General features: G+C 75.1%; 56 protein-coding genes and 1 pseudogene (1 of these 57 only partly in view). 35 read left to right on the forward strand and 22 right to left on the reverse strand.

Annotation, left to right across the window (positions count from 1 at the left end; all coding sequences use genetic code 11):
* Positions 1 to 511 precede the first annotated feature (511 nt).
* The 9 genes from AB6N24_RS03100 (at position 512) to AB6N24_RS03140 (ending at position 10,493) form a co-directional block, all read left to right on the forward strand.
* Positions 512 to 1,501 carry a Bug family tripartite tricarboxylate transporter substrate binding protein gene (locus AB6N24_RS03100; RefSeq protein ID WP_412867966.1) on the forward strand — a complete coding sequence of 330 codons (990 nt, stop codon included), beginning with the start codon at positions 512 to 514 and terminating at the stop codon, positions 1,499 to 1,501.
* Positions 1,498 to 2,070 (forward strand): tripartite tricarboxylate transporter TctB family protein, encoded by a 573-nt coding sequence (locus tag AB6N24_RS03105; RefSeq protein ID WP_412867967.1) that lies wholly within the window; start codon positions 1,498 to 1,500, stop codon positions 2,068 to 2,070. The genes AB6N24_RS03100 and AB6N24_RS03105 overlap by 4 nt, the downstream gene beginning before the upstream one ends.
* A gap of 46 nt (positions 2,071 to 2,116) precedes the next feature.
* On the forward strand, positions 2,117 to 3,643 hold the full coding sequence (locus AB6N24_RS03110; protein WP_412867968.1) for a tripartite tricarboxylate transporter permease: 1,527 nt from the start codon (positions 2,117 to 2,119) through the stop codon (positions 3,641 to 3,643).
* Positions 3,640 to 4,044: a universal stress protein gene (locus AB6N24_RS03115; protein ID WP_412867969.1), complete on the forward strand. Its 405-nt coding sequence runs from the start codon at positions 3,640 to 3,642 to the stop codon at positions 4,042 to 4,044. The genes AB6N24_RS03110 and AB6N24_RS03115 overlap by 4 nt, the downstream gene beginning before the upstream one ends.
* 139 nt (positions 4,045 to 4,183) lie before the next feature.
* Positions 4,184 to 4,450 carry a helix-turn-helix domain-containing protein gene (locus AB6N24_RS03120; protein WP_412867970.1) on the forward strand — a complete coding sequence of 89 codons (267 nt, stop codon included), beginning with the start codon at positions 4,184 to 4,186 and terminating at the stop codon, positions 4,448 to 4,450.
* On the forward strand, positions 4,447 to 5,724 hold the full coding sequence (locus tag AB6N24_RS03125) for a type II toxin-antitoxin system HipA family toxin (protein WP_412867971.1): 1,278 nt from the start codon (positions 4,447 to 4,449) through the stop codon (positions 5,722 to 5,724). The genes AB6N24_RS03120 and AB6N24_RS03125 overlap by 4 nt, the downstream gene beginning before the upstream one ends.
* Positions 5,725 to 6,090: 366 nt before the next feature.
* Complete coding sequence (locus AB6N24_RS03130) at positions 6,091 to 7,662, forward strand: pectate lyase family protein (RefSeq protein ID WP_412867972.1); 1,572 nt, start codon at positions 6,091 to 6,093, stop codon at positions 7,660 to 7,662.
* Between the two features lie 191 nt (positions 7,663 to 7,853).
* Positions 7,854 to 9,899 (forward strand): TPM domain-containing protein, encoded by a 2,046-nt coding sequence (locus tag AB6N24_RS03135; RefSeq protein WP_412867973.1) that lies wholly within the window; start codon positions 7,854 to 7,856, stop codon positions 9,897 to 9,899.
* 186 nt (positions 9,900 to 10,085) lie between these two features.
* Positions 10,086 to 10,493, forward strand: coding sequence for a biopolymer transporter Tol (locus AB6N24_RS03140; RefSeq protein WP_412867974.1), 408 nt, complete (start codon positions 10,086 to 10,088; stop codon positions 10,491 to 10,493).
* Positions 10,494 to 10,537: 44 nt separating this feature from the next.
* On the opposite strand, the gene AB6N24_RS03145 is transcribed toward AB6N24_RS03140, so the two are convergent.
* Positions 10,538 to 11,053, reverse strand: coding sequence for a TrmH family RNA methyltransferase (locus AB6N24_RS03145; protein WP_412867975.1), 516 nt, complete (start codon positions 11,051 to 11,053; stop codon positions 10,538 to 10,540).
* Between the two features lie 390 nt (positions 11,054 to 11,443).
* On the opposite strand from AB6N24_RS03145, the gene AB6N24_RS03150 reads away from it, so the two are divergent.
* The 3 genes from AB6N24_RS03150 to AB6N24_RS03160 all read left to right on the forward strand — a co-directional run bounded on the left by AB6N24_RS03150 (position 11,444) and on the right by AB6N24_RS03160 (position 12,556).
* Positions 11,444 to 11,746, forward strand: coding sequence for a hypothetical protein (locus AB6N24_RS03150; protein WP_412867976.1), 303 nt, complete (start codon positions 11,444 to 11,446; stop codon positions 11,744 to 11,746).
* 76 nt (positions 11,747 to 11,822) lie between these two features.
* The gene (locus AB6N24_RS03155) at positions 11,823 to 12,155 is read left to right on the forward strand and encodes a MazG nucleotide pyrophosphohydrolase domain-containing protein (protein ID WP_412867977.1); all 333 of its coding nucleotides are present in this window, start codon (positions 11,823 to 11,825) and stop codon (positions 12,153 to 12,155) included.
* A complete protein-coding gene (locus AB6N24_RS03160) occupies positions 12,152 to 12,556 on the forward strand; it encodes a type II toxin-antitoxin system VapC family toxin (protein ID WP_412867978.1) in 405 nt (134 codons plus the stop codon). Before AB6N24_RS03155 ends, AB6N24_RS03160 begins: the two co-directional genes overlap by 4 nt.
* A gap of 93 nt (positions 12,557 to 12,649) precedes the next feature.
* Here AB6N24_RS03160 and uvsE read toward each other — a convergent pair whose 3' ends face one another.
* The 5 genes and pseudogenes from uvsE to AB6N24_RS03185 all read right to left on the reverse strand — a co-directional run bounded on the left by uvsE (position 12,650) and on the right by AB6N24_RS03185 (position 15,442).
* Positions 12,650 to 13,642 carry a UV DNA damage repair endonuclease UvsE gene (uvsE, locus tag AB6N24_RS03165; protein WP_412867979.1) on the reverse strand — a complete coding sequence of 331 codons (993 nt, stop codon included), beginning with the start codon at positions 13,640 to 13,642 and terminating at the stop codon, positions 12,650 to 12,652.
* 164 nt (positions 13,643 to 13,806) lie between these two features.
* Complete coding sequence (locus tag AB6N24_RS03170; protein ID WP_412867980.1) at positions 13,807 to 14,295, reverse strand: SRPBCC family protein; 489 nt, start codon at positions 14,293 to 14,295, stop codon at positions 13,807 to 13,809.
* Positions 14,292 to 14,642, reverse strand: coding sequence for an ArsR/SmtB family transcription factor (locus AB6N24_RS03175; protein WP_412867981.1), 351 nt, complete (start codon positions 14,640 to 14,642; stop codon positions 14,292 to 14,294). The genes AB6N24_RS03170 and AB6N24_RS03175 overlap by 4 nt, the downstream gene beginning before the upstream one ends.
* Positions 14,643 to 14,730: 88 nt before the next feature.
* Positions 14,731 to 15,252: pseudogene (locus AB6N24_RS23140) on the reverse strand (DUF8817 family protein); the annotation flags it as partial.
* A 46-nt stretch (positions 15,253 to 15,298) separates the two neighbouring features.
* Positions 15,299 to 15,442: a hypothetical protein gene (locus AB6N24_RS03185; protein ID WP_258725178.1), complete on the reverse strand. Its 144-nt coding sequence runs from the start codon at positions 15,440 to 15,442 to the stop codon at positions 15,299 to 15,301.
* Positions 15,443 to 15,634: 192 nt separating this feature from the next.
* Here AB6N24_RS03185 and AB6N24_RS03190 point away from each other — a divergent pair, with 192 nt between their 5' ends.
* Both AB6N24_RS03190 and AB6N24_RS03195 read left to right on the forward strand, forming a co-directional pair.
* On the forward strand, positions 15,635 to 16,540 hold the full coding sequence (locus AB6N24_RS03190) for a hypothetical protein (RefSeq protein WP_412867983.1): 906 nt from the start codon (positions 15,635 to 15,637) through the stop codon (positions 16,538 to 16,540).
* Positions 16,541 to 16,580: 40 nt separating this feature from the next.
* Positions 16,581 to 17,828 carry a cytochrome P450 gene (locus AB6N24_RS03195; protein ID WP_412867984.1) on the forward strand — a complete coding sequence of 416 codons (1,248 nt, stop codon included), beginning with the start codon at positions 16,581 to 16,583 and terminating at the stop codon, positions 17,826 to 17,828.
* Positions 17,829 to 17,870: 42 nt separating this feature from the next.
* On the opposite strand, the gene AB6N24_RS03200 is transcribed toward AB6N24_RS03195, so the two are convergent.
* Positions 17,871 to 18,725 (reverse strand): alpha/beta fold hydrolase, encoded by an 855-nt coding sequence (locus tag AB6N24_RS03200; protein WP_412867985.1) that lies wholly within the window; start codon positions 18,723 to 18,725, stop codon positions 17,871 to 17,873.
* A 231-nt stretch (positions 18,726 to 18,956) separates the two neighbouring features.
* On the opposite strand from AB6N24_RS03200, the gene AB6N24_RS03205 reads away from it, so the two are divergent.
* From AB6N24_RS03205 to AB6N24_RS03220, 4 genes are all read left to right on the forward strand, one after another.
* On the forward strand, positions 18,957 to 19,154 hold the full coding sequence (locus AB6N24_RS03205; RefSeq protein WP_412867986.1) for a hypothetical protein: 198 nt from the start codon (positions 18,957 to 18,959) through the stop codon (positions 19,152 to 19,154).
* 149 nt (positions 19,155 to 19,303) lie between these two features.
* Positions 19,304 to 20,215, forward strand: a complete 912-nt coding sequence (locus AB6N24_RS03210) for a CPBP family glutamic-type intramembrane protease (RefSeq protein ID WP_412867987.1) — start codon at positions 19,304 to 19,306, stop codon at positions 20,213 to 20,215.
* Between the two features lie 5 nt (positions 20,216 to 20,220).
* Positions 20,221 to 21,489: a sensor histidine kinase gene (locus AB6N24_RS03215; RefSeq protein WP_412867988.1), complete on the forward strand. Its 1,269-nt coding sequence runs from the start codon at positions 20,221 to 20,223 to the stop codon at positions 21,487 to 21,489.
* A complete protein-coding gene (locus AB6N24_RS03220) occupies positions 21,486 to 22,250 on the forward strand; it encodes a response regulator (protein ID WP_412867989.1) in 765 nt (254 codons plus the stop codon). Before AB6N24_RS03215 ends, AB6N24_RS03220 begins: the two co-directional genes overlap by 4 nt.
* A gap of 73 nt (positions 22,251 to 22,323) precedes the next feature.
* Here AB6N24_RS03220 and AB6N24_RS03225 read toward each other — a convergent pair whose 3' ends face one another.
* Positions 22,324 to 23,499 (reverse strand): hypothetical protein, encoded by a 1,176-nt coding sequence (locus tag AB6N24_RS03225; protein WP_412867990.1) that lies wholly within the window; start codon positions 23,497 to 23,499, stop codon positions 22,324 to 22,326.
* Between the two features lie 53 nt (positions 23,500 to 23,552).
* The gene (locus AB6N24_RS03230) at positions 23,553 to 24,467 is read right to left on the reverse strand and encodes a LysR substrate-binding domain-containing protein (protein ID WP_412867991.1); all 915 of its coding nucleotides are present in this window, start codon (positions 24,465 to 24,467) and stop codon (positions 23,553 to 23,555) included.
* A gap of 69 nt (positions 24,468 to 24,536) precedes the next feature.
* Between AB6N24_RS03230 and AB6N24_RS03235 the strand changes: the two genes are divergently transcribed.
* Positions 24,537 to 25,031 carry a GNAT family N-acetyltransferase gene (locus AB6N24_RS03235; protein WP_412867992.1) on the forward strand — a complete coding sequence of 165 codons (495 nt, stop codon included), beginning with the start codon at positions 24,537 to 24,539 and terminating at the stop codon, positions 25,029 to 25,031.
* A 46-nt stretch (positions 25,032 to 25,077) separates the two neighbouring features.
* Here AB6N24_RS03235 and AB6N24_RS03240 read toward each other — a convergent pair whose 3' ends face one another.
* Positions 25,078 to 25,926, reverse strand: coding sequence for a LysR family transcriptional regulator (locus tag AB6N24_RS03240; RefSeq protein WP_412867993.1), 849 nt, complete (start codon positions 25,924 to 25,926; stop codon positions 25,078 to 25,080).
* Between the two features lie 103 nt (positions 25,927 to 26,029).
* On the opposite strand from AB6N24_RS03240, the gene AB6N24_RS03245 reads away from it, so the two are divergent.
* On the forward strand, positions 26,030 to 26,755 hold the full coding sequence (locus tag AB6N24_RS03245) for an SDR family NAD(P)-dependent oxidoreductase (protein WP_412867994.1): 726 nt from the start codon (positions 26,030 to 26,032) through the stop codon (positions 26,753 to 26,755).
* Positions 26,756 to 26,848: 93 nt separating this feature from the next.
* Here the strand turns inward: AB6N24_RS03245 and AB6N24_RS03250 are convergent, their stop codons facing one another.
* Both AB6N24_RS03250 and AB6N24_RS03255 read right to left on the reverse strand, forming a co-directional pair.
* Positions 26,849 to 28,132, reverse strand: a complete 1,284-nt coding sequence (locus tag AB6N24_RS03250; protein ID WP_412867995.1) for an MFS transporter — start codon at positions 28,130 to 28,132, stop codon at positions 26,849 to 26,851.
* A 41-nt stretch (positions 28,133 to 28,173) separates the two neighbouring features.
* Positions 28,174 to 28,878 (reverse strand): HAD hydrolase-like protein, encoded by a 705-nt coding sequence (locus tag AB6N24_RS03255; RefSeq protein ID WP_412867996.1) that lies wholly within the window; start codon positions 28,876 to 28,878, stop codon positions 28,174 to 28,176.
* Between the two features lie 169 nt (positions 28,879 to 29,047).
* Here AB6N24_RS03255 and AB6N24_RS03260 point away from each other — a divergent pair, with 169 nt between their 5' ends.
* Complete coding sequence (locus tag AB6N24_RS03260) at positions 29,048 to 29,560, forward strand: DUF4396 domain-containing protein (protein WP_412867997.1); 513 nt, start codon at positions 29,048 to 29,050, stop codon at positions 29,558 to 29,560.
* 12 nt (positions 29,561 to 29,572) lie between these two features.
* Here the strand turns inward: AB6N24_RS03260 and AB6N24_RS03265 are convergent, their stop codons facing one another.
* Genes AB6N24_RS03265 through AB6N24_RS03275 form a run of 3 tightly spaced genes read right to left on the reverse strand, consistent with a single transcriptional unit; the run spans position 29,573 to position 31,535 of the window.
* Positions 29,573 to 30,844: an RNA polymerase sigma factor gene (locus AB6N24_RS03265; protein ID WP_412867998.1), complete on the reverse strand. Its 1,272-nt coding sequence runs from the start codon at positions 30,842 to 30,844 to the stop codon at positions 29,573 to 29,575.
* Positions 30,832 to 31,161 carry a YciI family protein gene (locus AB6N24_RS03270; RefSeq protein WP_412867999.1) on the reverse strand — a complete coding sequence of 110 codons (330 nt, stop codon included), beginning with the start codon at positions 31,159 to 31,161 and terminating at the stop codon, positions 30,832 to 30,834. The genes AB6N24_RS03265 and AB6N24_RS03270 overlap by 13 nt, the downstream gene beginning before the upstream one ends.
* A gap of 44 nt (positions 31,162 to 31,205) precedes the next feature.
* A complete protein-coding gene (locus AB6N24_RS03275; protein WP_412868000.1) occupies positions 31,206 to 31,535 on the reverse strand; it encodes a YciI family protein in 330 nt (109 codons plus the stop codon).
* Between the two features lie 283 nt (positions 31,536 to 31,818).
* Between AB6N24_RS03275 and AB6N24_RS03280 the strand changes: the two genes are divergently transcribed.
* Both AB6N24_RS03280 and AB6N24_RS03285 read left to right on the forward strand, forming a co-directional pair.
* Positions 31,819 to 32,511 carry a Pr6Pr family membrane protein gene (locus AB6N24_RS03280; protein ID WP_412868001.1) on the forward strand — a complete coding sequence of 231 codons (693 nt, stop codon included), beginning with the start codon at positions 31,819 to 31,821 and terminating at the stop codon, positions 32,509 to 32,511.
* On the forward strand, positions 32,508 to 33,293 hold the full coding sequence (locus AB6N24_RS03285; protein WP_412868002.1) for a glycerophosphodiester phosphodiesterase family protein: 786 nt from the start codon (positions 32,508 to 32,510) through the stop codon (positions 33,291 to 33,293). The genes AB6N24_RS03280 and AB6N24_RS03285 overlap by 4 nt, the downstream gene beginning before the upstream one ends.
* A gap of 163 nt (positions 33,294 to 33,456) precedes the next feature.
* Here AB6N24_RS03285 and AB6N24_RS03290 read toward each other — a convergent pair whose 3' ends face one another.
* Positions 33,457 to 34,239, reverse strand: a complete 783-nt coding sequence (locus AB6N24_RS03290) for a DUF1206 domain-containing protein (protein WP_412868003.1) — start codon at positions 34,237 to 34,239, stop codon at positions 33,457 to 33,459.
* A gap of 166 nt (positions 34,240 to 34,405) precedes the next feature.
* Positions 34,406 to 35,122: an NADPH-dependent F420 reductase gene (locus AB6N24_RS03295; protein WP_412868043.1), complete on the reverse strand. Its 717-nt coding sequence runs from the start codon at positions 35,120 to 35,122 to the stop codon at positions 34,406 to 34,408.
* A 193-nt stretch (positions 35,123 to 35,315) separates the two neighbouring features.
* Here AB6N24_RS03295 and AB6N24_RS03300 point away from each other — a divergent pair, with 193 nt between their 5' ends.
* From AB6N24_RS03300 to AB6N24_RS03320, 5 genes are all read left to right on the forward strand, one after another.
* Positions 35,316 to 36,374, forward strand: a complete 1,059-nt coding sequence (locus tag AB6N24_RS03300) for a ScbA/BarX family gamma-butyrolactone biosynthesis protein (protein WP_412868004.1) — start codon at positions 35,316 to 35,318, stop codon at positions 36,372 to 36,374.
* A gap of 117 nt (positions 36,375 to 36,491) precedes the next feature.
* Complete coding sequence (locus AB6N24_RS03305; RefSeq protein ID WP_412868005.1) at positions 36,492 to 38,060, forward strand: FAD-dependent monooxygenase; 1,569 nt, start codon at positions 36,492 to 36,494, stop codon at positions 38,058 to 38,060.
* Between the two features lie 144 nt (positions 38,061 to 38,204).
* Positions 38,205 to 38,960, forward strand: a complete 756-nt coding sequence (locus AB6N24_RS03310) for an HAD family hydrolase (RefSeq protein ID WP_412868006.1) — start codon at positions 38,205 to 38,207, stop codon at positions 38,958 to 38,960.
* Between the two features lie 151 nt (positions 38,961 to 39,111).
* Positions 39,112 to 40,155, forward strand: a complete 1,044-nt coding sequence (locus AB6N24_RS03315; protein WP_412868007.1) for a quinone oxidoreductase family protein — start codon at positions 39,112 to 39,114, stop codon at positions 40,153 to 40,155.
* Between the two features lie 87 nt (positions 40,156 to 40,242).
* Positions 40,243 to 40,704, forward strand: a complete 462-nt coding sequence (locus AB6N24_RS03320) for a MarR family winged helix-turn-helix transcriptional regulator (protein ID WP_258725213.1) — start codon at positions 40,243 to 40,245, stop codon at positions 40,702 to 40,704.
* A 108-nt stretch (positions 40,705 to 40,812) separates the two neighbouring features.
* Here AB6N24_RS03320 and AB6N24_RS03325 read toward each other — a convergent pair whose 3' ends face one another.
* A complete protein-coding gene (locus AB6N24_RS03325; RefSeq protein WP_412868008.1) occupies positions 40,813 to 41,457 on the reverse strand; it encodes a malonic semialdehyde reductase in 645 nt (214 codons plus the stop codon).
* A gap of 186 nt (positions 41,458 to 41,643) precedes the next feature.
* Here AB6N24_RS03325 and AB6N24_RS03330 point away from each other — a divergent pair, with 186 nt between their 5' ends.
* Entirely contained in the window at positions 41,644 to 42,339 is a 696-nt protein-coding gene (locus tag AB6N24_RS03330) for a DedA family protein (protein WP_412868009.1), read from the forward strand.
* 37 nt (positions 42,340 to 42,376) lie between these two features.
* Here AB6N24_RS03330 and AB6N24_RS03335 read toward each other — a convergent pair whose 3' ends face one another.
* Together AB6N24_RS03335 and AB6N24_RS03340 are read right to left on the reverse strand one after the other, a co-directional pair.
* Positions 42,377 to 42,610: an SCO4848 family membrane protein gene (locus AB6N24_RS03335; RefSeq protein ID WP_412868010.1), complete on the reverse strand. Its 234-nt coding sequence runs from the start codon at positions 42,608 to 42,610 to the stop codon at positions 42,377 to 42,379.
* Between the two features lie 41 nt (positions 42,611 to 42,651).
* A complete protein-coding gene (locus AB6N24_RS03340) occupies positions 42,652 to 44,100 on the reverse strand; it encodes a helix-turn-helix domain-containing protein (protein WP_412868011.1) in 1,449 nt (482 codons plus the stop codon).
* A 422-nt stretch (positions 44,101 to 44,522) separates the two neighbouring features.
* On the opposite strand from AB6N24_RS03340, the gene aceA reads away from it, so the two are divergent.
* Together aceA and aceB are read left to right on the forward strand one after the other, a co-directional pair.
* The gene (gene aceA, locus AB6N24_RS03345; protein ID WP_412868044.1) at positions 44,523 to 45,797 is read left to right on the forward strand and encodes an isocitrate lyase; all 1,275 of its coding nucleotides are present in this window, start codon (positions 44,523 to 44,525) and stop codon (positions 45,795 to 45,797) included.
* A 148-nt stretch (positions 45,798 to 45,945) separates the two neighbouring features.
* The gene (gene aceB / locus AB6N24_RS03350; protein ID WP_412868012.1) at positions 45,946 to 47,622 is read left to right on the forward strand and encodes a malate synthase A; all 1,677 of its coding nucleotides are present in this window, start codon (positions 45,946 to 45,948) and stop codon (positions 47,620 to 47,622) included.
* 478 nt (positions 47,623 to 48,100) lie between these two features.
* Here the strand turns inward: aceB and AB6N24_RS03355 are convergent, their stop codons facing one another.
* Positions 48,101 to 48,619: a MarR family winged helix-turn-helix transcriptional regulator gene (locus tag AB6N24_RS03355; protein WP_412868013.1), complete on the reverse strand. Its 519-nt coding sequence runs from the start codon at positions 48,617 to 48,619 to the stop codon at positions 48,101 to 48,103.
* A gap of 113 nt (positions 48,620 to 48,732) precedes the next feature.
* Between AB6N24_RS03355 and AB6N24_RS03360 the strand changes: the two genes are divergently transcribed.
* Entirely contained in the window at positions 48,733 to 49,671 is a 939-nt protein-coding gene (locus AB6N24_RS03360; RefSeq protein WP_412868014.1) for an NADP-dependent oxidoreductase, read from the forward strand.
* 725 nt (positions 49,672 to 50,396) lie between these two features.
* Here the strand turns inward: AB6N24_RS03360 and AB6N24_RS03365 are convergent.
* Complete coding sequence (locus AB6N24_RS03365) at positions 50,397 to 51,257, reverse strand: PIN domain-containing protein (RefSeq protein WP_412868015.1); 861 nt, start codon at positions 51,255 to 51,257, stop codon at positions 50,397 to 50,399.
* A 174-nt stretch (positions 51,258 to 51,431) separates the two neighbouring features.
* On the opposite strand from AB6N24_RS03365, the gene AB6N24_RS03370 reads away from it, so the two are divergent.
* The 3 genes from AB6N24_RS03370 to AB6N24_RS03380 all read left to right on the forward strand — a co-directional run.
* Entirely contained in the window at positions 51,432 to 52,136 is a 705-nt protein-coding gene (locus AB6N24_RS03370; RefSeq protein WP_412868016.1) for a VWA domain-containing protein, read from the forward strand.
* A 49-nt stretch (positions 52,137 to 52,185) separates the two neighbouring features.
* The gene (map, locus tag AB6N24_RS03375) at positions 52,186 to 52,956 is read left to right on the forward strand and encodes a type I methionyl aminopeptidase (protein WP_412868017.1); all 771 of its coding nucleotides are present in this window, start codon (positions 52,186 to 52,188) and stop codon (positions 52,954 to 52,956) included.
* A 324-nt stretch (positions 52,957 to 53,280) separates the two neighbouring features.
* A protein-coding gene (locus tag AB6N24_RS03380) for a putative bifunctional diguanylate cyclase/phosphodiesterase (protein WP_412868018.1) crosses the window boundary here: on the forward strand, positions 53,281 to 54,426 show its 5' portion. It continues 810 nt past the right edge of the window; only the first 1,146 of its 1,956 coding nucleotides appear in the window; its start codon is at positions 53,281 to 53,283; its stop codon lies beyond the right edge, outside the window.

Raw genomic sequence — 54,426 nt, forward strand, 5'->3', positions numbered from 1 at the left:
GCCGGCACCCCGGTCGTGCGGACGGCGGCCGGCTCCGGCGGGCTGCCCGGCCGGCTGTCGGACACCGGCGCCGACGTCGGGCTCGCGCTGCTGGTCGGTCTCGGCCTGCTGGGCACGGGCGCCGGCGTGCTGACGGTGCGGCGCCGGCTGCGGCCCGGCGCCCCGACGGTGGACTGACACCGACCACCGGGCACCCCGGGACGGCTCGGATCACGGCCCGGCACCTCGCAGAGGTGCCGGGCCGCGACGCGCCGGCGGTCCTGCCGCAGCCGGCCGGTCCGGGCCGGCGACGTTCGACCCGTCGTCCCCGGGGGTGCTCGTGGTCGGGACCAGGCTCGTGCCCGGAGCGGTCGCCGTCCTGCTGCACCGTGCCGACGCGCTGCGCCGCGGGGTGCCTCCCGGTGCTCCCGGGCCGCCACCGGACGCCGCGAGCGTGCCGTCCTCGCGCTGCTGAGGTGCCGATCCGCCCCGACAGGGCCAGGATCGGAGCAGGCACGAGGAGGTGTTCTGCATGGGGGTCCCCCGTGGACGTCGGTACGTGGTGCTCGCTGCGGCCCTCGTGGCGCTCCTCGCCCTCGCCGGGTGCGGCGTCACGCGCGGTGACGAGGGGGGCGAGAACCGCCGGCTGCGGATGATGATCCCCAACTCCCCGGGCGGCGGGTACGACCAGACCGGGCGCGCGGCGACCCGGGTCATGGAGTCCGAGGACCTGACCGGCCGGTTCGAGGTCAGCAACGTCATCGGGGCCAGCGGGACGGTCGCGATGCAGCGGCTCGTGAACGAGCGCGGCGCCGAGGACCTGCTCATGACGATGGGGCTCGGCGTCGTCGGGGCGACGTACACCAACGGGTCGGACGCGCGCGTGAGCGGGGCGACGCCGATCGCGCAGCTCATCGAGGAGCAGGAGGGCCTGCTCGTGCCGGCCGACTCGCCGTTCGAGACCGTCGACGACCTCGTCGAGGCGTGGCGCGCGGACCCGGCGAGCATCCGGGTCGGCGGCGGGTCGAGCCCCGGCGGGCCGGACCACCTGTTCCCGATGCAGCTCGCGCAGGCGGTCGGCGTCGACCCGACGGAGGTCAACTACATCGTGTACGACGGCGGCGGACCCCTCACCACGGCCCTCCTCGGGGCCAAGATCGACGTCGGCACGTCGGGTCTCGGGGAGTTCGAGGGGCAGCTCGCCGACGGGTCGCTGCGGGTGCTCGCCGTCTCGGGCGAGGAGCGGCTCGACGCGGTCGACGCGCCGACGCTCGTCGAGTCCGGCATCGACCTCGTGTTCACCAACTGGCGCGGGGTGCTCGCGCCCCCGGGCATCTCCGACGCGGTCCGCGACCAGCACGTCGCGCTGCTCGAGGAGATGCACGGCAGCGACGCGTGGCAGGAGGCGCTCGAGACCAACGGCTGGGTCGACGCGTTCCGGACGGGCGACGACTTCGAGGAGTTCCTGGTCGAGCAGGACGACCGCGTCTCGAGCACGCTCGACGAGCTGGGGCTGCTGTGAGCGGCGACGGCGGCGCGATGCCGGGGGGTGAGGTCCGGGCGACGCAGCACGCGGACGCCCACGCCGGACCGGACGCCCACGCCGACCTCGGGCCCGACCGCGCGCAGTACGGGCTCGCGGCGGCGCTCGCGGTGGTCGGCGTGTGGACCGTGATCGACTCCGCGGGCATGCGCCCCGGGTTCGCCGACCAGGCCGTGCCGCCCGGTGCGTTCGGGTGGGTCATCGGCATGTCGCTCGTCGTGCTCGCGGTGATCCTGGCCGTGGCGACCGCGCGCGGCGACCGGCCCGAGGCCGAGTCCGGCGAGGACGTCGACCTCGACCAGAGCACCGACTGGCGGACCCTCTCCGGGCTCGCCGGGGTGTTCGTGGCCACCGTCGCGCTGATCGACTGGCTCGGCTGGGCGATCGTCGGCGCGCTGCTGTTCGCGGGCGCCGCGACCGTGCTCGGCAACCGGCACTGGGTGCGCAACCTCCTGATCGGCGCGGTGCTGTCGGTCGCGTCCTGGTACGGGTTCTACGTCGGGCTCGGCATCCCGATCCCGGCGGGCGTGCTGGACGGCGTCCTGTGACGCGCGCCCGCGGCCGGCGGAGCCCGGTGACGGACGGAGCCCGCTGATGGACGCGCTGCTCACCGGCCTGGAGATGGCCCTCCAGCCCGAGAACCTCCTCTACGCCGTCGTCGGCGTGCTGCTCGGCACCGCGGTCGGGGTGCTGCCCGGCATCGGCCCGGCGATGACCGTCGCGCTGCTGCTGCCCGTGACGTACAACGTGTCGCCGAGCGCGGCTCTCATCATGTTCGCCGGCATCTACTACGGCGGCATGTACGGCGGCTCGACGACGTCGATCCTGCTCAACACGCCCGGGGAGTCGTCGTCGGTCATCACCGCGCTCGAGGGCAACAAGATGGCCAAGACGGGACGCGCGGCGCAGGCGCTCGCGACCGCGGCGATCGGGTCGTTCGTCGCGGGCACGATCAGCACGATGCTGCTCGTCGCGATCGCCCCGACCGTCGCGGAGTGGGTCGTCGTCCTCGGGGCGCCGTCGTACTTCGCGATGATGCTGCTCGCGCTCGTGGCGGTCACGTCGGTGCTGGGCAGCTCGAAGCTGCGGGGCTTCATCGCGCTCGCGCTCGGCCTGTGCATCGGGCTCGTCGGCACGACGACGGGCCAGGCGCGGCTGACGTTCGACAACCCGCTGCTCGCGGACGGCATCGACATCGTGGTCGTCGCCGTCGCGATCTTCGCCGTCGGGGAGGCCCTGTGGGTCGCCGCGCACCTGCGCCGCCGGCCGCTCGAGGTGATCCCCGTCGGGCGCCCGTGGATGGACCGCGAGGACTGGCGCCGGTCGTGGAAGCCGTGGCTGCGCGGGACGGCGTACGGGTTCCCGTTCGGCGCGCTGCCCGCGGGCGGCGCGGAGATGCCGACGTTCCTCTCGTACATCACCGAGCGGCGGCTCGCGGGCAAGCACCGCGCCGAGTTCGGCAAGGGCGCGATCGAGGGCGTCGCCGGGCCCGAGGCGGCGAACAACGCGTCGGCCGCGGGCACGCTCGTCCCGCTCCTCGCGATCGGCCTGCCGACGACGGCGACCGCGGCGGTGATCCTCGCCGCGATGCAGAGCTACGGCCTGCAGCCCGGCCCGCAGCTCTTCGAGGCGGAGCCCGAGCTCGTCTGGACGCTGCTCGCCAGCCTGTTCGTCGCGAACACGCTGCTGCTCGTCATCAACCTGCCGATGGCGCCGCTGTGGGCCCGGCTCCTGCGCCTGCCGCGGCCGTACCTGTACGCGGGCATCCTGTTCTTCGCGGTGCTCGGCGCGTACAGCGTGAACTTCCAGTGGTTCGACGTCGCGCTGCTCGGCCTGTTCGGGGCGCTCGGGTTCGCGATGCGGCGCTTCGGGCTGCCCGTGCTCCCGCTCATCGTCGGCGTGATCCTCGGGCCGCGGCTCGAGGAGCAGCTCGCGCAGGCGCTGCAGCTCTCGGGCGGGGACGTCTCGGCGCTGTGGAGCGAACCCGTCGCGATCCTCGTCTACGTGGTGATCGCGGCGCTGCTGCTCGGACCGCTCGTCCTGCGGCTGATCCCCGGCCGGCAGGCTCCCGAGCGGCTGGAGGACGAGGTCGAGGCACTCGAGGAAGAGGTGAGGTCATGACCGTCGTCGTGGGCTGGACGGCCGACGCCCGGGGGCGTGCGGCGCTCGAACGCGGCGCGCACGAGGCGCGGGTGCACGGCGAGCCGCTGCTCGTCGTCAACGCGACGACCGGGACGTCGACCGTCGACGACCGGTTCGCGGGGGAGTCGGACGTCGCGGGGGTGCACGCGCTGATCGAGTCGCTCGGCATCGAGGCGGAGGTGCGCCAGCCCGTCGTGCGGGACGTGACCGATGCGCTGCTGGACATCGCCGAGGAGGTCGACGCGTCGGTGCTCGTCATCGGCATCCGGCACCGCTCGCCCGTGGGGAAGCTGCTCATGGGGTCGACCGCGCAGAAGATCCTGCTCGACGCGCGCTGCGCGGTGCTCGCGGTGAAGGCGGACGGCGCGCCGGGGCGGTGACCAGCACGGGTGTCGCCAGGTCGGTCCGTTGTCACCGAACGCGCACCTCGCAAAATGTCACCGTACAGTTACTTGTGAGCGCTTGTGGGCGAGAGTAATCGTACTTGCACATGTACTGATGTCACCGTACGATGACAAGATGCGCATCCACACCGCCGCTCAGTTGGGTGCCGCTGTCCGGGCGCGGCGGAACGCGGACGGGCTCACGCAGGCGGCGCTCGCTTCGCGAGCGGGTATCTCTCGCCGGACGCTCATCGCCATCGAGCAGGGGCACCCGGCTGGCGAGATCGGCCGGGTGCTCGATGTCCTTCACGCCCTCGGCCTCGACATCGAGCTTGCGCCGGCCCCCTCCGGGCGCGACGGCGACGAGACCGATCTGCTCGACGTCGCAGGACAAGGTCTGTGACGACCCGGGTCCTGCACGTCCTCCTCCACGGCAGCCATGCCGGCGACGTGACGCAGGATGGCGGAGGCAACCACACCTTCCGCTACCGGGACGAGTACACGGCAGACCCGGCTGCGACACCGCTGTCGTTGTCCATGCCTCTGGGGGGCGTCACTTACCGGAAGCGGACGGTCGACGCCTTCATGAACGGGCTCCTCCCGGACAACGACGCCGTCCGTGAGCGCTGGGCGCGCGACCTGGATGCGAAGTCGACGAACGCATTCTCCCTGCTCGCGCGGATGGGCCTCGACTGCGCGGGCGCCGTCCAGTTCACCGAGCTGGAGCCGGCGGAAGCCCTGGCGCGCGACGGCGAGCTCGTTCCCCTGACCGAGGCCGACATCGCCGCTCGGCTCCGACGGCTGCGAGGTGACCAGAGCAGCTGGGTCGTCTCGGGCGAGCGGTGGTCGTTGTCGGGCGCGAACTCGAAGTTCACGTTGGCGCGCGGCGTCGACGGCCGGTGGAACGAGGCGCTCGGTGCTGCGCCATCGACGCACATCGTCAAACCCGGCCTCACCGAGTACAGGGCGCAGGCTCTGAACGAGTACCTGTGCCTGGCGGCGTGCGCTGCTCTTGGGGTCCGCGCGGCCCGCACCGAGTTCCAGGTGTTCGCGGAGGAGCCGGCCGTCGTCGTCACCCGGTACGACCGCGCTCGCGGTCCTGAGGGGGCGGTGCGGCGGCTGCACCAGGAGGACATGTGTCAGGCGCTGTCCGTCCCGCCGACGCGGAAGTACGAGACCTCCCGGGGACCCACCGCGCAGATGATCCTGCGGCTCCTGCGCGACAACCGGGCGCCGGACGAGGACCTGTACCGCTTCGTCGACGCGCTGGTCCTCAACTACCTGCTCGGGGCGCCAGACGCGCACGCGAAGAACTACTCCGTCCTGCTGCAGGGCCGGCAGGTCCGGCTGGCGCCGATGTACGACGTCGCCTCGGCGCTGCCGTACGAGGCGGAGCGCCGGGACCACGAGCTGGACAAGGCGGCGATGGCAGTCAACGGCGAGAAGCGGTTCGGGTACGTCACCGGGCACGACTGGGCGGCGTTCGCCCGAGGTAACGCGCTGGACGCGGGTCGGGTGGTCGACCGTGTCCGCGACCTGGCGGAACGACTCCCGGACGCGCTGGCGACGGTGGCTGCGCCGCACCCGGGCGACCTGGCGAACCGGCTGGTGCCCCGCGTCGCCGCGTACTGCACGAACGCCGTCCGGTCCCTGCGTCGGGGCGGCGCCTACGACTGAGGTGGCCGGCTGACCCGCACATCCATGCCACTCGGTCGGGTTCTCCCGACGGCTGTGAAACGTTTAGATCTTGCGCGACTGGAAAGCGTTCTCCTAGTCTGCGGAAACCGCTTCCCGAGGCCGCGGGCGGAAGGTCCGTCCGGCCTGCGCCAGCCCGGGAGGCCGGCAGTCCCACATGCAGCGGGACGACAGCGCACGCCGACCTGACAGTCCCACAAGCAGCGGGACCACAGCACACGCCGACCCGCCACGGAGCGGCGTCCATGCCGGAGAGGGCCACCCGCGGACCGACAGCGTTCACGCCGGGAGCACCACGGCACAGCACCACAGCAACGCCCCGAGTTCAAAGACGAAGGAGAGGCAACGATGAGAGCAGCACGAGCACGACGTCCCCTGGCAGCAGGAGCCACGCTCGCCCTGGCGGCGACGATGGGCCTGACCGCCCTGGCGACGTCGGGAGCGCAGGCCGCGGTCTCGGGCACCGCCAACGGCTTCGCGGCCGGCACCACGGGCGGTGCCGGCGGCCAGACCGTGCGGGCCACGACGGGTACCGCGATCCACGCCGCGCTCTGCGCCCGCGCCAGCAAGTCGACCCCGATCGTCATCGAGGTCGAGGGCACGATCAACCACGGCAACACGTCGCAGGTCTCCGGCGCCGGCTGCAGCACCGCGGCGGGCGTGATCGAGCTCAAGGGCATCAGCAACGTCTCGATCGTCGGCGTCGGCAGCGGCGCGACGTTCGACCAGCTCGGCATCCACATCCGTGACTCGAGCAACATCATCATCCAGAACGTCACGGTCAAGAACGTCAAGAAGTCGGGCTCGCCCACGTCGAACGGCGGCGACGCGATCGGCATGGAGAGCACGGTCCGCAACGTCTGGGTCGACCACGTGACGCTCGAGGCGTCGGGCGGCGAGTCCGCCGGCTACGACGGCCTCTTCGACCTCAAGAACGACGTCGAGAACGTGACGCTCTCCTACGCGATCCTGCGGAACTCGGGCCGCGGCGGGCTCATCGGCTCGAGCGAGTCCGACACGGGCAGCGGCAACATCACGTTCCACCACAACCTGTACTCGAACATCGACTCGCGCACCCCGCTGCTGCGTGGCGGCGTCGCGCACATCTACAACAACCACTACGTGCAGCTGCACGAGTCGGGGATCAACTCGCGCGCCGGCGCCAAGGCCAAGGTCGAGAACAACTACTTCGAGGACTCGAAGGACGTGCTCGGCACGTTCTACACGGACCAGGCCGGCACCTGGCAGACCGCCGGCAACATCCTCGACAACGTCACGTGGTCGAGCAAGGGCGGGGACACGAACCCGGCCGGCCCGGGCATGGCGTCGACGACGACGGTCAGCGTCCCGTACTCCTACCGCCTCGACGGTGCGAGCTGCGTCCCGGCGATCGTGAGCCAGACCGCCGGCGCCAACAAGGGCCTGCGCGTGTCGGACGGCTCGTGCACCCCGACCAACCCGACGCCGAACCCGACCTCGACGGCCACGCCGACGTCCAACCCGACGCCGACGGCCACGAGCAACCCGACCCCGACCCCGACGTCGGGCACGCCGACCGGCACCAACCTCAGCATCGGGGCGGGCGCGGACGGGTCGAGCAAGGCGAGCGGCACCAGCTACGGCAACGTGATCGACGGCAGCACGAGCACCTACTGGTCCCCGAGCGGCTCGACCGGGAAGATCTCGGTCAAGTGGGGCTCTGCGAAGTCGGTGTCGAAGGTCAACATCGTCAGCGCCTCCGGCGGCGGCACGATCGGCTCGTGGCGCATCCTGAACGGCGACTCGGGCGCGGTCCTGGCGACCGGCAGCGGCACCGGGGTCGTCTCGTTCTCCTCGACGTCGCTCAAGAAGGTGACGCTCGAGATCACGTCCGCCTCGGGAACCCCGCGCATCGCGGAGCTCGAGACGTACGCGGGCTAGTCCCGTAGCGATCGGCTGTGGGTGGTGCCCTTCCCCCGGGGCGCCACCCACAGCCGTGTCCTGCGCCGTCCTCGCCGGCCGTGCCTCCTCGTCACGTCGGCCGCCTCACCTCCAGGGTCGCGCTGGTCACGGCGGTCACCTCACCCCCGGGGTCACGCCGATCGCGTCGGCCCCTCTGGCACCCTGGGCGCATGACCCGTCCCGCCTCGGCCGCCGCGACCGTGCGCCGCGCCGGCGCCGCCGTCCTGCCCGCGCTGCTCGCGCTGCTGACCCTGGTCGCCGGCGCCGGGCGGGCCGCGGCCGAGCCGCCGCAGGACCTGCGCGACGAGGTCACGGACCAGGCGGGCGTCCTCGGGGCCGGTGCCGACGACGTCGCGGCCGCGCTCGACGGGCTCGCCGACGCGACGCCGTACCAGCTGTTCGTCGTCTACGTCGCGACGTTCGACGGCCTCGACGCCGCCGACTGGGCGGACCGGACCGCAGCTCTCTCGGACCTCGGGCGCGACGACATCCTGCTCGCGGTCGCCGTCGACGACCGGCGGTACCAGGTGTCCGTGGACGAGGCGATCGCCCTGACCGACGACGACCTGCGCGTCGTCGAGACCGAGTACGTCGAGCCCGCGCTGCGCGACGACGACTGGGCCGGTGCGGCGGTCGCGGCAGCCGAGGGGTACGCGGCGGTGGCCGGCGACGGTGGCCCGGGCGGTGCGTCGGGCTCCGGCGGCTCCGGTGCGGCCCCGTGGCTCGTCGGCCTCGGCGTCCTCGGCGCCGTCGGGGTGGGTGGCGCGCTCGTGCGGCGGCGGCGCGCCGCGACGGCCGGGCCCGCGACCGTGCCGCTCCGCGAACTCGAGCAGCGTGCGGGCGCGGCGCTCGTCGCGGTCGACGAGGCGGTGCAGTCCTCGACGCAGGAGCTCGGCTTCGCGCAGGCCCAGTTCGGCACGGCGGCGACGCGCGTCTTCGAGGACGTCCTCGCCGAGGCCCGGTCGACCCTCGCGGCGGCCTTCGCCGTCCGGCAGCGGCTCGACGACGACGAGCGGGAGTCGCGCGACGAGCGCCGCGCGCTGCTCACCCAGGTCCTCGACCTGTGCGCCCAGGCCGACGCCGCGCTCGACGGCCAGAAGCAGGCGTTCGGCGCGCTCCGGGACCTGCACGCGCGGGCGCCCCAGGTGCTGACCGACCTCGGCCTGCGCACCGAGGAGGTGGCCGGGCGGCTGCCCGCGGCCCGCGCCGCGCTCGACGCGCTCGGCGCCACGTACGCGCCCGCCGCGCTCGCGTCCGTGGCCGGTCACGTGGACCGTGCGGCCGCGCTGCTCGACCGCACGCGGACCGTCGTCGCCGCGGGCACCGCCGCCCTCGACACCGATCGGGGCTCGGCCGTCGAGCTCGCGCGGACCGCCGAGGGCTGCCTCGGGCAGGCCGTGGCGCTGCTCGACGCCGTGGGCCGGGCCGGCGACGACCTCGCGGCGGCGCCCGCCCGCATCGACGCCGCGTCGGCCTCGCTCGCCGCGGACGTCGACGCCGCCGCCCGGCTGGCACCCGACGACGACGCCGTCACCGCCGCGGTCTACGCCGCACGCGCCGCCCGGTCCGCGGCGGCTGACCCGCGGGCGTCCGCCGACCCTCTCGCGACGCTCGCCGCCCTGACCACCGCCGAGGAGCACCTCGACGGGCTGCTCGCGCCGCTGCGCGCCGAGGAGGAGAACCGCGCGCGGGCTCGTGCCCGGCTCGCCGCCGCGCTCGCATCCGTGCGCGCGGAGATCGGCTCGGTCGCGGAGGTCATCCGCCTCGACGCCGCCGTCGTCAGCGCGGCGCCGAGGACCAGGCTCGCCGAGGCGCAGCGGCTCGCCGGTGAGGCGGAGGCGCTCGCGGACACCGACCCGGTCGCGGCGCTCGCGCACACCCAGCACGCGGCCCGGCTGCTCGCGGAGGCGCGGACCCTGGCCGGCACGGAGGCCGCGGTCGCGCGCGCCGCCGCCCGGCCGGACCCCGGCCCGAGCTGGTCGACGGGCGGGTCCTGGAGCTCGTCGTCGTCCTCCGGCGGCGGGTGGCTCGGCGGCTGGGGTGGCTCGGGTGGCTCGTCCTCCGGTGGGGGCTGGAGCGGCGGGTCCTCGCGCCGGAGCTCGTCGAGCTCGCGCCGGTCGTCGTCCTCGAGCTCGCGCAGGTCGAGCTCGTCGTCGCGTCGGAGCTCGAGCTCGGGGCGCAGCAGCGGGCGACGCGGCGGCGGCGGGCGGTTCTGACCGTCGTCGGCCGCGCCACGGACCTCGCCGCCCCGCACGTCGCGTGGTCGCGGGCAGCCGGGCCGCGCCCCTGCGCCGCCGCGCCGCCAGCTTCCCTGCCCCGCACCTGGCGTGGTCGCGGGCGGTCCCGACCCCTCCGCCCAACCCCGCGCTGCCGACCCGGGCACACCGACCTAGCCTCGACGCATGACCGGACCCCCGCTCACGACGCCCGACGGTCGCTACCTCGTGGTCCGTGGACGGCTCTGGCGGCGCTCCGACCCCACGCTCACCCCGGAGCGCCGGGACGAGCTGACCCGCGCGCTCATGCAGGCCCGGCGCGACAAGCGGACGGCGATGCGGCGTGAGGACCGCGAGCAGCGGGAGGAGGCCCGCGCGCGCGTGGACGCCGCGAAGCGGGCGCTCGGCGAGCGGGGTCCGGTGTGGTGGTCCGACGGCACCCCGGACCTGACGCGGCACCTGGCCCGGACCACCCCGTACGCGGACTGGTACGCGTCGCTCGCGGAGGCGCCGGAGCCGGAGCCGGAGGTGGAGTCCGACCCGGAGGCGGAGGCGTCCGCGCCCTCGTCGAGCGGATCGACCCAGCGCGCCTGAGCCCGGACCCGGAGCTCCGCGCCGTGGCACGGTGGCGCCTCCCGTCACAGCAGCCCCGCGAGCCGGTACAGCACGAGCGACCCCGCGACGGCGACGTTCAGGCTCGCCCCCGTGCCGACCATCGGGATCTCGACGACCTGGTCGAGGAGCCCGAGCGCCTCGGGCGGGATGCCGGTCTGCTCGTGGCCGAGCACGACGACGGTCCGGCGCCGTGCCGCGGGCAGGTCGCCGAGCCGGATCGCCTCGTCGGCGAGCTCGACGCCGACGACCGCCGAGCCGACGTCGCGCTGCTCGGTGAGCCACCGGACGCGGTTGCCGGTCCAGTGCACGCACGCCGGGCGACGCAGCGTGTTGCCGCGCTCGAGCGCCTCGGGGACCCACGGCAGGCGGGGCACCGCGAGGCACGCGCCGACGGCGTCGCACGTGCGCAGGAGCGTGCCGAGGTTGACGCCGTGCAGCGGCCACAGGGGCGCGACGACGAGGTGGTCCCAGCAGCCGTGCGCCCGGCGGCGGCGCTCGTGACGCAGGTCCTTGCGGCTGCGGACCCGGACGGGGCTCACGGGCGGGGCACCCTGGGGTGCCCGTGCGCCGCTCATCGGTGGTGAGGGGCGGACCCTCCGGGGCGGGTGGTGCTCGGGCGTGCGCTGCGTGTCATCGCGGTCGGCGCTTCGCGGCGCGCCGGGGCCATCACCGGGGGAGGAGCGGCGACAGCATGCCACGGCGAGCCGTCCGGGTCGAGGGAGCCCGGTCCGGGGACCGGCCCGGCCAGGTTCTGTCCAGCGCTCGGCCCGGCCGGTCACCCCGAGGACGGGACGTACCTCCTGCGCCACGAACCCATCGGCTGAGCCCGTTCGCCGGGCGTGGCGGGGCCCGGTCGGGCTACGGTCGTCGCCTCGGGAACCGAGACTCCACGGGGGCTGCTGCGGAAGTGTGGGTGACTGATGGGCGGCGTGATCTTCCTCCCCGACGGGCGCAACTGGTCGGTGTCCTCGTCGGTGTTCGCGTGGGTCGTCGAGACGCTCGCCGATCGTGCGCAGGACCCCGGGCTCGCGGGGCATCTGCGGACGATCGCGGACCACAACCTCGGCAGCCTCGCGCTCGACGACGTCCCCCCGTGGCAGCGCGCGGAGCTCGGGGGGCTGATCCGCCAGCTCCCGTGGATCGCCCGCGCGGCGCTCCCCGTGACCTCGTCGCGCGACACGGTCGTCGCGCAGATCAGCGAGCTCGCGGAGCTGGTCGAGCAGCAGGGCTGAGCCCGGCCTCGCCAGGCGCTCGCGGTCCGTGCCAGGGTCGGTGCGACGGTCCCGACCCGACGCTGGAGGCATCCGCATGGATCTGACGGAGCTGCAGGCGCGCGCCCGCACGGTGCGGGCCCGCTACGCGGACGTCGAGCGGGCGGCCTACGGGCGGAGCTGGACGACTGAGGAGCTGATGCTCGGCTTCCTCGGGGACGTCGGCGACCTCGCGAAGCTCGTGCAGGGCAAGGCCGGCGTGCGCCCGCGCGCGGACCTCGACGAGGCGCTGGCGCACGAGCTCGCCGACTGCCTCTGGTCGGTCCTCACGCTGGCCGACGCGTACGGCGTCGATCTCGAGGCGGCTTTCGTCTCGACCATGGACGGGCTCGACGCGCACCTCGCGGCGCGGCAGGGTGAGGTGTCATGACGCGGTTCGTGGTGGACGCCGGTGCGGTGCTGCGGATCGCGGCGGACGGGGTCACCGTCGCGGAGGGGCACGAGCTGCTCGCGCCGACGCTCGTGCGCTCCCAGACCCTGTCCCTGCTGCACGAGGCGGTGCACCGCGGCGAGCTCGCGGCCGACGTCGCGCGCGAACGGCTGCGGCTCGTCGGGCGGCTCCGGATCCGGTTGCTCGGCGACGCGGTGCTGCGGCGCACCGCGTGGGACGTCGCGACGGAGCTCGGCTGGGCGTCGACGTACGACGCCGAGTACGTGGCGCTGACCCGGCTCCAGGCGGACGCGCTCGTGACGACGGACGGCGGGCTCGCGCGCCGGGTCGAGGGCGTCGTCCGCGTCGCGCCGTTCGACGAGCTGAGCGCGCGGGCCTGACGACGGCGCCCTGCGCTCGTCGGCCTCGGAGGCGGCGCCCGTCGACCACCGCTCGGGCTTCCCGGCGCCGCTTGTCGACCGCCGTCCGGCCTCTCAGGCGGCGTGCACCGACCGCTCCTCGGCGGCGGCCAGGTCCGGGAAGAGGCGTGCGAGTGCGTCGCGCGCGTGCTGCACCGCGAGGTCCTTGGCCTTCGCCTCGAGCATCACGTCGAGCGGGCCCGGTGCGCTCCGGAGCAGGTCGACGAGGTCGAAGGGGGAGATGAAGTCGGCGTGCGGGGTGAGCCTGGGCGCCACCGGCACGTGCTCGGTGCGCCGCGTACCCGGCACCTTCCGGTCGACGTGCTCGAGGTCGACGCGTGGGCTCGACAGGTGCACCTTGGGCCGCACGCCCAACGCCCACGTCCGGTAGGTCGCGGCCAGCGCGTCGGCGGGCGGCAGGTCGACCGAGCCGGCCGTCGCGCGGTGGTGGTGGTGGTCGTAGGCGATGCGGACCCCGGTCCGGCGGTGCAGCTCGAGCACGTCGGCGACGCCGAACGGGCCGTCGTCGTTCTCGAGCGCGAGCCGCGCCTGCGCGCTCGGCGAGAGGGTCTCGTAGGCGCGCGCCCAGCGGTCGAGCGCGGACGGGCGGTCGCCGTAGAGGCCGCCCACGTGCACGACGACGGCGGCCTCGGGGCCCTGCCCGAGCGCGTCGAGCAGCGCGGTGTCCTGCTCGAGGTCCGCGACCGAGCGCGCCGTCAGCCCGGGGTCCGCCGAGTTGATGACCGTGTACTGGCCGGGGTGCGTGGACAGGCGCAGGCCCTGCTCGCGCGCGCGAGCCCCGAGCGCGTCGAGCCGGTCACGGCACTCGTCGAGCTGGCGCCGGTAGTGCAGCTGCGGCAGGTCGGGGTGGGTGCCGTAGGGGATCGTCTGGCTCGAGAGCCGGAACACCGTGACGTCGATGGCCCGCAGGTGGTCGAGCACCGCGTCGAGCAGCTCGAGCGAACGGGACAGGTGCGGGCCGCTCTGCCACCGCCGGGAGTCCGCCGACGCGAGGCCGCCCGCGCCGAGGACCTTGACCGGGAAGCCGAGCCGGTAGGGGAACGTCACCGGTCCATCGTCGGTGCGGCGTCCGGGGTGCGCGCGCCGGGGGCCGAGCGGTGCACGCACGCGCGTGCTGCGCCCGGCGGGACGACACGTGCGTGGAGTGCACGTCACGGCGGACCTGGCTCGGGAGCCGGGCCCGCCGTGACGCACGACGCGCTGGTCGGCGCTCAGCCCTCCGCGAGGATCACGTCGATCTGGCCCATGGCCTCGGTGAGGCCCTCGACCATGCCCATCTCGACCAGCTGCTGCATGTGCTCGGCCGACTGGAAGCTCGACGTCACGGTCATGCGCGTGCCCTCGGGGATCTCCTCGAGCACGACCTGGGCGCGCAGCGTCGGCATCGAGTCGTTCGGGGTCCCGTCGTCGTCCGAGAAGCCGTCCTCGAAGGCGAGCGACCACGGCTCGTCGACGGAGTCGAAGCGCCACCAGCCCTGTGCCTTCTCCCCGTCCGGGCCGGTCATGTAGTACGTCGCGCGGCCGCCGACGGTGAGGTCGTGGTCGACGAACGTGGCCGGCCACGTCGGCGGACCCCACCAGCGCTCGAGCTGGCGCGGGTCGGACCAGAGCTGCCAGACGCGGGCGGGCGGTGCGGCGAGGTCGGCGACGATGCTGAGGCTGAGCGCCTGCTCGTCCTTGGTGGTGCTGACGACCGTCATCGGACGTCTCCTTCGGGTGGGAGGGCGAGGAGGTCCTCGATGCGCCCGATGCGGCCGCGCCAGAGCTCCTCGTAGACGTCGAGCAGCCGTACGGCTGCCCGGATGGTGCCGATGTCGCCGCGCACGATCTGCTCGCGTCCGCGGCGCTCCTTGCTGACGAGGCCGGCTCGTTCGAGGACGGCGACGTGCTTCTGGACGGCCGCGAAGCTCATCGCGTAGCTGCGGGCGAGCGTCGAGACCGAGGCCTCGGAGCCCATCACGCGGCGCACGATGTCGCGGCGGGTCGCGTCGGCGAGGGCCCCGAAGAGGCGGTCCGCGTCGTCGTCGTCCGGCCGATCTACAACCATAAAGTTGTACGTTAGCCGCGGACCGGGCAGTGCACAAGAGTCGATGTACGCCCGCCGCGCCTGGAGACACGAGTCAGCCCCGCTGACGTCAGGAACGCGCCGCCTCAGCCGCAACCGTCAGGGCTCGAGCTGCCTGCTCGCCGAGCCCGTGCTCGGCGAGCAGGGCGCCCGCGGCGTCGAGGTCGGACGTCGGGTCGGCTCCGGTGCGCACCTTGAGCTCCGCGCGGTACAGCAGCGCCTCGAACGCCTCGACCGGCGGGGCGTCGGGGAACCGGACGAGCCCCGCGTCGAGCACCGCGATCGCCTGGGCGTCGTCACCGCGCGCGTCCCCCTGGCGTGCGGCGACGTCGATCACGCGGCCCAGCCCGGACCGTCGCTCCGTCACGTCGTCCTCGGACGAACCTGCCCGGTAGAAGCGGAGCCAGTTGCCGCCCACGTCCACGACCGAGAACCCGGTCGCGGTACCGGCCTTGCGCCGGGGCGGGAGCAGGCGCGGGATGCCCGTGACCGGGACCTTGCCGAACCGCGCACGCAGCCCGGCCTTGAACGCGTCGTGGCGCTCACCCGGGTCGGCGACGGTGATGATGGCGTTGCCGTACGACGTCGCGGGGTCGAACCCGTCCGGCCGTCCCGTCCCCTTCCGGCCGCGCCGCGGCTCACATGTTCATCATGCTCCCGGGGTCGTCGTCGCTGCCCACCTCGGGGAAGGAGCGCGCGTCCTCCTCGGTCGTCTCCTCCTCGGCCAGGATCTCGTCGACCGTGTCGTCCGCCTCGGGCGTGCGGTCGGTGCTCTCGCTCATCGTGACCTCCTCCTCGAGGGCCGCAGGGCACGGCCCACCGCCAGGCTAGGCACGCGTCCGGTCCGGCGCCGGTCGAGGTGACAGCCGTCCCGCCGCGTCCGGCGGGGACCGTCGTCCGCCCGCGCGACCCCGCCCCCGCGGGCGTCGCCGGTTCGCAGCGCGCGCCCGCGAGGGCCGACGCATACTGGCGCCATGGCGACGGAGCGGGACACCTACCGCGCCCTGCGGATCGCCACGATCGTGCTCCTCGCGATGCTCGCGACGGCGGTGGTCGGCCAGGCGGTCGTGGCGGGCTGCTGGCAGACGTCGCTCAGCGCGTACTACTGGACGGCCGCGCACGGGGTCGTCGTCGGAGGCCTCTGCGCGATCGGCGCGTGCCTCGTCGTGTACCGCGGGAGCTCCGACACCGAGGACGTCGTCCTCGGCATCTCCGGCTACCTCGCGTTCGTCGTCGCCATGGTCCCCGTGCGGCCGGAGCCGCTGTGCGGGGGACCCGGGCTGCCGCCGTGGGACGTGAGCGCGAGCGTGCGCAACAACGTCGGCGCCGTGCTCGTCGCCGCGGCGCTCACCGAGCTGCTCGCGTACCTGATCGGGCGCCGCGCCCGCCCGCCGCGCGACCTCGACGGGCCCGGGCGGTTCTGGCGGTGGGTCAAGTGGGCCGTCCTCGTGGCCGTCGCCGCGGCGTACGTGCTCGCACCCGAGCAGCTCGAGCAGCACGGGCACTACGTGGCGGCCCTGGTGATGTTCGCGGGCATCGTCGTCGTGGTGGTCGTGAACGCGTTCTCGTCGCGGCGGGAGGAGCCGTCGTCGCGCTTCTCGACCGCGTACTGGGTCGTGGCGGCGTCGATGGTGCTCACGCTCGTCGTCGAGATCGTGCTGCGGCAGGGCGAGTCCGGCGCCGAGCGGGGCGTGCTCGTGGTCGAGTCGCTGCTCGTGCTGGAGTTCGCGGCCTTCTGGGTCGTGCAGACCGTCGAGCTGTGGGGCTACCCGACGCGGACCGCGCGCGTGCAGGACCTCCGCGTCCAGGCGCTCGCGGCCAGCGCCCCCGCCGAGGACCGCGCGGGCGACCACCTCACGCGGGCGCCGCACAGCGGCTGACCGGGTCGCGCGCGCGCCCCTCGTCGGGCATCGTGCACGTGTGACGACTCACTCGAACGGGTCAACGGAGACCACGTCCGCGCCCGGCTGCCCGGTCCGCAAGCTGACCCGCCCGGACGACGCCGCGCTGCCGGCGCTCGAGCTCAGCGCGTCGGGCGACGAGCCGCGCTGGGTCGTCCGGACCTTCGACGTCGCCCGCGAGGTCCTGCGTGCCTCCGAGGGGGTGCGGCAGGCCGGCTTCGGCGGGGACCGGATCCACCGGGCCGGACCGCGCATGCGGCCGCCGATCCTCTACCTCGAGGGTCAGGAGCACCACACGCAGCGCCGCGCTGCCGCCCGCCTCTTCGCGCCCAAGGTCACCGAGGACTACCGCGACCTCATGGAGGAGGTCAGCGAGCGGCTGGTCGGGAGCATCGGGACGCGCCGCCCCGTCGACCTGAGCCGGCTCTCGCTGCTGATGGCGGTGCACGTCGCCGGCCGGGTCATCGGCCTGACGAGCTCGCCGGTGCGGGGCATGAGCCGGCGCCTCGACGCGTTCTTCGCGGGCGACTCGACCGAGAAGGTCACCGACCTCGGCTCGCTCGTGCGGTCGCTGCGCCGGAACTCGGCGCTCGCGCGGTTCCACTGGTTCGACGTCCGGCCCGCGATCCGCGCGCACCGCCGCCGCGCCGCCGCCGGCGCACCCGGGCAGGACGACGTGATCGCCCAGCTCGTCGAGCAGGGCTTCAGCGACCTCGACATCCTCACCGAGTGCGTGACGTACGGCGCCGCGGGCATGGCGACGACGCGGGAGTTCATCACCGTCGCCGCCTGGCACCTGCTCGACGACCCGGCGCTGCTCGCCCGGTACCGCGCGGCCGGCCGGGACGAGCGCCTCGCGATCCTCGACGAGACGCTCCGGCTCGAGCCCGTCGTCGGGCACCTGTACCGCCGGACCACCGCGCCGCTGGCGCTCGCCGGGCCGGACGGGCCCGTCGACCTCCCGGAGGGCACGCTGATCGACCTCGACATCCGCGCGATCAACGCGGAGCACGCCGTCGTCGGGGACGACCCGCTCGGGCTGTGCCCCGGGCGCGACCTGCCGCGGGGCGTGCCCGCGACCCTGATGAGCTTCGGCGACGGCCACCACCGCTGCCCGGGCGCGCCGCTCGCGATCATGGAGACCGAGGTGTTCGTGACCGCGCTGCTGCGCCGCGACGTGGTCGCCGACGGGCCGCCGCACGTGCGGTGGAACGAGGTCACGCAGGGCTACGACCTCGACCGGTTCCTGGTGCGCCTGCGGGGCTGACCGCAGCACCCCGCTGCTCTCGGGTGAGGCCCCCCGCCTCGCTCAGCCGGCGTCGAGCACCTCGCGCAGCCGCCGCGCGAAGGCCTCCGGGTGCTCGACGAAGCCCACGTGGTCGCCCGGGAACAGCGTGGGCTCGACGCCGAGCTGCCGCGCGAGCGCGGTCGACGTGAGGTCGCACAGCTGACCCGCCGACTCCTCGCCGAGGCCCACGACGACGCGCGGCGTCCCGGTGCGCAGCGCCTCGACGTCGGGGACCCACCGGGTCGTCGCCCGCAGCTCGTGCAGGAAGAACCGGCGCTCGTCCGCGACCTCCTGCGGGTCGCGCTCGGGGAACCCGCCCGCCGGCTCGGGCTGCGCGCCCGACGGCCCGTGCTCGCCCGCCTCGTCGATGTCCGCCTCCGCGAGGAACAGCGCCCACGCCGCGCCCGGTCCGTCCGAGAGGTACGTGGCGATCATGCGGTCCGTGGCGGCGCGACGGCGCTCGCGGTCGTCGAGCAGCTCCTCGAGCGGCGGCTCGTGCGCGACGACCGTGCGGACCTGCTCGGGGTGCGCCTGCGCGAGCGCAAGCGCGGTCACGGCGCCGCCGCTCGACCCGACGACGACCGCGGGCCCCGCGCCGAGGTGCGCGAGGAGGCGCGAGAGGTCGTCGGCGCGCAGCTCGGGGGTCGAGTCCTGCTCGGGGTCGTCCAGCGGGCTGCGGCCGATGCCGCGCGGGTCGGTGGTCAGCACCGTGCAGTCCGCGGCGAGGAGCTCCGCGAGCGGCGTGAACGCGCGCGCGTCCATCGGTGACCCGACGAGGACCACGACGGGCCCGGCGCCGCGCACCTCGTGGTGCAGGCGGACGCCCGGCGCGGCCAGGGTGCCGGTGGTCGTGAGTGCGGTGGGGGTGCTGGCCATGAGGTCCTCCGGTGGGTGTCGCCGCGACGACGGCACCGTCCGAGGGTGCGTCGAGGGGTGGACCGGCGCGGGGACCCGGACTCATCGCGGCACGGCCGCGCGCCTCTCGGCCGATCCGGGCGGGTTCAGTACGGTATGTCCGCTCGGGACACCACGGGGGATCGACGGAAGACGGCGGATCATGCGGATCGCGGGGAGCTCGAGGTTCGACGCACGACCGGGGGCGACGCGATGAGCGTCGTCACCGTCGCGGTGCTGCTGGGGATCATCGTCGTCCTGCTGATGCGGTCGCGGCAGGTCCGCGCGGAGATCGCGGTGGTCTGCATCCTGTTCGGGCTCGTGCTCGGGGCCACCCCCGCGGGGCCCGCGGTGCGCCAGTTCCTCGAGTTCATCGGGGACTGGATCTGGACGCTGCTGCAGACGTGGTGACGACCCGGCGCTGACGCACGCGGTGCGGTCCGAGGCTGGTTGCACCTTTCGATGCAGGTCCACGATCGCCATCCTGCGCCCGGCGCGGGCGGGGGGCCCCGATTCCTAGCGTCGTCACGTCCGCACGACGTCGACGAGAGGGATCCGTCATGACCGCCACCGCTGTGCTCGAACCGCCACCGCCGACCGCTGAGAGGGGCGGTGCCGTCGGCCTCGTGCGGCGCCGTCCCCTGCTGTCCTTCTTCGTGCTCGCGAACCTCGCGAGCTGGATCGCCTGGCTGCCCTACATCCTGTCCCGGCACGGTCTCGGCGTGTGGGACTTCGAGTTCCCCGGGGGATCGGGCGGCGGGCAGCTGCTCGGGATGCTCCCCGGCGCCTACCTCGGCCCGATCGGCGCGGCCCTGCTCGTCACCGTGCTGTGCGACGGGCGGGCGGGACTGCGCACCTGGGCCCGGCGCCTGTGGCGGTGGCGGGTCGGGTGGTGGTGGTACGCGGGCATCCTGCTCGGCGTCCCGGCCGCGATGATCCTGTCGCTGATGGTCTTCACCGGCGGGGTCGTGCACGCGCCGTCCGCGACCGTGCTCGTGGCGTTCGTGCCCGGGCTGCTCATGCAGATGGTCACGACCGGGCTGGCCGAGGAGCCGGGCTGGCGCGACTTCGCGCTGCCGCGCGCGCAGCGCCGGTTCGGCCCGCTGCCCGCGGTGGTCCTGGTCGGTGTGCTGTGGGGCGTGTGGCACCTGCCGCTCTACCTCACGGAGTGGGGCGGCGGGCCGGGCGTGCCCTGGTACCGGCCGGCCGGGCTGGTCGTGTTCTGCGTGGTCTTCAACGTCGTGATGACGTGGGTGTTCAACTCGACGCACGAGAGCCTGCCCATGGCGATGCTGCTGCACGTCAGCGTCAACAACTTCGCCTCGGTCGCCGGGGCCGACATGTTCCCGACGGTCGACCGCGACACGTTCCAGCACGCGCTGATCCTCGGCTCGGTCGTCGTCGGCGGCGCCCTCGTCGCGGCCACCCGCGGACGACTCGCCTACCGCGGCGGGCAGGCGCCCCTATCGTGACCCGCGTGACCGAGGACCCGCGCCGCTCCCTGCGTCCCGCACGGATCGCCGTCCCGGCGGCCTGCGGGGGGCTGGCGGCCGCGTTCCTCGTCGCCGCCACGATCCTGCACGCGGCCGACCCGCAGGCCGCCGTCGGGATGCCGGCGCTCGGCGCGCCGGCCTGGTGGTGGGCGGTCGCGGTCCTGACCGTCCAGGCGGTGGCGCTCGCTGCGCGGCCCCGCGCCACTCCCGGCGTGCTCGTCGCGGTGGCCGCCGGGGTGCCCGCGCTCGCCGTCCTGGGCGAGGGCGTCGGCGCGGCCCTCGTCGCGGTGCCGGTCGCGGCGTACGAAACCGCGGTCGGCGACCGCCGGGAGCGCGCCCGGCCGGCCCTCGTCGTCGCGGCCGTCCTCGTCGCGGTGGGCGTCGCGGCGAGCGAGCTGCTCATCGGCAGCGCAGCAGCGGTGGCGGTCGTCGCCGGGGCGCTCCAGGCGGTCGGCGCCATCGGGCTCCCCGTCCTGGCCGCGCTCGTCGTCGGGTCCCGCCGCGACGCGCGCGAGGCCCGGGCGGACACCCTCGCGGCACGCACCCGGGAGCGCGATGCGCTCGTGCAGGTCGCCGTGGAGCGGGAGCGCACGGCGATGGCGCGCGAGCTGCACGACATCGCCGCCCACCACCTGTCCGGGATCGCGGTGATGACCGGCGCGATCGGCCGGCAGATCGACGTCGACCCCGCGGGGGCGAAGGTCGCGGTCGCTCAGGTCCGTGAGCAGAGCACGGCGATGCTGCGTGACCTGCGCAACCTCGTCGTCCTCCTGCGGGACACCGACGCGCCCGACGACGCGGACGGCTCCGTCCGGATGGAGACGGTCGCGGGCGTCGCCGAGCTCGTCGCGGGCGCGCGCGAGTCGGGCGTCGACGTGACGCTGGACCACGCCGGACCGGTCGACGACCTCGCGGCCACGGGCGCCGTCGGGCCGCTCGCCCAGCTCGTCGTGTACCGGACGGTCCAGGAGGCGCTCGCGAACGCCGTCCGGCACGCACCGGGGGCGCCGTGCCAGGTCCGCCTCGACGCGCGGGACGGGGGCGCCCTGGTCGTCACGGTGCGCAACGACGCCCCGCCAGCCCGCGACGCCGTGCCTCCGCACCAGCCCGGGTACGGGCTCGTCGGGATGCGCGAGCGGGCCGAGGTCACCGGGGCCACCCTCCGCTACGGTCCTCGTGCCGCCGGGGGGTGGGAGGTCCGCCTCGTCGTCCCCGCGGCGGACCGGACGACCACGGGGGGAGACGCACCATGACCGGGAGCGGCACCGGCAGCGGCAGCGGCAGCGGCGCCGGTGGCACCGACGGCAGCGCCACGGCCGGCGGCAACGTCACCGGCGGCACCGCGCGGACCGTCCGGGTCGTCGTGGCCGACGACCAGCCGCTCGTGCGCGCCGGGCTGACCACGATGCTCGGCAGCGAGCCGGACATCAGCGTCGTCGGGCAGGCCGGCGACGGGGCGACGGCCGTCGAGCTGGCCCGCGCGCTGCGGCCCGACGTCGTGTGCATGGACATCCGCATGCCCGGCACCGACGGCATCACCGCGACGCGCGCGCTGTGCGGCCCCGACGTCGACGACCCCGTGCCCGTCCTGATCCTCACGACGTTCGACGTGGACGAGTACCTGTTCGGCGCCCTCGAGGCCGGGGCGTCCGGCTTCCTGCTCAAGGACGCCGAGCCCGAGACGCTGATCGACGCCGTGCGGTCCGTCGCTGCCGGCCACGGCATGCTCGCGAACGCCCTGACCAAGCGGGTGCTGCGTGAGGTCGTCACGCGTCGCCGGACGCAGCCCGTGACGGCGGCGCGCGCGACCGAGCTCCTGACGCCCCGCGAGCTCGACATCCTGCTGCTGCTCGCACAGGGGATGTCCAACGAGGAGATCGCCGGCGCGCTCGTGCTCGAGGTGTCGACGATCAAGTCGCACCTGGCGCGCGCGATGCCCAAGCTCGGCGTGCGGTCCCGGCTGCAGGCGGTCGTCTGGGCGTACCAGAACGGCATCGTCGAGCTCGGCGGCTGACGGGCGCGGCCGCACCGGCTCCCTCAGGGCGCCGCCGCCCCGGCTCAGTCAACGCGCAGCCGCACCGGTCCCGTCAGAGCGCCTCGGCACCACCGTCGTCCGCGGGCACGTCGCGCGGCTCGTCGTGCGCGGCGCGCGGGTCGCGTCGCCGCTCGCGCGAGCCCGCCCGCCAGCTCGCGCGCGGGAGCCGCTGCACGATGCCGGGGCCGGTCGCCTCCGAGCCGACGTGCAGGAGGTGCAGGTCGGTGGTGTGCGCCGGGTTGGCCGGCTGCGCGCGCACGAGCAGGACCGCGCCGCGCCGGGGGCGCGCGTGCCAGAACCACGCGTCGCGGGACCGTCCCTCGACCGTCTCGACGAGGCAGCGCGACCCGTGGTTCGCGGTGTGGTGGACGCGCCGGACCCGCACGAGCTCGATGCCGGGCGCACGGCTCGCCTCGACCGCGTCGGCGTGGATCGCGGCGAGCTGGTCCTGGCGCGCCTCCCCGCCGAGCACCCACCACCGCCGCGGCCCGAGGCGCCACCACGTCCACCCGAGCGCGCCGAGCAGCGCGAGCGCCGCGACGCCCGTCAGGACGCCGAGGACGGCGCGCAGCCAGCCCGTCGCGAGGAGCGTCAGCACGAGCCCGACGGCCACCACCCGCGGTCCCCACCGGCGCGCGAGCCACAGGTGGTCGTCGGTGAGGCGGTCGTCGGTCGCCGCGACCACCACGCGCACCCGGGCGCCGTGCTGACGCAGCGCGGCGGCACCGGGCCCGACCGCGGCCCGCACGCGGGACGTCGACGACGCGCGGCCCGACCCGGCGGGGGCCTGCGGCTCGGCGTCGGGAGCGGGTGGTGCGGGCTGCACGTTGTCGGGGCCGACCCCCGACGGCCGCGGGCGCAGCGCGTCGCGCGCGTTCGCGGGTCGCATGCGTGCGCGCCACGGCCCCGTGCTGCGTGGGGAGATGCTGCGTGGGGAGATCAGCCGGTCGGGGCGGCGCGGTCCCCACCCGGGCACGTGCGGCGTGGGGAACTGCTCGGGCGCCGGCTCCGCCTCGGGTCGCGCGGGCTGGCCGATGCGCGCGTCGCCGTTCAGGTGCGGCTCGCCGACGGAGGACGTGCCGCCCGGGATCGGTGCCCACGCCGGGGCGTCGTCGGTGCGGGGGGTCGTGGCCGGCACCTCGCGCGTCGCGCACACGGGGCAGTCCACGCCCGGGCCGGGCGGGGCGCTCAGGACGTGGTGGCCGCAGCGCGGGCACGGGTAGGCCATGCGCGGAGGGTAGTGCGCCCCGGGCGGTTCGTCCCGGTTCGACACCGGAGTCGTCAGGGCGTGACGGCCCGGCCGTGCGCCCCGTGGACCGACGCGGCGGCGACCCGCTCGAACGCGGCGACCATCGGGCGCGTCTCGCTCTCGCGGTGCACGAGGGCGACGTCGCTGCGGACGCGGGCCTCGGGCAGCGCGAGGCAGCGGACGTCGGGGCCCGCGATCGTGCGCACGCACTCGGGTGCGATCGTGACGCCGAGCCCGGCGCCGACCAGCCGCAGGATCGTCAGCCAGTGGCTCGCCTCGTGCGCGACGACGGGCCGGAAGCCGCGCTCCTCGCACAGGCTCAGCGGTTTCTCGAAGGCGCGGGCACCGGCGCTGCGGGGCGCTCCGACGAACGGGTCGTCGCGCAGCGCGAGCACCGACGCCTCGGTCGCGTCCGCCGCGGCGTGCGTCGCGGGCACGACGGCGACGTAGGCCTCGGTGAGCAGCGGCGTGGTCACGAGGCCCGCCACGGGGTCGGCGTCGCGGACGACGCCCGCGTCGATGCTGCCGTCGAGCAGCCCGTCGACGACCCGGGCGGTGAACGACTCGTGCAGCCGCAGCTCGACGCCCGGCAGCTCGTCGAGGTGGCGCCGGAGCACCTCGGGGAGCAGCGTCATCATCACGGAGCCCACGTAGCCGAGGTGCAGCACGCCGGCCTCGCCGCGACCGATCCGCCGCGCCTCGCCCACGTCGCGGTCGAGGTTCCGCAGCGTGCGCCGGGCCCGGTCGAGGAACGCGTCGCCGGCCGGGGTGGTCCGCACCGAGCGGGACGTGCGGGTCAGCAGCGGGCAGCCGACGGCGGCCTCGAGCTGACGGATCGCCTGCGAGAGCGGCGGCTGCGCCATGTGCAGGCGCTGCGCGGCCCGGCCGAAGTGCAGCTCCTCGGCGACGGCGACGAAGTAGCGCAGGTGCCGCAGCTCGATGTCCATACGCCCAGCATCTCAGTCGAGACGAACAAGATCCTGGACGTGTCGACGAGTGCCCGGTGTGATGGAGCCATGGACCTCACGATCCGCCCGCTCACCACCCCGGCCGACGCCGCGGCGTTCCGCACGCTCAACGAGGAGTGGATCGTCCGCCACTTCTCGCTCGAGGACGAGGACCGGCGCCAGCTCGACGACCCGGTCGGCGTGATCGTCGACCCCGGCGGCGAGGTGCTCGTCGCGGAGCTCGACGGCCGCGTCGTCGGCTGCGTGGCCCTGCGCCCGGCAGCCGACGGCGTCTACGAGCTCTCGAAGATGGCGGTCGACCCCGCGCTGCGCGGCCGCGGCGTCGGGCGCCGGGTCATCACGGCGGCCGTCGAGCGCGCCCGGGAGCTCGGGGCGACGTCCCTGTTCCTCGGCAGCTCGACGCGGCTCGCGCCCGCGGTGCACCTCTACGAGTCCGTGGGGTTCCGGCACGTCCCTCGCGAGGAGATCGACATGCCGTACGAGCGGGCCGACGTGTTCATGGTGCTGCCGCTCGTCCCGGCGTCGGCGCAGGTCGGCGCCTGAGCAGCCGTAGCCGCGCGCTCGCTGCCGCGTCGTCGACCGGTCCGCCTCACAGGCTCGTCGCCGTCCGCACCAGCCCTGCGACCCCGCGCGAGCGGCTGTGCGGGGGCCAGGCGATCACCGTCGTGACCGCCGGCGCGTCGAGCACCGGGACGACCGCGACGTCGCCGCGCACGAGCACGCGGCCGGACTCCGGCACGATCGCGCACGCGCGGCCGAGCGCGATGAGCTGCACGAGCTGCGCGTGGTCGTGCGCCTGCGGACCCGGCCCGTCGGCGTAGGTGCCGTCCGCCTCGGGCCAGCGGGGCAGCGGCAGCCCCGGCACGTCGGTCAGGTCGGCGAGGTGCAGGTGCGGGCGCGCGGTCAGGGGATGCCCCGCGGGCAGCAGCGCGACCTGGCCCTCGGTGCGGAGCTCCTCGACGTCGAACCCGGCGACGTCGTCGAACGGCAGGTGCAGCAGCGCGACGTCGGCCCGCCCGTCCCGCAGCACGCGGGACTGCTCGCCGATCCCGCTCAGCAGCACCTCGACCGGGACGGCGTCGGGCTCCGCGGCGTACGCGTCGAGCAGCTTCGCGAGCAGCTCCGTCGACGCACCGGCCTTCGTCGCGAGCACGACGCCGGGCGCCCCGGTCGTGGCGTGCGCGGCGCGGCGGGTGCGGCGCTCGGCGGCCTCGACCGCATCGAGCACCGCGCGGCCCTCGTGCAGCAAGGCCTGCCCGGCCTCCGTCATCGTGACCGACCGGCTCGTGCGTTCGAGGAGCGTGACCCCGAGGCGGCGTTCGAGCTGGCGGATCGCACGCGAGAGCGGCGGCTGCGCGATGCCGAGGCGTTCGGCGGCCCTCCCGAAGTGCAGCTCCTCGGCGACGGCGACGTAGTACCGCAGCTCGCGCGTCTCCATGCGGTCCAGCGTAGCCACGCGGTCGGCGGTCGATACCGCTGGGGTATCGGTCGCACCGAAGCGGTATTGGACCCTCCGAGGGGGCGGGGCACAGGCTGGCGGCATGAGCGAGAAGACGACAGCGCTGGTCACCGGCGCGAACAAGGGGATCGGGTACGAGATCGCGGCGGGCCTCGGGGCGCTCGGCTGGCGTGTCGGGGTCGGCGCGCGCGACGACCGCCGCCGCGAGGACGCCGTCGAGAAGCTGCGGGCCGCGGGGGTCGACGCGTTCGGCGTCGCGCTCGACGTGACCGACGACGCGAGCGTCGCGGCCGCCGCCGCGCAGCTCGAGGAGCACGAGGGGCGGCTCGACGTCCTCGTCAACAACGCCGGGATCACCGGCGGCGGGCCGCAGGAGCCGACGAAGGTCGACCCCGCGACGATCCGCGAGGTCGTCGAGACGAACGTCATCGGCGTCGTCCGGCTGACCAACGCGCTCCTGCCGCTGCTGCGGCGGTCGGCGTCGCCGCGCGTCGTGGTCATGTCGAGCAGCGTCGGCTCCCTCACCCTGCAGACGACGCCCGGCGCGGACACCGGCCCGATCTCCGCGGCGTACTCACCGTCGAAGACGTTCCTCAACGCCGTCGTCGTCCAGTACGCCAAGGAGCTCGCGGGCACGAACATCCTGGTCAACGCGGCGTGCCCGGGGTTCGTGGCGACCGATCTCAACGGTTTCCGCGGGACGCGCACACCCGAGCAGGGGGCGCAGGTGGCGCTGCAGCTCGCGACGCTGCCCGACGACGGCCCGTCCGGCGGGTACTTCAGCGACGGAGGGCCGATCCCCTGGTGAGGCGGGCGGCGCCGGCTCAGCCGGCGTGACGCGGCGGACCGTCCGGCCCGCCGCGACGAGGTCCGCCGCCCCGGCAGTCGCCGGGGTGGCGGGCTAGCTCTCGGCGACGGGAGCCGCGTCGGCCGCCCGCGCGTCGTCGGCGGCCGGCGCCTCGTCGGCGTGCGCGACGTGTGCCAGCTGCCGCCACAGCAGCACGAGGAACACCGCCGACCCGACGAACGCGAACCAGAACGGTGCGGTCACGCCCCACCGCTCGGCGAGCACCCCGCCGATCGCCGAGCCGACGACGAGGCCGCCGAAGACCCCGACGAGGTGGACGCTCCCGACCCTGCCCTGGAGCGCCGTCGGCACGGCCCGCTGGCGCACGGTGACGGACGTCGTGCCCCAGACGAACGCGTGCGCCCCGAAGACGAAGAAGATCGCGAGCGCGACCCAGGCGTTCCGGGTCAGCGCCAGCGCGAGGTGCGTGAGCGTCTCGATCACGAGCCCGATCCGCATGAGCGCCCCGAGGCTGACGCGCCGCGTGATCCACCCGTAGGAGAAGGTCCCCGCGAGCCCGCCGACCGCGCTGACCGTGGTGAGGAGCCCGAAGCCGACCTCGCCGAGCCCGAGCCGCTCGGTCGCGTACAGCACGAGGACCGACCACGCGGCGCCGAACGTGACGTTGAAGATCAGGATGGTCAGGACGAGGGTCCGGACCGCCGCGTGGTGCGCGACCCACCGGAAGCCCTCGGCGATGTCCCGGCGCAGGTGCCGGCGGGCCGGCCGGTCGGCGGGGTCGCGTGCGGGCAGGACGACGCGCGAGACGAGCACCGCGCCGAGCAGCACCGCGATCGCCTGCGTGCCGAACGGGAGCGCCGTGCCGGCCGCGAACAGCGCTGCGCCGAGCGGCGGCCCGGCGAGCTGGTTCATCGTGAGGAACGCCGTCTGGATGCGGGAGTTGGCGACCGCGAGGTCGTCGCGGTGCACGAGCGTGGGCACGAGCGTCCCCGAGGCGTTGTCCGCGAAGACCTCCGCGGTGCCGAGCAGGAACAGCGCGCCGAGGACCAGCGCGATCGACACGTCCCCGGTCGCGACGACCGCCGTGAGGACCCCGAGCACGACCGCGCGCGCGAGGTCGACGGACACGACGATGAGCCGGCGGTCGAGCCGGTCGGTCAGCGCTCCCGCGAACAGCCCGAACAGCAGCGGCGGCAGCCACTGCAGCGTCGCGGCGAGGGCGACGAGCCGGGCGTCGTCGGTGAGGGACGCGACGAGCAGCGGCCCGGCGGCGAGCGCGAGCCCGTCGCCGAGGTTGGAGACGAACGCCGAGCCGACGAGCCACCGGAAGGGCACGCCGAGGCGTCCGGGCAGGACGGTCTCGACGAGGTGGCTCACAACTGGCAGATGCTAGGCGCCCGCACGGGCCCGGGTCGTGCTCATTGCGGTGTGCGGAGGACGATCCGGCGGACGTCGTCCAGGTCGCGGGCGAGGTGGGTCGCGCCCGCGGACGTGAGCTCGGCCGCCGTGCCGAAGCCGTGCAGGACGCCGATCGAGTCGACGCCGTTGTCCCGGGCGGCGTGGACGTCGTGCTCGCGGTCGCCGACCATCACCACCGTGGCCGGCGGCGCCGCCAGGTCGCGGAGCGCTGCGTGCAGGGTCACCTGCTTCGTCACGACCTCGTCGGGTGCGCGTCCGTGGACCGTGCCCACGAGGTCGAGCAGGCCGGTGCTGCGCAGCGCCTCCTCGGCGAACGCCTGGATCTTCGCGGTGACGACGCCGACGCGCACGCCGGACGCCGTGAGGTCGGACAGCAGCCCGGCGGCGCCGGGGTAGGGCCGGTACAAGGAGATGCCCGCGTCGCGGTAGTGCTCCCGGTAGTGCGCGACGGCGCGCTCGACCTGGTCCGGGGGCAGCGCGTAGTAGTCGCGGAACGAGTGCTCGAGCGGCGGGCCGACGAACCGGCGCAGGGCGGCCTCGTCCTCCTCGGCGATGCCGAGCCTCGCCAGGGCGTGCCGGACGGCGTCGGTGATGCCGCTGCCCGGGTCGCACAGCGTCCCGTCGATGTCGAACAGCGCGGTCCGGTACATGCCGACCACGGTAGGTCGCGGCGCGACGAGCGGCACGAGGGTGGTGCGAGCCACCGGGCTCCGGGAATACCCCCGGGGGGTACCCGGTTGTGACCTGTCAGATACCGCTAGGGGGTATCTCTGGACGCGGAGGGACGCTACGAACGGGGCGCGAGACCGCCCTGTCCGCCTCGGCCACCCGAGATCCGGAGCACGCACCACCCGAGAACCCCGAGGAGCAGCGATGAACCCCACCGACCACTCGACCCGCCCGACCGGTCGTGCCCTGACGCGCCTGGCGGTCACGGCCACGCTGCACTGCCTCACCGGCTGCGCGATCGGCGAGGTCCTCGGCATGGTCGTCGGGACCGCGCTCGGCTGGTCCGACGTGCAGACGATCGTGCTCGCCGTCGCCCTGGCGTTCGTCTTCGGCTACGCCTTCACCATCACCCCGGTCATGCGCTCCGGCCTGTCGCTGCGCGCCGCGATCCCCGTCGCCCTGGCCGCGGACACGCTCTCGATCACCGTCATGGAGGTCGTCGACAACGCGATCATGCTCGCCGTCCCGGGCGCGATGGACGCCCACCTCGACAGCTGGCTGTTCTGGGGCGCGCTCGCCGTCGCGCTCGCGGTCGCCTTCGTGGTGACCGTGCCGGTGAACCGGTGGCTCATCGGCCGCGGCAAGGGCCACGCCGTCGTCCACCAGCTCCACGGCGCCGCGCCCGCGACCGACCACACGCACCACCAGGCTCACTGACGGGCGCCCGCCTCACGACACCTCGGCGAGCCGCCGGCGCAGGTACCGCCGCTCCGCGTCGTTCGTCACGTGCGTGAGCGCCGCGCGGTACGCCTCGGCGGACTCGGGATCCCGCCCGGCCCGCCGGAGCAGGTCGGCGCGCGCCGCGGGGAGGTAGTGGTTGCCGTCGAGCCGCCCGGACGCGTCGAGCGCGTCGAGCAGCGTCAGCCCGGCGTCGACCCCGTCGGCCATCGCGACCGCGACCGCCCGGCTGAGGTCGACGTACGGGGACGGCGCCCGGCGTGCGAGCTGCGCGTAGAGCCCGGCGACCGCCGCCCAGTCGGTCGCCCCCGCGGTCGCGGCGGTCGCGTGCAGCACCGCGACCTCGGCCTGCAGCAGGTACGGCCCGGGGTCGGTGGTGAGCCGGCGCGCACGGACCAGGACGTCGGCGGCGGCGGCGGCCTGGCGCGCGTCCCACAGCGCGCGGTCCTGCTCCTCGAGCGGCACGAGCTCGCCGGCGGCGTCGGTCCGGGCGGCGCGCCGGGCGTCGTGCGCGAGCTCGAGCGCGAGCAGGCCGTGCACCTCCGCGTCGTCGGGCACGAGCTCGGCGAGCACGCGCGTGAGCCGGATCGCCTCCGCGGACAGGTCCTCCCGCACCACCCCGGGCCCCGCGGTCGCGGAGTAGCCCTCGGTGAACAGCAGGTAGAGCACCGCGAGCACCCCGTCGAGCCGCTCGGGGAGCACGTCGTCGGCCGGCACCCGGTACGGGATGCCCGCGTGCGCGATCTTCTGCCGGGCCCGCACGAGCCGCTTGGTCATGGCCGCCTCGCCGACGCCGAACGCGCGGGCGATCTCCGGGACGGTGAGCCCGCACAGGGTCCGCAGCGTGAGCGCGACGCGTGACTCGAGCGGGAGAGCCGGGTGGCAGCACGTGAAGATCAGCCGCAGCCGGTCGTCGGTCACGGCGCTCCCGGCACCGTCGTCGGGGTTCTCGGCGGCGGACGCGCCGCCGTGCAGCTCGAGCGCGTCCATCGCCGCCACCTCCCGGAGCTTGCGTGCCTCTGTCGTCGCGCGCCGGAGCCGGTCCAGCGCACCGTTGCGTGCGGTGGTCGTGAGCCAGGCGCCCGGCCGGTCGGGCACCCCGTCGACCGGCCACCGCCTCGCGGCCGCCACGAACGCGTCCTGGGCGGCGTCCTCGGCGAGCGCGAAGTCGCCCGTGAGCCGGATCAGGGTGGCGACGACGCGCCCCCACTCGGCGCTGAACGCCGAGGTGAGGGCAGCGTCGACGTCGGTCACTCCGACCACAGCGGCCGGATCTCGATCGCGCCGAGACGCGCCGACGGGTGCTTCGCCGCGATCTCGATCGCCTCGTCGAGGTCCGCGGCCTCGATGAGCCCGATGCCGGCGACCTGCTCGGCGACCTCGGCGTAGGGCCCGTGCACGACGGCGGTCTCGCCGCCCTGGACGCGCACCGTGCGCGTCTCGTCGGGCAGCCGGAGGCGGTACCCGCCGCGGTCGACGTCGCGCCGCTGCATCTCCTCGACCCACTCGGTCGGCGGCGTCCGGTCGGGCTCGTGCGCGGGCGCGTCGGGGACGGCGGCCATCAGAAGCATGTACTGCATGGTTCCTCCTGGGGGGTGCGACGGGAAGGGGTCCGGGGTCCGGCTCAGAACGGCCAGACCTCGCGCACCTCGATCGACCCGAAGCGGGCCACCGGGTGCAGCGCGGCGATCTCGACGGCGCGGTCGATGCTCTCGGCCTCGATGAGGTCGTAGCCGGCGATGAGCTCCTTGTACTCGGCGAACGGCCCGTCGGCGACGAGCGTGCGCCCGTTGCGGACCCGGACGGTCGTGGCGTCCTCGATGTCGCGGAGGCGGTTGCCCTCGAGACGCCTGCCGAGGCGCGGGACGTGCACGTCGACCCAGGTGCTCGGGTCGTTGTCGTCGGCGGTCGGCGTGGCCTCGGGGTCGACACGGACGAGCATCACGAACTGCATGGGGACTCCCTGGGTCGTGCGCCCCGGGTGGGGCGGCTTCGTACAGGCACGACGAACGGGATCCCGCGACGAGGACACGTCGGACGACGGAATCTCGGACGAGCTCTCCCGCGCCCTGGCAGGCGGTCGCCGGCGGCCGAGCGCCACGCCCCCGTCGTCCCAGGACCGGTCCGGGGCACGGGACCGTGTCGCGCGCCGGGCCGCTCCCGGTCTGCCCTCGGGCCGCCCCTGCGACCCGCCGCTAGGGTCGGCTCATGAGCCACCGCGCCGCCCCCGCCGCCGCATGAGGCCCGCCGCGGCGCGCACCCTGCACGGGCTCGTCGCCGTGATGGTGCTCGCGGGGGTCGGCGTCGAGGTGGTGACGGCGTTCACCGACGGACCGGGCGTCGCGGGGACCATGGCCGAGCGCCTGACGCGCCTGTTCAGTTACTTCACGATCCAGTCGAACCTGCTGGTCGGCGGCACGTCGGCGCTGCTCGCGCTCGACCCGCAGCGGGACGGGCGGGTGTTCCGCGTGCTGCGGCTCGACGGACTGCTGTGCATCGGCGTGACCGGGATCGTCTACCACGCGGTGCTCGCGGGGCTGCAGGAGCTGACGCCGTCGGGCGCGTTCGCGAACCTGCTCCTGCACACGACGGTGCCGGTCGTCGCCGTCGTCGCGTGGCTCGTCGTCGGGCCCCGTCCCCGTGCCGACCGCGCGACGGTGCTGTGGTCGGTCGCGTACCCGGTCGCCTGGCTCGTGTACACGTTCGCGCGCGGGGCCGTCGTCGGCTGGTACCCGTACCCGTTCCTCGACGTCGGCGAGATCGGCGGGGCGCAGGCCGTGCTCAACGCGCTCGTCGTCGCGGTGGTGTTCCTGCTGCTCGCGGGCGTCGTCGCGTTCGTCGAGCACCGGCTGCCCCCGACGCCACGCACCGTGCGGGACGGCTCCGGGGCGGTGGACGACCCCGACGCGTCGGTGGACGCCCGGGTGTGACGAGCCCAGCGGCCCGGCACCCCTACCTCGACGACCCCTCGGGGTTCGTCGCGCTCGCGCACCGCGGCTTCGCGCCCGACGGCGGGGAGAACTCGCTCGCGGCGTTCGCGGCGGCCCACGACCTCGGCTTCCGCTACGTCGAGACCGACGCGCATGCGACCGCCGACGGCGTGGCCGTGGCCCTGCACGACGCGACGCTCGACCGCACGACGGACGCGCGCGGCCGGGTCGGGGACCTGCCGTGGGCGACCGTCCGGCGAGCGCTCATCGGGGGCCGCGAGCCCGTCCCGCTGCTCGAGGACGTGCTCGGGACGTGGCCCGAGCTGCGGGTCAACGTCGACGTCAAGGACGCGCGCGCCGCCGCCCCCGTCGCCGCGGTGATCGAGCGGACCCGGGCGCACGACCGGGTCTGCGTCGCGTCGTTCTCGGCGGCACGGCGCCGGGCGACGCTCGCGGCGCTGACCCGTCCGGTCGCGACGTCGGCGGCGACGGGCGAGGTGGCCCGCTTCCTCGTGGCGCGCCGCACCGGGCTGGACCGCGCGGCGGCCCGCGCGCTGCGCCCCGTCGACTGCCTCCAGGTGCCGGTCGCCCAGGGGCGGGTGCGCGTGGTCGACGCCGGGACGGTCGCGGCGGCGCACGCGGCCGGTCGGCAGGTGCACGTGTGGACGGTGAACGACCCGGCGCAGATGCGCACGCTGCTGGACCTCGGGGTCGATGGCCTGGTCACCGACCGCGCGGACCTCCTGCGCGACGTGCTGCGCGAGCGGGGCACCTGGCCCTGACGTGCCCGGCGCCTGCCCGCCGTGTGCTCACCGGCCGAGGCCGGGCGGCCGCCACGTGGCCGGACCCCGGGACGTCGTTGTCCCGGGGCCAGACCGGCGGCCGTCGTCGCCACCCGCGCGAGCGCGCCCGGTGTCCCGGGGCGCCGGCGGGGTGCCGACGGGGTCAGACGCGCGCGTACCGGGCGCGCGCGAAGGAGTAGACGCCGAACGCCGCGAAGCCGAGCGCGACGAGCGTCAGGAGGAGCTTGCCGAAGGGGGCGTCGAGCAGCGCGCGCAGCGCACCGTCGAGCCCCTGGGACTGCGCGGGGTCGTGCGTGACCGCGGCCGAGACGAGCAGCACGCCGACGATGCCGAGCGCGATGCCCCGAGCCACGTACCCCGCACGGCCGGCGCGCACGACCCACGTGCCGGGGTGCTCGACGAGGTCGCGCAGGAACGTCTTCTTCCAGCCCTTGTGCACGTGGTAGACGGCGATCGCGACGATGCCGACCCCGACGGCCCCGACGAGCACGAGGCCGAACGGCTTCTCCATGAGCGAGGCGGTCATCGTCGTGGTCTGGTCCGAGCCGCCGCTCGAGCCGGAGCCGCGGGCGACGGAGAACGCGGTCCAGGCCAGCACGAGGTAGACGACGCCCTTGCCGGCGGCCTTGAGCCGGTCGCCGGTCTCCCGGAGGACGGCCGCCTCGGTGAGCTGCCACACGCCGAGCAGCGCGAGCCCGACGACCATGACCCACAGGGCCACGGAGCCCGGCCCGGAGCTCCCGAGGGTCTGGAGGGCGCCGGACTGGCTGGCCTCCTGCGCGCCGGTCGACCACGCCAGCTGGAGCGCGACGAACGCGATGAGCAGGTGCAGGAGCCCGCTCGCGGCGTAGCCGAGGCGCGCGCCCTTCTCGAGAAGCCCGTGGTTGCCCGCCCCGGCTGCTGCAGAGCGCACTGTCGTGTTCATGGCGCACACCTTGGCACCCTGGGGGCGATCCCGCCTGGGCAGGCGTCCAGCAGCGCGTGAGAGTCCTCTCCTGGACGCGCGCACGCCCGCCCGGCAGCGCGCAGGCGTGCCGGGCGGGCGTGTGGTCGTGCGGTGGTGCCGGTGCCCGCTGCGGGCCCCGGTCGGGTCAGGCGGCGGTGCCCCGCGTGGCGGCGGCCAGCGCCGCGCGCAGCCCGTCGGCGTCGAGGTCGGGGCCGTAGCCGGGGGTGCCGGGCTCGATGCGCCAGCTGTCGGCGAGCGTGCCGGCGTCGACGGGGTCGAAGCCCAGCTCGTCGAGCAGCGCGCTGACCTGTGCCTTCGCGTCGTCGTGGTCGGAGGCCACGGCGAGCGCGCGGCGGCCGGGCGTGCCCGACGGGGTGCCGCGCGAGCCCAGGTCGGCGGCGGTGATGTGGTTGAACGCCTTCACGACGGACGACTCCGGGAGGTGCTCCTGGAGCAGCGCGGAGCTCGTCGTCTCGTGCGCGTCGAGCTCGGGGACCTGTCCGTCGCGCTGCCAGTAGTAGTTGTTGGTGTCGATCACGACCTTGCCCACGAGGGGCTCGACGGGGACGCTGCGGTAGGCCTTGAGCGGGATCGTCACGACGACGACGTCCCCCGCCTCGGCCGCCTCCTGCGCCGTCCCGGCACGCGCGCGGTCGCCGAGCTCCGCGACGAGGTCCGTGAGGGTCTCCGGGCCGCGCGAGTTGCTCACCACCACGTCGTACCCGTGCTCGACGGCGAGGCGCGCGAGCGTCCCGCCGATGTGTCCGCTGCCGATGAGTCCGATGGTCGTCATGGTGGCTCGAACCGTGCGGGACGCCGAGGTGTTCCCGGCGCGGTGCCGCCGCGTCGGGCACCCGCCCAGGAGCGTGCGCAAGCGCTTCGACGCAGTGTCGCGTTCATCCCTTTGTCGCTGGTTCGCCCCGGGATGCCTCTGCTACTGTCCGGACAGGTCACAGAGCCCTGATAGGTGTCAGCAAACGCACGTCGGCACCCGGGCCCCGTGCTGCCGGGTGGACCTCTCGGCTCCGCACCGCTCATGCTTCTGGGGGAAGTCCATGATCACCGAGTCCCTGGACCTCACGCGGAGCCCGCTGGACGGCCCGGGGCTCAGCGACCGGACCACGGTCGACCGCCGGCTGGTGCACCGCGCGGCGCTGAGCGAGGTCTTCGTGACCGACTCGGCGCAGGTCGGGGAGGCGGCGTACGAGGTCGGCGCGCAGCTGCCGCCGCAGCACGGCTACTACGGCGACCACACCGGCCGCGTCCCCCGGGTCGACCCGCTGCTGCTCCTGGAGTGCTGTCGGCAGGCCGAGACGCTCGTCGCACACGCCTACCTCGGCGTCCCGCTCGGCCAGCACTTCGTCCTGCGCTCGTGGGACATGGCGTTCCCCGGCACCGGCGAGATCCCGGTCGGCTACGCGCCCCCGACGCTGCGCCTGCTCGTCGAGGTTGAGCGCCCCCGCACGGTGCACGGGGTCCTGCGCTCGCTGACCTACCGCGTGACCGTCTTCGTCGCGCAGCCAGTCGGGGAGTCCGAGGTCGGGCGGCTGTCGACCGAGGTCATGTTCGCCTCCCCGATGGCGTACCGCGCCCTGCGGGACACGCGCCGCCGCACGACCCTCGTGACCAGCGCCGGCCTGCGCGACGCCCCCGTGCCGCCGCCCCTCGACCCGGCCCTCGTCGCCCGGGCGCACGAGCGCAACGTGGTGCTGACCACGGTCGAGGCCGACGAGCACGAGGTCCGCGGGGTCCTGCGGCTGCCCTTCGCCAACGCGAGCCTGTTCGACCACGCGCAGGACCACGTGCCCGCGATGGTGCTGACCGAGGCGGCCCGTCAGCTGGCCCTCGTCGCGCTCGCCGACGTGCACGGCCTGTCCGCGCAGCACACGCACGTCGGTGCCGTCAGCGGGCAGTTCCTGCAGTACGTCGAGCTCGACGAGCCGACGGTCCTGCACATGGAGGCCCCCCGGCCGCCCGTGCGGTCGGCGCCCGACCAGCCGCCGCGCTCGACCGTCGCCGTGCGGGTCGTGCAGGGCGACCGGCCCGCCGCGACCATCGAGCTCGCGCTCGACACGCTGCCGGGACCGCTGGGCGCCCACCGGGCGGGCGCGTGACGGTCGGCACGGTGGTCCCGGCCGGCGCTGGCGCTGCCGACCACAGCCGTCCCGCGGGGCCGTCCCGCGGCGACGCACCGACCGCGCGGCCCGCGCCGCCGACCCCGGAGGGTGCTCGTGCCTGATCCGCGTGTTCTGGTGGTGGGCGCCGGGCCCGTCGGTCTCGTCCTCGCGTGCGAGCTGCTGCGGCGCGGGATCGACGTGCGGGTCGTCGACAAGCGCACGCAGGCACCGGCGCACTCGAGGGCGGCGATCCTCTGGCCGCGCCAGCTCGAGCTCCTGCGCCGGACGGGCGTGACGCCGCGGCTGCTCGAGCGCGGTCACCGGGTCGACGCCGTCGCGTTCTGGTCCGAGGGTCGCCGCAAGGGCACCGTGCGGATCTCGACGGTGCCCGACGCGCTCTACCCGTTCGCGGTGACGATCCCCCAGACCGTGACGGAGGAGATCCTCGCGCAGCGCGTCGTCGAGCTCGGCGGGACGATCGAGAGCGGCACCGAGCTGCTCGTGCTGTCGCACCCCGACGAGCGCGACGGCGGCCCGCACGTGTCGCTGCGCGGTCCCTCGGGCGAGGTGACCTATGAGCGGTTCGACTGGGTGGTCGGCGCGGACGGCGCCCACAGCACGGTCCGCCGTCTGCTCGAGGTGCCGTTCACCGCGGCCCCCGTCAACGTCGCCTTCGGCATCTGCGACGCCCCCGTCGAGGGCGCGCCGTCGGACCGCACGGTGCACTACTTCTGGTCCGGCGCCGGGATGATCGGCCTCGCCCCGCTGCGCGAGGGCGTCTACCGGGTCGCGATGAGCCTGCCGACGGCCGAGGGGCCGCCGCCGCCGCGCGAGCTGTTCCAGCGCCTGCTCGACGAGCGTGCGCCGGGCTCCGGCACGGTGGGCGAGCCGGAGTGGACCGCGGCCTTCGCGGTGCGCTTCGGGACGGCCGGGGCCTTCCGGAAGGGCTCGTGCTTCCTCGTGGGCGACGCCGCGCACATCATGAGCCCGGCCAACGGTCAGGGGATGAACACCGGCGTGCAGGACGCGGTGAACCTCGGCTGGAAGCTCGCGGCCGTGATCCGCGGCGAGGCGCCCGACGCGCTGCTCGACACCTACGAGACCGAGCGCCGGGCGGCGGCCGTGCGGGTCACCGCCGCGACGGGCGTGCAGACGCGCCTGGGCCTCCTGGGCAGCCCGTGGCGCCGGTGGCTCCGTGACGCCGCGGTGGTCGTCGCGGACCGCACGCGGCTGCTCCAGCGCGCCGCGCCGATGTTCGCCCAGCTCGACACGAGCTACGCGCCGGGCCGGACGCCGCTCCTGGGGAGCCGGTCGCTGCGGGTGGGGGACCGGGTGCCGGCCTTCGTGGACGACGGCAGCGACTGGCCGGGCGCCAGGACGTGGCCCGTCCTCGACGCGGACGCGTGGACCCTCCTGCTCTGGCCGGGGCGTGCCGGTCGTGCCGTCGACCCCGGGCGTGCCGCGGCTATCGCCGCCGGGCTGCCCGACGTCCGGGTCACCGATCTCGCGTCCCTCGCGTCGCCGGCCCTCCGCCGCGTGCTGGGCGGTGCGCCGCGGTTCCTGCTCGTGCGGCCGGACGGCCACCTGGCGGCCCACGGCGGGCTCACCGGCGCCCGCGCCGCCGTCGACGCGGTCCGTGCGGTGCTGCCGGTCAGCGCCGCGGGGGCTCGCCGTCCTGCGTGAGCGACGGCCTCGTGCGCCCGAACTTACGGCGAACCCCGAGTATCAGGGTTCTGCTAGAGATACGGGTTCTGATACCGTCGATCACGACCGAGGGCGTCAGCCGTCGCTCGCCGGATCTGCACCCGTGCTCACCTGGAGGCTGACTTGACCGCCACCATCCCCCGTCTCCCGGACGAGGCCGCGACCGCCGCCGGCGGCGACGAGCCCACCGGGATCGCCTTCTTCGACGTCGACGGCACGCTCCTGCGGCTCACGAGCCTCGTCTCGTTCTACGAGTACTACGTGCGCGGCTTCGCCCCCGTCGAGCGGGCCCGCAGCCTCGACGCGCTCGCGGACCTGCTGCGCGCAGACCTCCCGCGCGAGGAGGCCAACGCGGCCTACTACCGGCTCATCGCGGGCGAGCCCGTCGCGGACATGGCCGCCGCCGGCCGCCGCTGGTTCGCGCAGGTGCTCCTGCAGGGCTTCGTCGACGGCGCCGTCCACGCGCAGCTCGACGTGCACCGCGCCGCCGGCCGCGCGATCGTGCTGGTCTCCGGCTCCTTCCCGGCCTGCCTCGAACCCGTCGCCGCGCACCTCGGCGCCGACCGCGTGCTGTGCTCGCGCCCCGAGATCGCGCACGGGCGCTACACGGGCTGGATCGGCACCCCGATGATCGGGGACGCCAAGGCCGCCGCGGTCGCCGCGGTGCTCGACGAGCTGGCGCCCGGCACCCCGTCGTGGGCGTACGGGGACCACGAGTCCGACCTGCCGATGCTCGAGCAGGTCCGCACCCCCGTCGTCGTCGGCGCCGACGCCGTGCTCACCCGGCTCGCCCGGGAGCGTGGCTGGGAGGTCCTCGACGGCGAGGGGCCGCTCGCCGCGACCGCCGAGACCCGCCCGGCCGCGAGCCGGGCGCGCTGACAGCCCCGGCCTCGGCGGCACCGGGATGCGCACCGCCACGCGGCTCGCACCGGTGCGAGGGGCGTCGAGGTCGGGGCCTCGTCCACGCACGGCCGAGCGGGCAGCGACCCGTGGACCCGCTCGACCCGTCCGACCGTCCCGAGGAGCCGCCGTGCGTGCCGTCCAGCTCTCCGAGCACGGCGGGCCCGAGGTGCTGCGGGTCGCCGAGGTCGCGGAGCCGGTCCCGGGAGCCGGGGACGTGCTGGTCGAGGTCGCCTGCACGGGCGTGACGTCGGCCGACGTCCAGGTCCGCCGGGGTCGGGTCGCCGTGGACCTCCCGCACGTCCCGGGCCTCGCGGTCAGCGGCCGGGTCGTCGCGGTCGGCGAGGCGGTGACGACGCTGGTTCCCGGGCAGCGGGTGGTGGCGCTGGTCCTCGCCGGCGGAGGGGCCGCGGAGCTCGTGGTGGCGCCGGGGTGGGCGGTCGTGGCGCTGGAGGGCGAGCTCGAACGGCTCTCCGACGCCGTCGCGGCCGCGGTGCCGTGCGACGTGACGACCGCCTGGGGGCTCCTCGAGGCGGCGCGGGTCGGGGAGCGCGAGACGGTGCTCGTGCTCGCTGCGGCCGGCGGTGTCGGCTCGGCGGCGGTCCAGCTCGCGATCGCGCAGGGGGCGATCGCGGTGGCCGCCGTCGAGCACGACGCCGCACGGGCCAGCGCCCGCAGCTGGGGTGCCCGGCACGTCGTGACGTACGACGGGCTGACGCAGCCGGGCCACCCGCTCGACGACCTGCTGGGCGGGCGTCCGGTGGACGTGGTGCTCGATCCCGTGGGGGGTGCTGTCGGGCGGGCCGCGGCGGCGACCCTCGGCTTCGGCGGGCGCCACGTCGTCCACGGCGACGGCTCCGCCGAGGACGACGTCGTCGCGACGAGCTGGGTGCGCCGGACGGGGACGAGCCTCGTCGGGTACGACCTCCGCGCCCTCGCCGTCGCCGCGCCGGAGCGGCTGCGCGAGCACCTGACGGACGCGCTGCACGCCGTCGCGGACGGGACCGTCGGGCTCGATGTGAGCGCACACCCGCTCGACGACGTCGCCGCGGCCCACGTCGCGCTCGGGTCGCCGACCTCCACCGGGACGCGCATCCTGCACGTCGGAGGGCGCACGCGCACACCCCGGGCCGGGTCCGACGGTGGTCCCGCGCCTGACCACCCCGATTGGTGACCCGAGGGAAACCGTGGTCCGGTGGGGGACCAGTAGGCTGAACCGGACGTCAATCAGAGCCCTGACACGACGCGACGAAGGGGTCACATGAGCAGCAAGGCTGAGTCGGCCAGGATCCAGGCGGAGATCGCCGCGCGTCTGGGGCAGTCGATCAAGAGGGCCGAGCAAGCGCTCATCGCGCGGAAGAGCCAGGCGCTGCGCCCCTTCGACCTCACGGTGCCGCAGTACGCCGCGCTCATGGTCCTCTCGTACTCCCCGGGTCTGTCCGGCGCCCAGCTCGCTCGCGCGTGCATGGTCACGCCGCAGACCATGGCGACGGTGCTGGGGAACCTCAAGTCCAAGGGGCTCATCCGCCGCGACCCGTCCTCGGTGCACAAGAAGGTGCTCGTGACGGAGCTGACGCGCACGGGCCGTGCGGTGCTCAGCGAGGCGGACGCCGCGGCGCGGGCCGTCGAGGACCGGCTCTCCGCGGAGTTCGACCGGGAGGACCAGGAGCAGCTGCGCTCGCTGCTCGAGCGCGCGATCAAGGTGCTGTCGAGCGACGGTTGAGCCCGGCCCGGGGGCCGGGCTCAACCGGTGCGCGTCACCGGCGCGTCGAGCCTGCAGGTGACCGCCCGCGGACGTGCGCCGACGCCGGCGTGTGCCGGCGACCCGCCGTCAGACCGTGCGGGCGACCTCGGTGAAGTCGAGACGCGTCTGGCGCGGGTAGGTCGCGGGCGTCGAGAGGTCGTCGTGCTCGGCGGGCGCCTGCCCGACGTTGATGACGAGCACCGAGCGCCACGACGTGCCGGCGAGCAGGTCGGCGTCGAGCGCGGCGGCGTCGAACCCGCCCATCGGTCCGGCGTGCAGGCCGGCGGCCCGGAGCCCGACGATCAGGTACCCGGCCTGCAGGAACGCGTTGTCGCGGGCCATCGCGGCGCGCGCCTCGGGGGCGCCGGCGAGGCCCTCGGCGACGGCGGCCATGTGGGGCGCGAGGCGGCCCATGTGCTCGTGGAAGTCGACGTCCGTCGCGACGACGAGGCTCAGGGGCGCGCGCTCGGTCTTGGCGCGGTTGCCGCCGGCCATGTGCGCGGCGAGGCGCGCGCGGCCCTCGGGGGAGCGGACGACGAGCACGCGCATCGGGCTCGTGTTCATCGCGGTGGGTCCCCAGCGGACGAGGTCGTACACGGCGGCGAGCTGCGCGTCGGTGATCTCGTCGGCGGAGAAGGTGTTGACCGTGCGGGCCTCGCGGAACAGGAGGTCGGCGGTCTGCTCGTCGAGGACGAGCGGGGTCTCGGACGGGCTCAGCGTGTCGGTCGTCATGATTGCTTGAAGTGTCAAGTCTTGCGCCGGATTCCGGCGGCGGACGTCGTGTGCGTCACACGCGCCGGACGTTGGGGGAACCTTCGCTGCGCGTTCACCGAATTTCGACAGAAACCGATTGACTGTCGATAGGTCGCTGCCCGAGGATCGACGCATGACCGCTGCGCGCTCCACCGGGTGTGACGCGTGACCGCCGACTGGGTGGGTCACCTCGCGGACACCCCGTGGGCCGTCGTCGTGCTCGGGCTCGTCACGGTCGTCGACGGGTTCTTCCCCCCGGTCCCGAGCGAGTCGGCGGTCGTCGCGCTCGCGGCCCTCGGTGCGGCCGGCCGCGGCCCGGATCCGGCGGTCGTCGGCGTCGTCGCGGCGCTCGGGGCGTTCGCGGGCGACCAGGTGGCGTACACGCTCGGGCGGCGCCTGCCTGCCGGCGGTCGTGGCGTCGTCCGCTCGCGCCACGGCCGGCAGGTGCTCGCCTGGGCCGAGGACGCCCTCGCACGGCGCGGCGGCGTCCTGATCCTGGCCGCGCGGTTCACGCCGGGGGGACGGGTGCTCGTGAACATGACGGCCGGGGCCGTCGGGTTCCCCCGCGGACGCTTCAGCGCGATCGCCGCGCTCGCCGCCGTGCTCTGGGCGGCGGGCTCCGTGCTGCTCGGGGTCGGTGCCGGGCACCTGCTCGCCGCCCACCACCCGCTCGTCGGGATGGGCGCCGGGGTCGCCGGTGGGCTGCTCGTCGGGCTGGTCGTGGACCGCGTGCTGCGGCTGCGCGCCGCGGGTGCAGCGCGGCGCGCGGCTCCCCGCCGCACGCCCGAGGCGGCTGCGTGCGCCCGGTGCGCGGACCCCGCGCCCGCCGAGCTCACGTTCGCGGTGCACCGCCTGGCGTGACCGGTCGCGCGTCCGCCGGGCGCGCGCCGCGCAGGGCTCAGAGGAGCGCGAGCACGCCCAGCACGCCGACCGCGATCCCGAGCGCCAGCGAGACGCCGATCAGCACGGCGTGCACGGTGCGGAACCGCGTCGCGCGCCCGGACGCGTCACGCGAGCGCGGGTCGGCGGCGATGCGCTGCCAGAAGCGCGGCCAGATCAGCAGGTTCCACAGGCCGGTCGCCACGAGGAGGATCGCCCACGGGGTCGGCAGCAGGATCGCGTCGGAGGTCACGGGGGAAGTATCCCGTGGTGGGCGTCGGGGTGGCGCCGCCCTCACGGCGCGTGGCGGTCCAGGAACTCGTACACCTCGGTCGCGTCGACGCCCGGGAACGCCCCGGTCGGCAGCGCCGCGAGCGTGCTCGCGTGCGGGCGGGCGCTCGGCCACGACCGTCCGGCCCACCGCGTCGCGAGCTCCTCGGGCGCCTCGCGGCAGCACGCCGCGTCCGGGCAGCGGGACGCCGCACGCTCCGGCGTCTCGCGACCGCGGAACCAGCGCACGTGCGCGAAGGGCACACCGACCGACACCGAGAACTCGCCCTCGGGCGACCCCTGCACGCGCGACGTGCACCAGTAGGTGCCCGACGACGTGTCGGTGTACTGGTAGTACGGGCTGAACCGGTCCGGGATCGAGAACACCACGCGCGCGGTCCAGTGCTTGCACACCGGCTGCCCCTCGATCGCCCCGAGCGGGTCGGACGGGAAGCGCACGCCGTCGTTCTCGTACGCCTTGTGCAGCGTGCCGCTCTCGTGGACCTTCATGAAGTGCACCGGGATGCCGAGGTGCCGGGTCGCGAGGTTCGTGAAACGGTGCGCGGCGGTCTCGTAGGTCACGGCGAACGCGTCGCGCAGGTCCTCGACCGAGAGCCGCCGCTCGGCCTTGGCCTCGCGCAGCAGCGCCACGGTGCCGTCCTCGGGCAGCAGCAGCGCGGCCGTCAGGTAGTTGGTCTCGACGCGCTGGCGCAGGAAGTCCCCGTAGTCGCGCGGCTCGGTGTGCCCGAGGACGTGGCTCGCGACCGCCTGGAGCAGCGCCGAGCGGGGGTCGGCCGAGGACGTCAGCCCGTGCGGGAGGTAGATGCGGCCGTGCTCGAGGTCGGTGACCGAGCGGGTCGAGTGCGGCAGGTCGTGCACGTAGTGCAGCGAGAAGCCGAGGTGCGCGGCGATGTCGGCGGTGCCGCGCTGCGACAGCGGCCCGCCCGGGTGCCCGACGGCGGCGAGCAGCCCACGCGCGTGCTCCTCGAGGTCGGGGAAGTAGTTGTCCTGCGCGCGCATCGTCGCGCGCAGCTCGGCGTTGGCGCGGCGGGCCTCCTCGGGGGTCGCGGCCTTCTCGGTGAGGAGCCGCTGGACCTCGGCCTGGAGCCGGACGAGCGCCTCGAGCGCGTCGCTCGGCAGCGACCGCCCGACCTTGACGAGCGGGACCTGCAGCGACGCGAACAGGGGGCCGCGCTGGGCCCGCTCGAGCTCCACCTCGAGGGCCGCGCGCCGGCTCGGGGCCTCGTCGCGCAGCAGCTCGGCGAGCGGGACGTCGAGCGCGTGCGCGACCTGCTGCAGCAGCGAGAGCTTGGGCTCGCGGTGGCCGTTCTCGAGCATCGAGACCTGGGAGGCCGCGCGCCCGATCGCCGCGCCGAGGTCGTCGAGCGTCATGCCGCGCGCGGTGCGCAGATGCCGGACGCGGCGCCCGAGCACGAGCGTGTCGACGCCCGGCTCCGCGGTGTCGTCGGGCACGGCCCGGGTCCGCACCGGGGCCGGGGCGGCCGGGGTCCGCGCGGCACCGCTCCGCCCGTCGGCCGTCGTCCGCGGTCCCGGCCCGCCCCGGTCCGCGCTGGTCCGGGGGCCGCGGTGGCCCGCCCTCGCCGGGTCGGGGGACTGTCCGGGCCTCGTCGCCTCGGTGGAGATCGCCATGCTCGACGGTCGCAGACCGGCTCCGCTTCTGTCGAGGAGAAGGATCGCCGATCTTCTGCGCGCTGGGAGGGCTCCCGCAGGTCGACGCGGGTCCAGGGTGAGTTGCACGAGGGAACCATCGAGAAGAACCGGAGGACATCGTGAACGAGACGACCGCGACGACGGGGCCGACGAGCACGAGCACGGCACGGGAGCGGTCCGCCGGCACGGCCCGCCCGGGCGGCACGACCCGGCCCGGGGACCAGGTGCAGACACCGGAGGAGCTGGCCCACGAGTGGGCCACCGACCCGCGCTGGGCCGGCGTCCGCCGCGACCACACCGCCGAGGACGTCGTGACGCTGCGCGGCTCGGTCCGCGAGGAGCACACCCTCGCCCGCCGCGGGGCGGAGCGGCTCTGGGAGCTGCTGCACACCCGCGAGTGGGTGCCCGCGCTCGGCGCCCTGACCGGGAACCAGGCCGTGCAGCAGGTCAAGGCCGGCCTCGAGGCGATCTACCTCTCTGGCTGGCAGGTCGCCGCCGACGCGAACCTCTCCGGCCAGACCTACCCGGACCAGAGCCTCTACCCGGCGAACAGCGTCCCGGCGGTCGTGCGCCGCATCAACAACGCGCTGCTGCGCGCCGACCAGGTCGAGTCCTCGGAGAACGGCGGGCGCCGGACGCGCGAGTGGCTCGCGCCGATCGTGGCCGACGCGGAGGCCGGCTTCGGGGGGCCGCTCAACGCCTACGAGCTCATGGCGGCGATGATCGCGGCCGGCGCGGCGGGCGTGCACTGGGAGGACCAGCTCGCGGCCGAGAAGAAGTGCGGCCACCTGGGCGGCAAGGTCCTGGTCCCGACGAGCCAGCACGTGCGCACGCTGAGCGCCGCGCGGCTCGCGGCCGACGTCGCGGGCGTGCCCACGGTCGTCGTCGCGCGGACCGACGCGCTCGGCGCCGACCTGCTCACGTCCGACGTCGACGAGCGCGACCAGCCGTTCCTCACCGGCGAGCGCACGCCCGAGGGCTACTTCCGGGTCCGCTCGGGGCTCGACGCAGTCGTCTCCCGGGCAGGCGCCTACGCCGAGTACGCCGACCTGCTCTGGGTCGAGACGTCGACGCCCGACCTCGCCCTCGCCCGGGAGTTCGCCGAGCGCATCCACGAGCGGTTCCCCGGCAAGCTCCTCGCCTACAACTGCTCGCCGTCGTTCAACTGGCGCTCGCACCTCGACGACGCCACGATCGCGCGCTTCCAGAAGGAGCTCGCGGCCAGCGGCTACGCGTTCCAGTTCATCACCCTGGCCGGTTTCCACGCGCTCAACCACTCGATGTTCTCGCTCGCCCGCGGGTACGCCGAGCGCGGCATGAGCGCGTACGTCGAGCTCCAGGAGGCCGAGTTCGCGTCGGAGCCCGACGGCTACACCGCCACGCGCCACCAGCGCGAGGTCGGCACCGGCTACTTCGACAAGGTCGCCACCGCGATCGACCCCCGGAGCGCCACGCTCGCGCTCGCCGGGTCCACGGAGGCGTCGCAGTTCGCCCACTGAGCGGACGCACGCCCGCGGGCGGTGCGGGGTCCCCGCGACCCGGGGCCCGTTGCCCCGCACCGTCCGCCCGTCCGGCCCCGGCCGTCCCGCACCACCCGCACTGCACCGATCCACGCATGACCCCGCACGCCCCCGAGAGGAGCACGCCATGTCCACGCTGACCGAGCCGACGGCCACCACGTCGACCCCGCTGCCGAGCACCACCACCCCGACGATCGAGGTCCTGGGCGCCGTCGTGCCCGGGAGCGACACCGTCCTGACCCCGGACGCGCTCGCGTTCGTCGCCGAGCTGCACGCCCGGTTCGCGGGTCCCCGCCACGACCTGCTGCTCGCCCGCCAGCGCCGCCGCGAGCGCTTCGCGAACGGCCTCGACCCCGACTTCCGCCCCGAGACCCGGCACGTCCGGGACGACCCGACCTGGCGCGTCGCCGGCCCCGGCCCGGGGCTGGAGGACCGCCGCGTCGAGATCACCGGCCCGACCGACCGCAAGATGACGGTCAACGCGCTCAACTCGGGGGCGAAGGTGTGGCTCGCGGACCTCGAGGACGCGACCTCGCCGACGTGGGAGAACGTCGTGGGCGGGCAGGCGAACCTCGCGCTCGCCATCCGCGGCCGCATCGACTTCACGTCGGAGGAGGGCAAGGAGTACCGCGTCGGCCCGACGACGCCGACCATCGTGATGCGCCCGCGCGGCTGGCACCTCGCCGAGAAGCACCTCCGGTTCACCGACCGCGCCGGGCAGCGCACACCGGCGTCCGCGAGCCTCGTCGACGCCGGGCTCTACCTGTTCCACAACGCGCACGCGCTCATCGCGCGCGGCCGGGGCCCGTACCTGTACCTGCCCAAGATCGAGGGCTACCTCGAGGCGCGGCTGTGGAACGACGTGTTCGTGTTCGTCGAGCAGGAGCTGCGGCTGCCGCGCGGGTCGATCCGCGCGACCGTCCTCATCGAGACGATCACGGCGGCGTTCGAGATGGAGGAGATCCTCTACGAGCTCCGCGAGCACTGCGCGGGCCTCAACGCGGGCCGGTGGGACTACATCTTCAGCATCATCAAGAGCTTCCGGGCCCGCGGTCCCCGGTTCGTGCTGCCGGACCGCGCGCGCGTCACGATGACGGTCCCGTTCATGCGCGCCTACACCGAGCTGCTCGTCGCGACGTGCCACCGGCGGGGGGCGCACGCGATCGGGGGCATGTCGGCGTTCATCCCCAACCGCCGCGACCCGGAGGTCACCGAGCGTGCGCTCGCGCAGGTCCGCGCCGACAAGGAGCGCGAGGCCGGGCAGGGGTACGACGGCACGTGGGTCGCGCACCCGGACCTCGTGCCGGTGGCCCGCGCGGTGTTCGACGAGGCGCTGGGCGACCGCCCGGACCAGCGCGACCGGCTCCGCGACGACGTCCGGGTCAGCGCCGCCGAGCTGCTCGACATCGCGTCGGCCGGCGGCGGCGAGCCGGGCGCGGTCACCGACGCGGGCGTGCGCAGCAACGTGTCCGTCGCGCTGCGCTACCTCGAGGCGTGGCTGCGGGGGAGCGGCGCCGTCGCGATCGACAACCTCATGGAGGACGCCGCGACCGCCGAGATCTCCCGCTCGCAGCTGTGGCAGTGGGTGCACCACGAGATCGTCACGGCCGAGGGCACGACGATCACGGCCGAGCACGTCGAGGGGGTGCTCGGATCGGTGCTCGCGGCGCTCCCGAGGTCGCCGGGCGACCGGTACGACGACGCCGCCCGGCTGCTCCGCGAGGTCGCGCTCGACGAGCACTACCCGACGTTCCTGACGGTGCCGGCGTACACCCAGCACCTCGTCGGGCGGTCCGCGCCCTGACCGGCGGACGCTCCGAGCCCGGGGGGCGCGCGACGCGTGTCCGCCCTGGGCGAAGAAAAAACCTCTGGCGGATCGCCGGAGCCGGACGTAGCGTCGTGGGCACATGGGAAAGGAGGTGGTCCTGAAGTGATTTCTCTTCGGACGCGTGAGGTGACTGTCCGCTAGTCGCCCGAGTACTCGGACGGATTGCTTCGATCCACCCGGTGCCCGCTGGTCCTCAGGACCGCCGGGCGGCGAGCGAGATCCAGGCAGCCACCGCAGCCCGTGGGAGCCGCGCACTCGTCCAGCGCGGCAGGGCCCCGACAGGGGTCCGGCCCACGGGCTGTTCCCTGCCCGGACGCAGGCGGCGGGCGCCGGGCCACGTCGATGCGCCTGCGCCCCACGCACCGCGCCCCACGCACCGCGCCCCACGCTCCGTGACGACGACGTCAGCGAGCCCCGCACGAACGCCGTGCACACCGGTGCGGCACCGGGCCGATCAGCCCTCGTCCTTCGCCGGAGCGCCCTTGCGCCGCCGAGGTGCCGCCGACCGCGGCGGCGTCCGGCGCATGTGGTCCCGCGCCCGCCCGAGGATGTCGGCGAGCGTCTCGACGTCCTCCCGCGAGAGCGGCGCGAGCAGCAGGTCGTCGACCACCGCGACGTGACCCGGCAGCACCCCGCCGAGGACCGCGCGACCCTCGTCGGTGAGGGTCACTGTCACGCTGCGCTCGTCCTCGACGGACGGCGTGCGGACGACGAGCCCGCGCTTCTCCAGCGCCTGCGCCTGGTACGTCAGCCCGCTGCGGCTGTACACGACCCCGTCGGCCAGGTCCGTCATGCGCCGGCTGCCCCCCGGCGCGTCGCCGAGCGTCGCGAGCAGCTGGAACTGCACATAACTGAGCCCGCCCGCGTCCTGGAGCTGCTGCTCGACGGAGTGCCGGAGCAGGCTGCTCGCCTCGATGAGCGCGAAGTACGCGCCGAGCTGCACGGCGTCCAAGGAGCGCGGGGTCAAGGCCATGGCCCGATCCTATCCGTGCTTCGAACCCGTAGCACTTGCTTCTGATTCGAAGCAGCAGTAGCGTCGTCCGTAGTTGCTTCGAACCCGAAGCACATGACGGACGGAGATCGACCATGAAGGCAGTGCGTTTCCACGAGACGGGTGGCCCCGAGGTCCTGCGCTACGAGGACGTGCCCCAGCCCGTGCCCGGCGCCGGCGAGGTGCGGGTCCGGGTGGCCGGCTCGGCGTTCAACCCCGCGGACGGCGGGATGCGCGGCGGCTTCCTGCCGATCCCGATCACGCTGCCGCACGTCCCCGGCTACGACGTCTCCGGCACGGTCGACGCCCTCGGCGACGGGGTCGACGGCCTGGCGGTGGGCGACGCCGTCGTCGGCTTCCTCCCGATGACCGCGGACGGCTCCGCGGCGCAGTACGTCGTCGCACCCGCCGACGCGCTCGTCGCGGCGCCGACCCGGATCCCGCTCGCCGACGCGGCCGGGCTTCCGTCCGTCGGGCTCACCGCCTGGCAGGCGCTGTTCGAGGCGGGTGCGCTCGAGGCGGGCCAGCGCATCCTGATCAACGGCGCGGGCGGCCCCGTGGGCGGGTACGCCGTGCAGCTCGCGAAGCGCGCCGGCGCCTACGTCATCGCCACCGCGAGCCCGCGCAGCGCGGAGAGCGTGCGTGCGTCGGGGGCCGACGAGATCGTCGACCACACCACGACGTCGCTCCTGGACGCGGTCGTCGAGCCCGTCGACGTCCTCCTCAACCTCGCGCCGATCACCTCCGAGCGGTTCACCGCCCTGGCGGCGCGGGTCCGCGACGGCGGTGTCGTCGTCTCCACCACCCCGATGGTCGAGACGCCCGACGACCCGCAGCGCGGGGTGCGCGCGGTCACGGTGTTCGTCCACCCCGATGCCGACGTCCTCGCCCGGCTCGTCGCGCTCGTCGACAGCGGCGAGCTCCGCGTCGAGATCGCGGGCCGGGTGCCGCTGGGGGAGCTGCCCGAGCTGCACGCGCAGGCCGAGGCCGGGCAGGTCCACGGCAAGGTCGTGGTCGTCCCGGCAGAGGGCTGACCTCCGCTTCCCCGGCCGCGAGGCCAGAGTCGGTCGCGCGCACTGGATCCGGCCGGCCACACTCGCGCCGGTGCCCGGCGTGAGGCTGTGGTGTGGAACGGGAGCGAGGAACGGAAGGGGGCGTGCCGCGGAGTGCGCGACGGCGACCCGCTCGCACTTACGGCATCAGCGCATGCGCTGGCCTCCGGCATGGTGGCGGTGCTGAGCGGCGGTAGCGGAGAGCCTTCGCGGCGGGTCGCCTCACACGGCGGCGCGACCACCGTCGATGACACGCGTGGTTCCGAGCTGACTTCTGAGACAACCCGCCGCGCGGGCTGGAACCAGCCCGGGCGTCTCGGCCGGGCGTGTCTCAGAACCAAGCGACTGAGACGAAGCCGATCTGACGCGGTGGAGTCGGCGCCGAGAGGCGCGACGAAGGCCCGGCACGATCTCGTGCGTGCCGGACCCTCGTGAGCGGAAGGCGTTCCGACTCGAAGCCCTCAGGTCATGTGCGGGGTCTGCGGCGGCTCCCGTCCGGTCGCGTCCCGCCCGACCGAGCCTGGCGGCGGTCGCTCGTCCTCGAGCCGCCCGTCAGACGGGCGCTCAGCACGACGAGGACTCGGTACCTTGTGGCGCCGAGTCCTCGTCGTGCCGCGTCGACCTGGCGCGCTGCGCTTCGCCTCGTCCCCCCGCTCGTGGCGGCGCGACCGTGACGCGGGCCTGACCGGCCGCGATCCCGTCGACGCTCAGGGCCCAGCGGGAGGCGGCTGCAGCCCCAGCGCCGCGTACGGGTCCGGCGGCGGGGGCGGCGTCACGGCCGCCTCGTTGCGGACGGGGCCGTACGCGATCGTCCGGAGCCCCAGGCCGAGGCCCGCGTAGGCCGCCTTCTTCGTCGTGTACAGCGGGGCGTCGTAGAGGACCGCGGTCGCCGCGCAGAGCAGGTCGGAGCGGTCCAGCTCGCCGTCGCGCAAGGCGTTCCGCCGGCGGGAGGTGCTGAGCTCGGCGTAGATCCGGAGCACGTACTCGTCGATCGGCACCGGGGTCGTCAGGTCCCACGTCTCGAACGCCGTGAACAGCTCCTCGGTCGCCGGGCGCGAGCCCAGCGTGACGGCCAGCTCCAGCGGGATGACGGCGCTGACGAACAGCGCGTCGTCCGGGCCGAACAGCGAGGGGTCGATCCCGGCGAGGACGACGGAGTGGTCGACGGTCACGACGCGGGCCGTCGCGGGGTCGACCGGGTCCGGCCGTTCCGGGTGGGTCGGCGGACGCCGGGCGCCGCAGGTGAGGTCCAGCACCCCGCTCGGGTGGCGCTCGACGTCGAGGATCTCCGCCCGCGCCGCCCAGCGCCGGGCCGGCCGGGTGAGGAACTGGTGGGACGCGCCCTCGACCACCGCGACGGGGGTGCCCGAGTCCGAGACCACGGTGAAGGTCCGCGCGCCGGCGGCCGTGTCGGGGGAGAGCTCGTCCAGGCGCGGGAGTCCGTCCTGCGACGTGACGACGTGCTCGCGCTCGCGGACCGACGTGACCGCCGCCGTCGGGCGTGGCAGCCCGGCCCGCAGGTAGGCCTGCGGCGCGGGCAGGGGGTCCGGGACCGTGACGAAGGCCATGGCTCGGACTGTAGCGACGGCCGTCGCGCCGGCCGGTCCGGCTCGTCCGGACGATCCGGGCACGTGCGCCCTCGGGCCTCCGTCCGGGCGACCGCCGCCCGAACCGCCCCCGCCCTCCACCACCGTGCGGCAGGGTGGTGCGGCACCCCCGCACCGCACCCCGGAAGGCCCCCCATGGCGATCTCGTTCGACAAGCTCCAGACCCGCGCGCCCGAGCTGGTCAACCTCGCCAAGAAGGCGCAGTTCAACCTCAGCAAGCACGACCTCGAGGGGCACGCCGCGAAGGTCGCGCTGTGCCTCGACCACTCGGGGTCGATGCGCGCGGCGTACGCGAGCGGGCAGATGCAGGCGCTCGCGGAGCGGGTGCTCGCGCTCGGGACGCAGCTCGACGACGACGGCTCGATCGACGTGTTCTTCTTCGGCACCGAGGCGTGGCACGCCGGGGAGCTCACGCTCGACGACTACCGCGGCGGCGTCGACCGGCTGCGCGCCGGGCGGCACCTCGGGCTGACCGACTACGCCGGCGCGATCCGCGCGGTCCGCGAGCACTACGGGCTGGCGGGTCCCGGCGCGACGGCGGACGTCCCCGTGTACGTGCTGTTCCTGACCGACGGCGCCCCGACGAGCCGCACGGCCGCGACGAACGAGCTGCGCGACGCGTCGGGTAGCCCGGTGTTCTGGAAGTTCCTCAGCATCGGCGGCGAGGACATCCCGTTCCTGCAGAAGCTCGACGACCTGAGCGACCGGGTCGTCGACAACGCGGACTACCAGCCCGTCGGCGACCTCACGCTCGTCCAGGACCAGGCCCTGTTCGACCTGCTGCTCGTCGAGTACCCGGAGTGGCTCGCCGAGGTGCGGGGGCGCGGGATCCTGCGCTGACCGGTGGGGGTGTCCTCGGCGCGGCACGCCGCGGTGAGAGGGTAGTGCGATGGCCCAGCTGAAGACTCCTGCCGAGATCGACCAGATGCGACCCGCGGGCGCGTTCATCGCGCACGTCCTGACGTCGCTGCGGTCGGTCGCGGCCGTGGGCGTGAGCCTGCGTGACCTCGACGCGCACGCGCACGGCCTGATCCGGGAGGCGGGCGCGCACTCGGTGTACCTCGGCTACCACCCGTCGTTCGGCGCGATCCCGTACCCGGGCGTGCTGTGCACGTCGGTCAACGACGCCGCGCTGCACGGGCTGCCGTCCGACTACGTGCTGCGCGACGGCGACGTGCTGAGCATCGACTTCGCCGCGCAGGTCGAGGGCTGGGTCGCCGACTCCGCGCTCACGTTCCAGGTCGGCACGCAGAGCCCCGAGGCGACGCGGCTCATCGAGACCACCGAGCGTGCGCTCGCCGCGGGCATCGCCGCCGCGCAGCCCGGGGCCAGGATGGGAGACATCTCGGCGGCGATCGGCGAGGTCGGCCGCAGCGCGGGGTACGGGATCAACGCGGACTTCGGCGGGCACGGCGTCGGGCGCACGATGCACGAGGAGCCGCACGTGCCGAACCTGGGCCGTGCCGGGTCGGGCCAGCGGCTCAAGGCAGGCCTCGTCATCGCGATCGAGCCGTGGTTCATGGCCGGTGGCGACGGCTACGTCATGGACCCCGACGGCTGGACGATCCGCTCGGCCGACGGCTCGCTCGCCGCGCACGCCGAGCACACCGTCGCGATCACGCCTGACGGGCCCGTCGTGCTCACCGAGCGTGGCGCCTGACGACGCGGTGAGGCGCTCGCGCGAGCGCGGTCGCGGACGGCCGGCGCGGGAGCGTGGCGGCCCTCGTCGTGCCCTCGCCCCGCCGTCGCCCGGTCGGCCCACCCTGCTCCGGCGGATGCTCCCGGTATGCCCGGGTCCGTCGGGTGAATGCTCACCCGGGTGAAGCCCGGGACGGGCGTGCCCGGGGAGTGCGCGCTAGCGTCGCCAACGGGGGCAGGGATGGCGTGCGAGCGTCCGACCGGGGTGCTGCCTTCCGTGTGACCCGGCGCAGGTGCCCGCCACCCCCGCGCGGGCACCGTTGGTCGAGCAGGGCACGGAGCGCACATGACCCAGATCCCGGACGGCGACGTGGTCGCCGGTGTCGACGCGGGCGCGATGCTGTCGCTGCTCGACGAGCTCTCGGCGACTGTGACCGGGGACTTCTCGGTGCAGGACATCCTGCAGCAGCTCGCGGAGGGCGTCACCGACCTGCTGGGCCTCGCCGGCGCGGGCGTCTCGACGCCGAGCCGCACGGGCGAGCTCCTGGTCGTGGCGTACGCGACGCAGCGCCGCGTCGAGCAGCTCGACCGCGTGCAGGAGGCGCTCCAGGCGGGCCCGGCACCGGACGCCCACGTCTCCGGGCGGGTCGTGGCGTCGCGGGACCTGCGCGTCGAGGGTGCTTGGCCGCACTTCCAGCAGCGCGCGACCGAGCTCGGGCTGCCCAGCGTCACGGCGGTCCCGCTGCGCGCCCGCGGCGAGGCGCTCGGGGTCCTGACGCTCTACCGCAGCGAGCCGGTGGGCCTCGGGCGCGGCGAGCTCGCCGCCGTGCGGACGCTCGCGAACCTCGCGGCGTCGTACCTCGTCGTCGCGATCGACCGGGAGGCCGCCGCCCAGGCGCAGGGCGAGCTCGCGCACCAGGCCGCGCACGACCCGCTGACAGGGCTGCCGACGCGCCGGGTCTTCTTCGAGCAGCTCGACGAGGCGCTCACGCTCGTGCGCCGCGACCTGTCGACCGTCGGGGTCCTGTTCATCGACGTCGACGGCCTCAAGCGCGTCAACGACACGTACGGGCACGCGCTCGGCGACCAGCTCCTGCTCACGTGCGCCGAGCGGATCCGGGCGGCGCTGCGGCCCGACGACCTGCTCGCGCGCCTCGCGGGGGACGAGTTCGTGGTCGTGCTCGAGCACCTCGCGTCCGCCGACGTCGCGTGCACGGTCGCGCAGCGCATCTGCGACAGCCTCGCGCTGCCGATGCTCACCGAGGGGCACCTCCTGCAGCCGTCCGCCAGCATCGGCATCGCCGTGAGCGACGAGCCGGGCGTGACGTCCGACCTGCTCGTCTCGCAGGCCGACGCCGCGATGTACCGGGCGAAGCGCCGGCGCAAGGGCAGCTTCCAGCTGTTCGACCCCGTCGTGCACGCGTCCGAGCAGGCCGAGGCGATCTCCTACGAGCAGCTGTCGAGCGAGCTCGAGACGGCGATCCGCGACGAG

This window comes from Cellulomonas jepli, assembly GCF_047229345.1.
GTDB lineage: Bacteria > Actinomycetota > Actinomycetes > Actinomycetales > Cellulomonadaceae > Cellulomonas_A.

Bases quoted from the DNA above. Each gene is read 5' to 3' on its own strand.
- AB6N24_RS03245 (WP_412867994.1), top strand. From the start codon at position 26,030: ATGAGCGAGAAGACGACAGCGCTGGTCACCGGCGCGAACAAGGGGATC.
- AB6N24_RS03120 (WP_412867970.1), top strand. From the start codon at position 4,184: ATGCGCATCCACACCGCCGCTCAGTTGGGTGCCGCTGTCCGGGCGCGG.
- AB6N24_RS03115 (WP_412867969.1), top strand. From the start codon at position 3,640: ATGACCGTCGTCGTGGGCTGGACGGCCGACGCCCGGGGGCGTGCGGCG.
- AB6N24_RS03370 (WP_412868016.1), top strand. From the start codon at position 51,432: ATGGCGATCTCGTTCGACAAGCTCCAGACCCGCGCGCCCGAGCTGGTC.
- AB6N24_RS03275 (WP_412868000.1), bottom strand. From the start codon at position 31,535: ATGCAGTTCGTGATGCTCGTCCGTGTCGACCCCGAGGCCACGCCGACC.
- AB6N24_RS03220 (WP_412867989.1), top strand. From the start codon at position 21,486: ATGACCGGGAGCGGCACCGGCAGCGGCAGCGGCAGCGGCGCCGGTGGC.
- AB6N24_RS03175 (WP_412867981.1), bottom strand. From the start codon at position 14,642: ATGGTTGTAGATCGGCCGGACGACGACGACGCGGACCGCCTCTTCGGG.
- AB6N24_RS03205 (WP_412867986.1), top strand. From the start codon at position 18,957: ATGAGCGTCGTCACCGTCGCGGTGCTGCTGGGGATCATCGTCGTCCTG.
- AB6N24_RS03355 (WP_412868013.1), bottom strand. From the start codon at position 48,619: ATGGCCTTGACCCCGCGCTCCTTGGACGCCGTGCAGCTCGGCGCGTAC.
- AB6N24_RS03300 (WP_412868004.1), top strand. From the start codon at position 35,316: ATGATCACCGAGTCCCTGGACCTCACGCGGAGCCCGCTGGACGGCCCG.
- AB6N24_RS03260 (WP_412867997.1), top strand. From the start codon at position 29,048: ATGAACCCCACCGACCACTCGACCCGCCCGACCGGTCGTGCCCTGACG.
- AB6N24_RS03320 (WP_258725213.1), top strand. From the start codon at position 40,243: ATGAGCAGCAAGGCTGAGTCGGCCAGGATCCAGGCGGAGATCGCCGCG.
- AB6N24_RS03140 (WP_412867974.1), top strand. From the start codon at position 10,086: ATGACCGGACCCCCGCTCACGACGCCCGACGGTCGCTACCTCGTGGTC.
- AB6N24_RS03270 (WP_412867999.1), bottom strand. From the start codon at position 31,161: ATGCAGTACATGCTTCTGATGGCCGCCGTCCCCGACGCGCCCGCGCAC.
- AB6N24_RS03235 (WP_412867992.1), top strand. From the start codon at position 24,537: ATGGACCTCACGATCCGCCCGCTCACCACCCCGGCCGACGCCGCGGCG.
- AB6N24_RS03280 (WP_412868001.1), top strand. From the start codon at position 31,819: ATGAGGCCCGCCGCGGCGCGCACCCTGCACGGGCTCGTCGCCGTGATG.
- AB6N24_RS03325 (WP_412868008.1), bottom strand. From the start codon at position 41,457: ATGACGACCGACACGCTGAGCCCGTCCGAGACCCCGCTCGTCCTCGAC.
- AB6N24_RS03190 (WP_412867983.1), top strand. From the start codon at position 15,635: ATGGCGACGGAGCGGGACACCTACCGCGCCCTGCGGATCGCCACGATC.
- AB6N24_RS03160 (WP_412867978.1), top strand. From the start codon at position 12,152: ATGACGCGGTTCGTGGTGGACGCCGGTGCGGTGCTGCGGATCGCGGCG.
- AB6N24_RS03200 (WP_412867985.1), bottom strand. From the start codon at position 18,725: ATGGCCAGCACCCCCACCGCACTCACGACCACCGGCACCCTGGCCGCG.
- AB6N24_RS03135 (WP_412867973.1), top strand. From the start codon at position 7,854: ATGACCCGTCCCGCCTCGGCCGCCGCGACCGTGCGCCGCGCCGGCGCC.
- AB6N24_RS03110 (WP_412867968.1), top strand. From the start codon at position 2,117: ATGGACGCGCTGCTCACCGGCCTGGAGATGGCCCTCCAGCCCGAGAAC.
- AB6N24_RS03290 (WP_412868003.1), bottom strand. From the start codon at position 34,239: ATGAACACGACAGTGCGCTCTGCAGCAGCCGGGGCGGGCAACCACGGG.
- AB6N24_RS03100 (WP_412867966.1), top strand. From the start codon at position 512: ATGGGGGTCCCCCGTGGACGTCGGTACGTGGTGCTCGCTGCGGCCCTC.
- AB6N24_RS03155 (WP_412867977.1), top strand. From the start codon at position 11,823: ATGGATCTGACGGAGCTGCAGGCGCGCGCCCGCACGGTGCGGGCCCGC.
- AB6N24_RS03230 (WP_412867991.1), bottom strand. From the start codon at position 24,467: ATGGACATCGAGCTGCGGCACCTGCGCTACTTCGTCGCCGTCGCCGAG.
- AB6N24_RS03240 (WP_412867993.1), bottom strand. From the start codon at position 25,926: ATGGAGACGCGCGAGCTGCGGTACTACGTCGCCGTCGCCGAGGAGCTG.
- AB6N24_RS03170 (WP_412867980.1), bottom strand. From the start codon at position 14,295: ATGACGGTCGTCAGCACCACCAAGGACGAGCAGGCGCTCAGCCTCAGC.
- aceB (WP_412868012.1), top strand. From the start codon at position 45,946: ATGTCCACGCTGACCGAGCCGACGGCCACCACGTCGACCCCGCTGCCG.
- AB6N24_RS03130 (WP_412867972.1), top strand. From the start codon at position 6,091: ATGAGAGCAGCACGAGCACGACGTCCCCTGGCAGCAGGAGCCACGCTC.
- AB6N24_RS03360 (WP_412868014.1), top strand. From the start codon at position 48,733: ATGAAGGCAGTGCGTTTCCACGAGACGGGTGGCCCCGAGGTCCTGCGC.
- AB6N24_RS03185 (WP_258725178.1), bottom strand. From the start codon at position 15,442: ATGAGCGAGAGCACCGACCGCACGCCCGAGGCGGACGACACGGTCGAC.
- AB6N24_RS03210 (WP_412867987.1), top strand. From the start codon at position 19,304: ATGACCGCCACCGCTGTGCTCGAACCGCCACCGCCGACCGCTGAGAGG.
- map (WP_412868017.1), top strand. From the start codon at position 52,186: ATGGCCCAGCTGAAGACTCCTGCCGAGATCGACCAGATGCGACCCGCG.
- AB6N24_RS03365 (WP_412868015.1), bottom strand. From the start codon at position 51,257: ATGGCCTTCGTCACGGTCCCGGACCCCCTGCCCGCGCCGCAGGCCTAC.
- AB6N24_RS03225 (WP_412867990.1), bottom strand. From the start codon at position 23,499: ATGGCCTACCCGTGCCCGCGCTGCGGCCACCACGTCCTGAGCGCCCCG.